General features: G+C 68.1%; 46 protein-coding genes and 3 pseudogenes. 23 read left to right on the top strand and 26 right to left on the bottom strand.

Features of this window, described 5'->3' with window-relative positions:
• Window positions 1–355 (bottom strand): hypothetical protein (locus tag CEK69_RS12275; protein ID WP_152245862.1); only part of this gene is annotated, 355 nt, incomplete at its 3' end.
• A gap of 172 nt (window positions 356–527) precedes the next feature.
• Between CEK69_RS12275 and CEK69_RS12270 the strand changes: the two genes are divergently transcribed.
• Window positions 528–776, top strand: coding sequence for a hypothetical protein (locus CEK69_RS12270; protein WP_010340624.1), 249 nt, complete (start codon window positions 528–530; stop codon window positions 774–776).
• A 207-nt stretch (window positions 777–983) separates the two neighbouring features.
• Window positions 984–1,976 (top strand): porphobilinogen synthase, encoded by a 993-nt coding sequence (gene hemB, locus CEK69_RS12265; RefSeq protein ID WP_043094219.1) that lies wholly within the window; start codon window positions 984–986, stop codon window positions 1,974–1,976.
• Window positions 1,977–2,290: 314 nt separating this feature from the next.
• Here hemB and CEK69_RS12260 read toward each other — a convergent pair whose 3' ends face one another.
• Window positions 2,291–3,280: an NAD-dependent epimerase/dehydratase family protein gene (locus CEK69_RS12260; RefSeq protein WP_193313973.1), complete on the bottom strand. Its 990-nt coding sequence runs from the start codon at window positions 3,278–3,280 to the stop codon at window positions 2,291–2,293.
• Window positions 3,281–3,371: 91 nt separating this feature from the next.
• Between CEK69_RS12260 and CEK69_RS12255 the strand changes: the two genes are divergently transcribed.
• Window positions 3,372–4,259 (top strand): LysR family transcriptional regulator, encoded by an 888-nt coding sequence (locus tag CEK69_RS12255; RefSeq protein WP_152245860.1) that lies wholly within the window; start codon window positions 3,372–3,374, stop codon window positions 4,257–4,259.
• Between the two features lie 116 nt (window positions 4,260–4,375).
• On the opposite strand, the gene CEK69_RS12250 is transcribed toward CEK69_RS12255, so the two are convergent.
• The gene (locus CEK69_RS12250) at window positions 4,376–5,131 is read right to left on the bottom strand and encodes a DNA/RNA non-specific endonuclease (RefSeq protein ID WP_017909707.1); all 756 of its coding nucleotides are present in this window, start codon (window positions 5,129–5,131) and stop codon (window positions 4,376–4,378) included.
• Window positions 5,132–5,331: 200 nt separating this feature from the next.
• On the opposite strand from CEK69_RS12250, the gene CEK69_RS12245 reads away from it, so the two are divergent.
• A complete protein-coding gene (locus CEK69_RS12245; protein ID WP_152245858.1) occupies window positions 5,332–7,839 on the top strand; it encodes a sulfite reductase flavoprotein subunit alpha in 2,508 nt (835 codons plus the stop codon).
• A gap of 266 nt (window positions 7,840–8,105) precedes the next feature.
• On the opposite strand, the gene CEK69_RS12240 is transcribed toward CEK69_RS12245, so the two are convergent.
• Window positions 8,106–8,996, bottom strand: a complete 891-nt coding sequence (locus CEK69_RS12240; protein ID WP_152245856.1) for a PD40 domain-containing protein — start codon at window positions 8,994–8,996, stop codon at window positions 8,106–8,108.
• Between the two features lie 52 nt (window positions 8,997–9,048).
• Here CEK69_RS12240 and aroE point away from each other — a divergent pair, with 52 nt between their 5' ends.
• The 9 genes from aroE (at window position 9,049) to CEK69_RS12195 (ending at window position 18,263) form a co-directional block, all read left to right on the top strand.
• Complete coding sequence (aroE, locus tag CEK69_RS12235) at window positions 9,049–9,897, top strand: shikimate dehydrogenase (RefSeq protein WP_152181838.1); 849 nt, start codon at window positions 9,049–9,051, stop codon at window positions 9,895–9,897.
• Window positions 9,898–9,949: 52 nt separating this feature from the next.
• Complete coding sequence (locus tag CEK69_RS12230; RefSeq protein ID WP_223875564.1) at window positions 9,950–10,279, top strand: hypothetical protein; 330 nt, start codon at window positions 9,950–9,952, stop codon at window positions 10,277–10,279.
• Window positions 10,280–10,409: 130 nt separating this feature from the next.
• Complete coding sequence (locus CEK69_RS12225; protein ID WP_226975146.1) at window positions 10,410–10,754, top strand: hypothetical protein; 345 nt, start codon at window positions 10,410–10,412, stop codon at window positions 10,752–10,754.
• Between the two features lie 43 nt (window positions 10,755–10,797).
• On the top strand, window positions 10,798–11,157 hold the full coding sequence (locus tag CEK69_RS12220) for a hypothetical protein (protein ID WP_152245854.1): 360 nt from the start codon (window positions 10,798–10,800) through the stop codon (window positions 11,155–11,157).
• 67 nt (window positions 11,158–11,224) lie between these two features.
• Window positions 11,225–13,354 (top strand): ATP-dependent DNA helicase DinG, encoded by a 2,130-nt coding sequence (gene dinG / locus CEK69_RS12215; protein ID WP_017907401.1) that lies wholly within the window; start codon window positions 11,225–11,227, stop codon window positions 13,352–13,354.
• A 143-nt stretch (window positions 13,355–13,497) separates the two neighbouring features.
• Complete coding sequence (locus CEK69_RS12210; RefSeq protein ID WP_226975145.1) at window positions 13,498–13,995, top strand: hypothetical protein; 498 nt, start codon at window positions 13,498–13,500, stop codon at window positions 13,993–13,995.
• A gap of 312 nt (window positions 13,996–14,307) precedes the next feature.
• On the top strand, window positions 14,308–15,831 hold the full coding sequence (gene katB, locus CEK69_RS12205) for a catalase KatB (protein WP_152245852.1): 1,524 nt from the start codon (window positions 14,308–14,310) through the stop codon (window positions 15,829–15,831).
• 64 nt (window positions 15,832–15,895) lie between these two features.
• Window positions 15,896–16,453 (top strand): ankyrin repeat domain-containing protein, encoded by a 558-nt coding sequence (locus CEK69_RS12200; RefSeq protein WP_152245850.1) that lies wholly within the window; start codon window positions 15,896–15,898, stop codon window positions 16,451–16,453.
• A 238-nt stretch (window positions 16,454–16,691) separates the two neighbouring features.
• A complete protein-coding gene (locus CEK69_RS12195) occupies window positions 16,692–18,263 on the top strand; it encodes an SDR family oxidoreductase (protein ID WP_152245848.1) in 1,572 nt (523 codons plus the stop codon).
• A gap of 58 nt (window positions 18,264–18,321) precedes the next feature.
• Here the strand turns inward: CEK69_RS12195 and CEK69_RS12190 are convergent, their stop codons facing one another.
• Window positions 18,322–18,750 carry a hypothetical protein gene (locus CEK69_RS12190; RefSeq protein ID WP_152181846.1) on the bottom strand — a complete coding sequence of 143 codons (429 nt, stop codon included), beginning with the start codon at window positions 18,748–18,750 and terminating at the stop codon, window positions 18,322–18,324.
• A 153-nt stretch (window positions 18,751–18,903) separates the two neighbouring features.
• The gene (locus CEK69_RS12185; RefSeq protein WP_026144553.1) at window positions 18,904–19,371 is read right to left on the bottom strand and encodes a metallophosphoesterase family protein; all 468 of its coding nucleotides are present in this window, start codon (window positions 19,369–19,371) and stop codon (window positions 18,904–18,906) included.
• A 365-nt stretch (window positions 19,372–19,736) separates the two neighbouring features.
• Here CEK69_RS12185 and CEK69_RS12180 point away from each other — a divergent pair, with 365 nt between their 5' ends.
• Window positions 19,737–21,041, top strand: coding sequence for an MFS transporter (locus CEK69_RS12180; RefSeq protein WP_152245846.1), 1,305 nt, complete (start codon window positions 19,737–19,739; stop codon window positions 21,039–21,041).
• Window positions 21,042–21,109: 68 nt separating this feature from the next.
• Here CEK69_RS12180 and acpA read toward each other — a convergent pair whose 3' ends face one another.
• The 15 genes from acpA to CEK69_RS12105 all read right to left on the bottom strand — a co-directional run bounded on the left by acpA (window position 21,110) and on the right by CEK69_RS12105 (window position 30,332).
• Window positions 21,110–22,822 (bottom strand): acid phosphatase, encoded by a 1,713-nt coding sequence (gene acpA, locus CEK69_RS12175; RefSeq protein ID WP_152245844.1) that lies wholly within the window; start codon window positions 22,820–22,822, stop codon window positions 21,110–21,112.
• A 159-nt stretch (window positions 22,823–22,981) separates the two neighbouring features.
• On the bottom strand, window positions 22,982–23,272 hold the full coding sequence (locus CEK69_RS12170; protein WP_152245842.1) for a hypothetical protein: 291 nt from the start codon (window positions 23,270–23,272) through the stop codon (window positions 22,982–22,984).
• Between the two features lie 38 nt (window positions 23,273–23,310).
• Window positions 23,311–24,309 carry an AI-2E family transporter gene (locus CEK69_RS12165; RefSeq protein ID WP_043095472.1) on the bottom strand — a complete coding sequence of 333 codons (999 nt, stop codon included), beginning with the start codon at window positions 24,307–24,309 and terminating at the stop codon, window positions 23,311–23,313.
• 268 nt (window positions 24,310–24,577) lie between these two features.
• Complete coding sequence (locus CEK69_RS12160) at window positions 24,578–24,967, bottom strand: VOC family protein (protein WP_017915156.1); 390 nt, start codon at window positions 24,965–24,967, stop codon at window positions 24,578–24,580.
• Window positions 24,964–25,302 (bottom strand): hypothetical protein, encoded by a 339-nt coding sequence (locus tag CEK69_RS12155; RefSeq protein WP_152245840.1) that lies wholly within the window; start codon window positions 25,300–25,302, stop codon window positions 24,964–24,966. The genes CEK69_RS12160 and CEK69_RS12155 overlap by 4 nt, the downstream gene beginning before the upstream one ends.
• Before the next feature lie 116 nt (window positions 25,303–25,418).
• Window positions 25,419–25,613: a hypothetical protein gene (locus CEK69_RS12150; protein WP_226975144.1), complete on the bottom strand. Its 195-nt coding sequence runs from the start codon at window positions 25,611–25,613 to the stop codon at window positions 25,419–25,421.
• A gap of 15 nt (window positions 25,614–25,628) precedes the next feature.
• The gene (locus CEK69_RS12145; protein WP_152245838.1) at window positions 25,629–25,811 is read right to left on the bottom strand and encodes a DUF2695 domain-containing protein; all 183 of its coding nucleotides are present in this window, start codon (window positions 25,809–25,811) and stop codon (window positions 25,629–25,631) included.
• Between the two features lie 183 nt (window positions 25,812–25,994).
• Window positions 25,995–26,297 carry a hypothetical protein gene (locus CEK69_RS12140; protein WP_152245836.1) on the bottom strand — a complete coding sequence of 101 codons (303 nt, stop codon included), beginning with the start codon at window positions 26,295–26,297 and terminating at the stop codon, window positions 25,995–25,997.
• Window positions 26,298–26,370: 73 nt separating this feature from the next.
• The gene (locus CEK69_RS12135; RefSeq protein WP_152245834.1) at window positions 26,371–26,607 is read right to left on the bottom strand and encodes a DUF1161 domain-containing protein; all 237 of its coding nucleotides are present in this window, start codon (window positions 26,605–26,607) and stop codon (window positions 26,371–26,373) included.
• Window positions 26,608–26,822: 215 nt separating this feature from the next.
• A complete protein-coding gene (locus CEK69_RS12130) occupies window positions 26,823–27,359 on the bottom strand; it encodes a hypothetical protein (protein ID WP_225851500.1) in 537 nt (178 codons plus the stop codon).
• 86 nt (window positions 27,360–27,445) lie between these two features.
• Window positions 27,446–27,985, bottom strand: coding sequence for a hypothetical protein (locus tag CEK69_RS12125; RefSeq protein WP_152245832.1), 540 nt, complete (start codon window positions 27,983–27,985; stop codon window positions 27,446–27,448).
• 55 nt (window positions 27,986–28,040) lie between these two features.
• The gene (locus CEK69_RS12120; RefSeq protein WP_152245830.1) at window positions 28,041–28,415 is read right to left on the bottom strand and encodes a hypothetical protein; all 375 of its coding nucleotides are present in this window, start codon (window positions 28,413–28,415) and stop codon (window positions 28,041–28,043) included.
• Window positions 28,416–28,566: 151 nt separating this feature from the next.
• Window positions 28,567–29,040: a hypothetical protein gene (locus CEK69_RS12115; protein ID WP_152245828.1), complete on the bottom strand. Its 474-nt coding sequence runs from the start codon at window positions 29,038–29,040 to the stop codon at window positions 28,567–28,569.
• Window positions 29,037–29,444, bottom strand: coding sequence for a hypothetical protein (locus CEK69_RS12110; protein ID WP_152245825.1), 408 nt, complete (start codon window positions 29,442–29,444; stop codon window positions 29,037–29,039). The genes CEK69_RS12115 and CEK69_RS12110 overlap by 4 nt, the downstream gene beginning before the upstream one ends.
• Window positions 29,445–29,747: 303 nt before the next feature.
• Window positions 29,748–30,332, bottom strand: a complete 585-nt coding sequence (locus tag CEK69_RS12105) for a hypothetical protein (protein ID WP_152245823.1) — start codon at window positions 30,330–30,332, stop codon at window positions 29,748–29,750.
• A 417-nt stretch (window positions 30,333–30,749) separates the two neighbouring features.
• On the opposite strand from CEK69_RS12105, the gene CEK69_RS12100 reads away from it, so the two are divergent.
• Window positions 30,750–31,046, top strand: coding sequence for a hypothetical protein (locus tag CEK69_RS12100; protein WP_152245821.1), 297 nt, complete (start codon window positions 30,750–30,752; stop codon window positions 31,044–31,046).
• Between the two features lie 8 nt (window positions 31,047–31,054).
• Here CEK69_RS12100 and CEK69_RS12095 read toward each other — a convergent pair whose 3' ends face one another.
• From CEK69_RS12095 to CEK69_RS12080, 3 genes are all read right to left on the bottom strand, one after another.
• Window positions 31,055–31,504 (bottom strand): hypothetical protein, encoded by a 450-nt coding sequence (locus CEK69_RS12095; protein WP_148827499.1) that lies wholly within the window; start codon window positions 31,502–31,504, stop codon window positions 31,055–31,057.
• Between the two features lie 1,095 nt (window positions 31,505–32,599).
• Window positions 32,600–33,037, bottom strand: coding sequence for a hypothetical protein (locus CEK69_RS12085; RefSeq protein ID WP_081613247.1), 438 nt, complete (start codon window positions 33,035–33,037; stop codon window positions 32,600–32,602).
• Between the two features lie 130 nt (window positions 33,038–33,167).
• A complete protein-coding gene (locus CEK69_RS12080) occupies window positions 33,168–33,569 on the bottom strand; it encodes a hypothetical protein (RefSeq protein WP_152245817.1) in 402 nt (133 codons plus the stop codon).
• 188 nt (window positions 33,570–33,757) lie between these two features.
• On the opposite strand from CEK69_RS12080, the pseudogene CEK69_RS21280 reads away from it, so the two are divergent.
• Window positions 33,758–33,934: pseudogene (locus CEK69_RS21280) on the top strand (recombinase XerD); the annotation flags it as partial.
• Window positions 33,935–34,089: 155 nt separating this feature from the next.
• Here the strand turns inward: CEK69_RS21280 and ilvD are convergent.
• Window positions 34,090–35,928 carry a dihydroxy-acid dehydratase gene (gene ilvD, locus CEK69_RS12070; RefSeq protein ID WP_152245815.1) on the bottom strand — a complete coding sequence of 613 codons (1,839 nt, stop codon included), beginning with the start codon at window positions 35,926–35,928 and terminating at the stop codon, window positions 34,090–34,092.
• Window positions 35,929–36,283: 355 nt separating this feature from the next.
• On the opposite strand from ilvD, the gene CEK69_RS12065 reads away from it, so the two are divergent.
• From CEK69_RS12065 to CEK69_RS12040, 6 genes are all read left to right on the top strand, one after another.
• Window positions 36,284–37,540: a cellulase family glycosylhydrolase gene (locus CEK69_RS12065; RefSeq protein WP_226975147.1), complete on the top strand. Its 1,257-nt coding sequence runs from the start codon at window positions 36,284–36,286 to the stop codon at window positions 37,538–37,540.
• A gap of 102 nt (window positions 37,541–37,642) precedes the next feature.
• Entirely contained in the window at window positions 37,643–38,200 is a 558-nt protein-coding gene (locus CEK69_RS12060; RefSeq protein WP_026143325.1) for a DUF1190 domain-containing protein, read from the top strand.
• A gap of 34 nt (window positions 38,201–38,234) precedes the next feature.
• On the top strand, window positions 38,235–39,416 hold the full coding sequence (locus tag CEK69_RS12055; protein ID WP_152245813.1) for a glutathionylspermidine synthase family protein: 1,182 nt from the start codon (window positions 38,235–38,237) through the stop codon (window positions 39,414–39,416).
• A 61-nt stretch (window positions 39,417–39,477) separates the two neighbouring features.
• The gene (locus tag CEK69_RS12050) at window positions 39,478–40,086 is read left to right on the top strand and encodes a hypothetical protein (RefSeq protein WP_226975143.1); all 609 of its coding nucleotides are present in this window, start codon (window positions 39,478–39,480) and stop codon (window positions 40,084–40,086) included.
• Between the two features lie 158 nt (window positions 40,087–40,244).
• On the top strand, window positions 40,245–40,628 hold the full coding sequence (locus tag CEK69_RS12045; RefSeq protein ID WP_226975142.1) for a hypothetical protein: 384 nt from the start codon (window positions 40,245–40,247) through the stop codon (window positions 40,626–40,628).
• Window positions 40,625–41,587, top strand: coding sequence for a hypothetical protein (locus CEK69_RS12040; protein WP_226975141.1), 963 nt, complete (start codon window positions 40,625–40,627; stop codon window positions 41,585–41,587). Before CEK69_RS12045 ends, CEK69_RS12040 begins: the two co-directional genes overlap by 4 nt.
• A gap of 49 nt (window positions 41,588–41,636) precedes the next feature.
• On the opposite strand, the pseudogene CEK69_RS12035 reads toward CEK69_RS12040, so the two are convergent.
• A pseudogene (locus tag CEK69_RS12035) lies at window positions 41,637–42,584 on the bottom strand (DUF58 domain-containing protein); the annotation flags it as partial.
• Here CEK69_RS12035 and CEK69_RS12030 point away from each other — a divergent pair.
• Window positions 42,540–42,797 (top strand): annotated as a pseudogene (locus tag CEK69_RS12030) (hypothetical protein); the annotation flags it as partial. The pseudogenes CEK69_RS12035 and CEK69_RS12030 sit on opposite strands and share 45 nt — an antisense overlap.

Here is a 42,797-nt window from a genome sequence, read left to right as displayed (position 1 = left end):
CGATGCCCAGGCCGCCGCCGACGTGGCCGCCGTAGCTGCCCGCGCCGACCGACAGGCCGCCGCCGGAGCGCTGCGAGCCCACGCCCATCAGCACCACGCCGTTGGCGCCGAGCTTGGCCGCGTCGCGCTTGAGCCGGTCCACCGCCGCGTCGGTCTGGCTCTGGGTGCCGAAGCCGGCCGCGCTGGAGGCTTCGAGCTGGGCGATATCCACCGCCCCCGGCGGCGGCGCGGAGTAGATCTGCACCAGTGCCGGGTCGATCGGCGGGCGCGCCGCGCCGACCATCACCTTCGAGGAACTGGCGCAGCCGGCCAGGGCCAGCAGCAGCGCCAGCGGCAACAGCGGTCGGATGTTCATGGCCTTACCCCCGTGTTCGGATCTCACGCGATCATAGGCGGGCCGGGTGAATCGTGCCGAACCCGCCGCTGTCGCACCCTCGCAGGGCCGCCGTGATCCCCGTGCCAAGAGTTGGGTTGCCTGGCGTTCGCCGCGCGCTATGGTGCAGGCTGACATTCGCACGGAGGCCGGCATGGGCCTGATCAGTCTGCTGTGGGGCATCGTGGCGTTGCTGTGGATGATCCTGGCCTTCATCCCGCTGCTCGGCTGGGGCAACTGGTTCCTGATCCCGTTCGCCGCGGTCGGCGCGCTGATCGCCGCGATCGGGCTGCTGTTCACCGCGGCGCCCAACCGCGGCCGCGCCAAGACCGGCCTGATGCTCAATGCGCTGGTGATCGTGGTCGGGGTGATCCGGTTGAGCCTGGGCGGCGGGGTGATCTGACCTGCGTGCCGGGCGACCGGCATGCTGTGTTGCAGCATCCCGCACTGCGCGCCGCGCCGGCGGGAGTAACATGCGCAGCCGACGGCGGCCCGCGCGCGGGCCGCCCTGCGTTCACGCCGGTGCCGGCGGCGCGGCCTGCGGTGCCTGGCGGCATCGGCCGCGCGACTGGCGCGGCCTCCCAACATCCGCCCACCCAGGAGCCTGCACGTGGCCCATCCCCACTATCGCCCCCGGCGCATGCGCCGCGATGCCTTTTCGCGCCGCCTGATGCGCGAACACACCCTCACCGTCGACGACCTGATCTGGCCGGTGTTCGTGCACGACGTGCCCGGGCGCACCCCGATCGCGTCCATGCCGGGCGTGGAGCGGCTGTCGATCGAAGAACTGCTGAAAGAGGCCGAGGCCGCGCTGGAACTGGGCATCCCGGTGATCGACCTGTTCCCGGTGATCGACCCGGCCGGCAAGTCGCTGGACGCGGCCGAGGCCTGGAACCCGGACGGCCTGGCGCAACGCGCGGTGCGCGCGCTGAAGATGCGCTTCCCGGAGCTGGGCGTGATGACCGACGTGGCGCTGGATCCGTACACCAGCCACGGCCAGGACGGCATCATCGACGACCGCGGCTACGTGCTCAACGACATCACCGTCGAGGCGCTGGTGCAGCAGTCGCTGTCGCATGCGCAGGCCGGCGTGGACATCGTCTCGCCGTCGGACATGATGGACGGACGCATCGGCGCGATCCGCCGCGCGCTGGATGCCGACGAACATCTGCACGTGCGCATCATGGCCTACTCGGCCAAGTACGCCTCGGCCTTCTACGGGCCGTTCCGCGAGGCGGTGGGCAGCGCCGGCAACCTCGGCAAGGCCGACAAGACCACCTATCAGATGGACCCGGCCAACGGCGACGAGGCCCTGCGCGAGATCGCGCTGGACCTGGAAGAAGGTGCGGACATGGTGATGGTCAAGCCCGGCATGCCCTACCTGGACGTGGTGCGGCGGGTGAAGGACGAATTCCGCGTGCCCACCTTCGCCTACCAGGTCAGCGGCGAGTACGCGATGCTCAAGGCGGCGATCGGCAACGGCTGGCTGGACGAGCGCGCCTGCGTGCTGGAGTCGCTGATGGCGTTCAAGCGCGCCGGCGCCGACGGCGTGCTGACCTACTTCGCGCCGCAGGTGGCGCGCTGGCTGCGCGAGGCGCGCTGAGCCGGCGTCCGCTTGTTGGAGCGCCTCCGTTGCGACGCCTTTCTTGGGAAGGCGCTGCCGCGGCTGAAGGGCACCTCCAACAACGGCGAAGGCCATTGGGAGGAGCGGTTCGAGCCGCTCCTGCCATCGAGACAGGACATCATGCCGAGCCGCGGCAATGATGCGTCATTCGAGGTGCCCTGAAGTCGCTCCTGTAAAGGCGGCGATCTTGCGCTCCATTTGCGTGGATCTTCGTAGGTGCGGCGTCAGCCGCGACCGGGGTGCAACGGGAAAGCCCGGTCGCGGCTGAAGCCGCGCCTACGCACACATCGGCGTCATGCCGATGGTGTCGCCGCCGGCAGACAGCCCAGCCCCTGCAGCGTCGCCTCCACCGCCACGTCCAGCGGCGTGTGCGGTTCTTCGCCGAGCAGTTCCAGCAGCCGCGCATTGCGCATGCGCAGCGGGTGCCGCCACAGCGGGCGCATCTCGTGCAGTTCGCGCGCCAGCGGCCAGAACGGCTGGGCCAGGGTCAGCAGCGGCCACGGAAAGCGGCGCGTGCGCGGCGGCGCCAGGCCATGGTGTTGCGCCACCCGCGCGATCGCGGCGGCCATCTGCGTACCGTCGGCGTCCCAGTGCCCGTCCATGTGCAGGCGAGCGAACGCCGGCAGGCGCGTGCGCTGTTGCAGCAGCGCCAGCATCGTCCGCGCCACGTCCGGCACGTAGGCCCATTGGTGGCCGACACCTGGATCGCCCGGCAGGGTCACCGTCGTGACCGGCCGTCCCCGTCGCACCAGCCCCTGCGCGAACCAGCTGTTGCCCACGCGCGGGCCGAAGAAGTCGCCGGCGCGCACCACGATCGCCTGTGCGCCCTGGGCGGTCGCGGCCTGCAGGCGGCGCTCCAGTTCCACCCGGATCGCGCCCTTGCGCGTGACCGGGGCCTGCGGCGCGTCTTCGTCCGGCGCCGGATAGGCGTCCGGGCCGTAGTTGTAGACCGTGCCCGGCAGCACCACGGTGGCGCGCTCGGCGATGGCCGCGGCCACGGTGTTGTCGATCATCGGCAGCACCAGCTCCGACCAGCGCCGGTAGCCGGGCGGGTTCACCGCATGCACGATCACCGCACAGCCCTTGGCCGCCTGCCGCACGTCGGCCTGTCGCAGCGCATCGCCGCGGTGCCAGTGGATGCCGTCGCGCGCCTCGCTGGGGTGGGCGAGGCCGCGCTGCAGGGCGCGCACCTGCCAGCCGGCGTCGCGCATCTGCCGCGCCAGTTCGCCGCCGATGCCGCCGCTGGCGCCCAGCACCAGGGCCGTGGAAGAAGAAGAGGACATGGCAGCGCTCCGTCGGGGTCGGCGCTCAGTCTCGGTGCCGGTGCCACAGAAGAAAATTGGCGAAGAGCGCCGACCAGCTATACATTTCTGTATGGACAATACGATCGGCTGGGAACTCTACCGCTCCTTCCTGGCGGTGCTGGAGGAGGGCTCGTTGTCGGCGGCGGCACGCGCGCTGGGGCTGACCCAGCCCACGGTCGGCCGTCACGTGGCGGCGCTGGAACAGGCGCTGGCGGTGCCGCTGTTCGTCCGCTCGCAGACCGGCCTGCTGCCCACCGATGCCGCCCTGGCCTTGCGCGGGCATGCGCAGGCGATGGGCAGCCTGGCCGCGTCGCTGCAGCGCGCGGCGGGCCGCCACGGCGATGCGGTGCGCGGCACGGTGCGCATCGCCGCCAGCGAGGTGATCGGCGCGGAAGTGCTGCCGCCGGTGCTGGCGGCCTTGCGCCGCGCGCATCCGCAGCTGCGGCTGGAACTGGTGTTGAGCAACCGGGTGCAGGACCTGCTGCACCGCGAGGCCGACGTGGCGGTACGCATGACCCGGCCCACCCAGGACGTGCTGGTCGCGCGCCGCGTCGGCGAAGTGGCGGTGGCGCTGTTCGCGCACCAGGACTACGTGGACCGACATGGTCTGCCGCGGACGCTGGAGGAACTGCCGCAGCACGCGCTGATCGGCTTCGATACGGAAACGCCGTTCCTGCGCGCCGCCCGCAGTGCGCTGCCGCCGTGGCGGCGCGAGGCGTTCGCGTTGCGCGCCGACAGCGACCTGGCGCAACTGGCCTTGCTGCGCGCCGGCTGCGGCATCGGCTTCTGCCAGGTCGCGCTGGCGCGGCGCACGCCGGCGCTGCTGCCGGTGCTGCCGCAGCAGGTGCGCGTCGGCCTGGAGAGCTGGATCGTGATGCACCAGGACGTACGCGGCAGCGCCGCCTGCAGTGCCGTGTTCTCGGCCCTGGTCGAGGCGATGACCGCGCACACCGCCTGAGGTGCGCGCGCGTGCGATGGCGGCCGGCCGGCGCACACGCGCCGCCGGCCGCCCAAACCGGGCAGGGATGTCAGGACGCTTTTACCAATCCCGAATCCCCACTCCCGAATCCCCGCTTACGGCAACGTCAGCGCGATCGGGTTGGCCTTCATGCTGGCGCTGATCGCCGGGAACGGATCCACGCCGGACATGGTGATGACGTCGTTGATCGACACCACGTCGCAGTTGATGGTGCTGTCGTTGACGCACATGTAGGCGGCCGCGCCGTTGCCCGGTTCGTACACCGCCTTCCACACGTAGTCCGGGATCTGCACGTGGTCGGCGCCGATGCTGCTGCGCGTGCCGCTGTCGAAGGCCGGGCCGGTGACCACGTAGACCTCGCCGCGCTGCTTGGCCAGCTGACGCACCTGCTCTTCGATCCGCGCCCACTCGCCGGTGTTGAGCTTGTGGTCCTGCGGGACCACGTTGGCCATCGAGAAGGTTTCCTTCTCCGAGTTGGTGGTCGAGGCGTCGCCGGCCGGGGTCATGTGGCCGCGGTCGAAGCCGGAGTTGGTGTAGTCCGAGGTATGCGAGCGGTCGGCGGCCGGGATGCCGGTCTCGTCGTGGAAGGAGCCGACGCGGCCGATCGATTCGGCGCCGGCGACCTGCTGGTCGGTGATGTGCTCGGCCGAGTACAGCGGGCCCTTGGTCACGCCGGAGGCCATCAGCACGTATTCGGTATGGCAGACCTCGGTGGTGCGGCTGGTGATCGACGCGTCGAGCGTCGGCGCCTTGCCGCCGGCGTAGAGCGTGGGACAGCTGGTGGCGGCGCTTGCCGCCTGGGCGGCGAACAGCGCAAGCAGGGCAAGACAACCGCGCAGGGAGACGGACATTGCAGGAACCTCGGCTGGTCAGGGGAGGTGAAGAAACTGGCGAGATTCGATGTCTGCCGGGTGACCGCTAGATGTGCCGCAAATGGCAACTGCGCCGTGGGTCACGCTTGGCGGTAGACGCCGCGCGGCGCCGGATCAATCGCATGCGATAAGCGTTCTCATTTACAATGCGCGACCGCCCTGTCCCGCACCGCGCCGACGTGATCAAGTCCTTGTTGTTCCAGCTGCACTGGCTGCTCGGCATCAGCGCCGGGTTGGTGCTGTCGGTGATGGGCCTGAGCGGGGCCACGCTCGCCTTCGAGGACGAGATCGTGCGCCTGGCCAATCCGCCGCTGGCGGCCATCGCCGCGCGTCATGCCGCCGGCGAGCAGCCGCTGCCGCTGGCCGAACTGGCGCGGCGCCTGGACCTGGAAGGGGCGCACCGCAGCAACCGCATGTTGATCGATCCGACCGGCACGCGGCCGTCCGCGGTGCGCCTGCCCGGCCGCGACGGCGGCCGCCTGTACTTCGACCCCTACACCGGCGCGGTGCTGCCGGCGCCGCGCCTGGATGGGCTCTTCTCCTTCGTCGAAGACCTGCACCGGCGCCTGGCCGCCGGCGAGCGCGGCAAGGCGGTCACCGGGGTTTGCGCCTTCGTGCTGATCTTCTTCTGCCTGTCCGGTCTGTACCTGCGCTGGCCGCGGCGCTGGTGGAGCTGGCGCGCCTGGTGGGCGGTGGAGTGGAACCGGCAGGGGCGCAGCTTCCTGTGGAGCCTGCACTCGGTGATCGGCACCTGGTGTCTGCTGGTGTACCTGCTGATCGCCGCGACCGGGCTGTACTGGTCCTACGACTGGTACCGGCAGGGGCTGGTGGCGATGCTCGGCGGCGATGCCGCGCCCAAGGAGAAGGAGGGCGGTCGTGGCGGGAAGCCACCGGCGGTGGACTACGCGCGGCTGCAGGCGGCCCTCGCCACCGTGCCGGCCGCGCGGCGCGCCTACCTGGACCTGCGCCTGCCCGGCCGCAGCGGCCAGCCGATCGTGGCCCGCTACCTGCCGCCCGATCCGGCGCACGACCGCGCCTACGACAGCGTGGAGCTCGATCCGGCCAGTGGCCGCGTCCTGCGCCACCTGGAGTATCGGCAGCAACCGCTGGGCCGGCGCCTGCTGACCAGCATGTTCGCGCTGCACAGCGGCAGCTTCTTCGGCCTGCCCGGGCGCGTGGCGATGCTGCTGGCGAGCCTGTGCATGTCGCTGTTCTTCGTCACCGGCTGGATGCTGTACCTGGACCGCCGGCGCAAGAAGCGCGCATTGCGCGCCGCGCGCCGCGCGCTGCCGGGGCTGGTCGGCGATGCCGCCGGCGCCTGGCTGGTGGGCTTCGCCAGCCAGAGCGGCCTGGCCGAGCGCCTGGCCTGGCAGACCGCCGCGCAATTGCAGGCCGCCGGGCTGGCGGTGGAGGTGCGTTCGCTGGCGCAGCTGGACCTGGCCCAGCTGCGCGGCAGCCAGCGCGCGCTGTTCGTGGTCAGCACCTTCGGCGACGGCGAACCGCCGGACGCGGCGCGCGGCTTCGTGCGCCGCGTGCTGCGCCAGGCGCAGGCCCTGCCGGAGCTGCGCTACGCCATGCTCGGCCTGGGCGATCGCCAGTACCCGCAGTTCTGCGGCTTCTCGCGGGAGCTGCAGCACTGGCTGGACGCGCAGGGCGCACAGGCGCTGTTCCCGCCACTGGAAGTGGACAACGCCGATCCGCAGGCACTGGCGCAGTGGCAATGGCAACTGTCCGCGCTCACTGGCGTGGCGGCGTCGGCGCCGGTGCTGCAGGCGCCGGAGCCGCTGGACTGGGGCCTGGCCGGTCGCGTCCTGCTCAATCCCGGCAGCGCCGGTGCGCCGGTGTGGCGTATCGACCTCGTGCCGCCGCCGCAGGCGCACTGGCATGCCGGCGACATCCTGGAAGTGCAGCCCTGCCATGCGGCCGACGCGATCCGCACCTGGCTCGCCGCACGGGCGCTGGACGCGGAACAGACGGTACAGGCCGATGGCCTGCGGCAGCCGCTGTGGCAGGCGCTGGCGTCACGCGCGCTGACGCCGCCAACGCCGGGCGACGACCTGCAGGCCTGGGTGGACGCGCTGCCGACCCTGCCGCTGCGCGAATACTCGATCGCTTCGGTGCCGGCCGACGGCCTGCTGCAACTGGTGGTGCGCCTGATTCTGCGCGACGACGGCCGCCCCGGCGTGGGCGCCGGCTGGCTGTGCCAGCATGCGCCGGTGGGTGCGATGCTGCGCGCGCAGGTGCGGGCCAACCCCGGGTTCCGCCGGCACGGCGCTGCGCCGATGCTGCTGATCGGCAACGGCACCGGTATCGCCGGCCTGCGCAGCCTGCTGCGCGAGGCCGCGCAGGCCGGTGTGCAGGGGCACTGGCTGTTGTTCGGCGAACGCAATGCCGCGCACGATGCGCTGTTCGGCGACGAGCTGCGCGCCTGGCGCGACGCCGGCCATCTGCAGCGCCTGGATCTGCTGTTCTCGCGCGACCAGGCGCACCAGCGCTACGTGCAGGACGGGTTGCGCGAGTCTGCCGACGCGGTCCGCGACTGGGTCGCGCGCGGCGCCACCGTGTACGTCTGCGGCAGTCTTGCCGGCATGGCGCGCGGCGTGAATACGGCGTTGCGCGAGATCCTGGGCGAGGACACGCTCGATGCGCTCAGCGCGGATGGGCGCTATCGGCGCGACGTGTATTGAGGCGATGCGCCGATCGCAGTGCGATCCAGGCTCTTGCGTGCCAGCCCCGATCGTCGCTGCGCATCATGATGCTGGGCTGAGGACGGTGGCAGCCATTTCAGGGAGCCTCTGATCCGAGCGGAATGCGCGCGTGAAGCAACCGGGCGATGCGTCCGAGTGCCATGCGTCGGGACTGAAGTCCCTCCCACAACGGCCTTCTGGTCCCGCTTGTTGTGTGTCGGCGCGGCAGCAGACCGGCATCTGCCTCGCGTCGCCACGCAATCCGCTTACCTGCAGTCGCCGCTACCGGTGGCGGCCGGTGCCTTGATCCGGTACAGGTCGCGCTTGCCGGCCCTGGGCGCGCGGGCGCTGCCGGACAGCAGCAGTTCGCTGGGCTTGGACGCATCCAGCACGGCGCCGGCGGTGTGGCCGTCGCTGCCGTTGAACGATAGCGACAGCGGCTGCGGATCTGCGTAGCGGCCACCGGCGCATTGCGCCAGCAGCACCTGGCTGCTCGTACCGCCATGGGCACGCGCGAACAGCAGCGCACGGCCGTCGCCGAGCCACGCCGCATCGGTCTCGTCGTCGGCGCTGTTGACCCCGGCCAACGCCTGCGGTGCTGCGAACGCCTGGCCCTCCTGGCGCGCCACGAACAGGTCCAGGCCGCCGGCGCCGCCATGGCCGTCGCTGGCGAACAGCAGCCGCGTGCCATCCAGCGACAGGGTCGGTGCACGCTCGTTGCCCGGCGAATTCACTGCCGCGCCCAGGTTCTGCGGCGCGCCGTAGCCGCCGTCGGCCAGCACCGGCGCGCGGTACAGGTCGCTGCCGCCGTGGCCGCCGGGGCGATCCGAGGCGAAGTACAGCCAGCGTCCATCGGCGCTGAAGAACGGGTCGCTGTCCAGGCTCGGCGAGTTCACGGGCGCCGGCAGCGGTTGCGGGTCGCGCCAGCGCCCGTCGCGCAGCACGGCCTGCCACAGGTCGCCGCCGCCGGGCCCGCCGGGGCGGTCGGGACTGGCCCAGACGATGCGCTGGCCGTCGGGCGCGACGCTGGCGCGGGTCTCGTCGGCGGCGGTCGATACCACGCCCATGCCCTCGATGCCGAATTCGGAAAGCGCGAACGCACACGGCGCGCAGAGTAAACTCGCGGCCAGCGCGAGCGGCAGGGCAGGGGTCCGCATGAGGGATTCCATGGAATGTCGCCGCCAGTCTAAAACAACCAACGAGCGCTCCATGCCCAACTCCCGTTTTGCCGTGTTCGGCCATCCCGTCGCCCATTCGCTGTCGCCGCACATCCATGCCGCCTTCGCCAAACAGACCGGCATCGCCCTGCAGTACGAGGCGATCGACGTCCAGGCCGACGGGTTCGCCGCGGCGCTGGCCGCCTTCGCCGCCGACGGCGGTGTCGGCGCCAACGTGACCCTGCCGCTGAAGGAAGCCGCGTTCGCCCTCAGCGTGGTGCACAGCGCACGCGCGCAGTCGGCCGGTGCGGTCAACACCCTCAGCTTCCGCGATGGCCAGTGGCATGGCGACAACACCGACGGCGCCGGCCTGGTGCGCGACCTGACCGGCCGCAACGGCCTGGACCTGCGTGGCCGCCGTGCGCTGCTGCTGGGCGCCGGCGGCGCCGCGCGCGGCGTGGCGCCGGCGCTGCTGGAGGCCGGCGTACAGCAACTGGTGGTGGTCAACCGCGCGCCGGAACGCGCCGACGCGCTGGTCGATGCACTGGGCGAGCCGGCGCGCGCGATCTCGCGCTACTGGGAGGACCTGCGCGAGCTGGGCGATTTCGAGCTGATCGTCAATGCCACCACCATCGGCCGCGACCCGGCCGCCAGCTTCACCCTGCCGCTGTCGCTGATCAACAGCATGACCCTGGCGGTGGACCTGAACTACGGCGAGGTGGCGATCGCGTTCCTGGCCTGGGCGCGCGCGGCGCACTGCCGCGACACCGTGGACGGCCTGGGCATGCTGGTGGAACAGGCCGCCGAGAGCTTCGAGGCCTGGCACGGCGTGCGCCCGGACACCGACCCGGTGTACGCCGCGCTGCGCGAGCGCGATGCCGTGCTGGTCAGCGCCGACTGAAACACTTCGCCTCCACCCTCTATCCGGGAATAAACGCATGGACGAATCATTGATGCTGCAGGTGCTGACGCGACTGCTCACGCAGTTGCCGCTCGCGCTGGTCTATGTGGTCGGACTGGCGCTGCTGTTCACGCGCCGTCCTGGCCGTGCGCGCACCTTGGGAATCTGCGGGCTGGCGATCCTGCTGCTGGCCCTGGGCCTGGGGCTGGCGTTGTGGTTCGTGCCGATGTGGTTGATTTCCCAAGGCCATAGTTACTCGTCGATCTCGAGCTTGTTGGGCATCGCCAACGGCGCGGTCGCCTTGATCTTCGCGGTGGGCATGCTGCTGCTGGTGCTGGCGTTGCGCTTCGCCATGCCGCCGCGCGTCGCAAACCCGCGCTGATGGCGTCGCGGCGACCCGCGTCCAGGGAGATCGTGCTGCGAGAACCGCAGGGACACCCGGGCCGCGCCTATGGCGTGGTCCTGGTCGGCGCCGATCGCCCCGTTCGCTGCCCATCAAGAGGAGGTCCTGCGTGGACTCTGTCGCCGTGAACTATCTCTTGCTCACCGCGCTGTTCCAGTTCCCGATCCTGGCGATGTCTGCGGTCGGGCTGGGGTTGCTGGCCACGCGCGGCCCTGGCCGGCCGCGTACCCTCGGCTTGTGGGGGTTGGGCGTGCTGGTGCTGGTCGTGGTACTGACGACGGGCATGTCGTTGTTGCCGGCGTGGCTGATGTCGCGCGCGGCGAACGCGACCGAATCCAACCTGTGGATGGTCATGTCGGAGGCGATCGTCGCGCTGCTGACGGCAGTGAGCGCGCTGTTGCTGGTGCTGGCATTGTGGTTCGCCCTGCCGGCGCGGCGGGCGCCATCGAACTGAAGAACAAGGGCGTGCGTCGTCCAGGGAGGCGAGGATGTTGGCGATGAGCGTGCACCCGGTGCTGGACATGAGCGTGCTGACCGGCGGGCTCGGCCTGCTGGCGCGGCTGTTGCTGCCGCTGATCGCGTTGCTGCTGCTCCCGCGGCTGGCGCCGGGCCGCGCACGCACGCTGGCGCGGCTCGGGCTGACGGTGCTGATGATGGGCGCGATCCTGCCGCGCCTGTTGAACGCGGTGCTGGGCTGGGTGGAACTGATGACGCCCCAGTTGCGCGGCACCCATCCGGACGCCTATGCGCTGGTGCATCTGCTGGACGATGCGCTGTACGTGGCTGGCCTGGCCTTGCTGCTGCGCGCGCTGTGGCTGGCGCTGCCGCGCAAGGCCGCGCCGCCGCTGCCGCCATAACGCGGCGCGCAGCACCGTTCAGTTCCAGCGTTTCAGTCCCTGCGACGGGACGTGAGAAAATGCCGGGATGACCGATTCCGCTTCGCCGTCGACGCCGCCCGCGTCCGGCCCGTCCCCGCGTCAGCTCACCGAACCGGTCAAGCTGGCCATCCGCGATGCCTACGCCAAGCTGCAGGCCAACACGCCGGGCTTCCGCGTGCGCCGCGCGCAGAGCCAGATGATCGGCGTGGTCTCGCGCGCGCTCGGCACCTCCGGCGGCGTCGGCGTGGCCGAGGCGCCCACCGGCGTCGGCAAGAGCCTGGGCTATCTGACCGCCGGCGTGCCGATCGCCCTGGCCAGCAAGAAGAAGCTGGTGATCAGCACCGGCACGGTGGCGCTGCAGTCGCAGCTGGTCGAGCGCGACATCCCGGCCTTTCTCAAGGCCACCGGGCTGGAGGCCACGGTGGCGCTGGCAAAGGGCCGCACCCGTTACTTGTGCACGCGCAACGTCGCCGAGCTGCATGGCGAGGCCGCGCAGGACAGCATGTTCGAGGACGAGGCGCCGCTGTACGACCGCCCATTGAGCCCGGCCGAGGCCGAGCAGGCGCGGGCGTTGGCCAAGGCCTACGCCGACAGGACCTGGAACGGCGACCTGGATGCCGCGCCGGAGCCGGTGCCGCCGTCGCTGCGTGCGCGCATCACCACCAATGCGGCCGGCTGCGCCGGGCGCCGCTGTTCGTTCGCGGTGCAGTGTCCGGTGCTGAAGGCGCGCAGCGAGGTGCGCGATGCGCAGATCGTGGTCACCAACCACGCCCTGTTGCTGTCGGCGCTGTCGCTGGGCGACAGCGACAACGGCCAGCCGCTGATCGCGCCACCGTCGGACATGCTGCTGGTGCTCGACGAGGGCCACCACATCGCCGGCGTCGCCATCGACCAGGGCGCGGCGAACCTGCCGCTGGACGAGATGGCGCGGCGCACCGGCCGCCTGCAGGCGCTGGTCGGCGCCGCCTACCGGCTCGCCGACAAGGACCGCATCGGCAACCAGTTGCCCAACGAGGCGGTCGAACTGGCCGCGCAGGTGGCCAAGGGCCTGAAGGCGTTCCGCGCCGAGATCGAACGGGTGTGGGTGCCGGAGCCGGGCCAGGACGAACCGATGTGGCGCGCGCCCAACGGCCGCCTGCCCGAGGACTGGAAGCCGCTGATCGATGCGCAGGCGCAGGACACCGGGGCGCTGCTGAACTGGGTGCAGGCCGCACACCAGATGGCGGCCAAGTCCAAGCAGGAGGACGCGGCCAAGGAACGCCTGCAGCGCAACCTGGGCATGGCCCTGGAGATGGTCGAGCAGCAGTACGCGCTGTGGCTGGGCTGGCGCCGCGAGGACCAGGACGGGCAGCCGCCGATGGCGCGCTGGATCACCGCCTCGCGCGATGCCGATCTGATCTGCCATTGCTCGCCGGTGTCGGCCGCGCAGGTGCTGCGCTCGCTGCTGTGGAGCGAGGTGGACGCGGCGGTGCTGACCTCGGCCACGCTCACCGGCGGCGGCGACTTCCAGGCGCTGGCGATCGACAACGGCCTGCCCGCGCATGCGGAGATGGTGTCGCTGTCCTCGCCGTTCGATCTGCCCAACCAGGCCGAACTGATCGTGCCGGCATTCCCGGTGGCGCCGGACGACCGCGAGGGCCATCCGCGCGAAGTGGCGCGCTACCTGGTACGCGAACTGGACTGGGGCAAGGGTTCGATCGTGCTGTTCACCTCGCGCTGGAAGATGCTCAAGGTGGCCGACCTACTGCCGCTTGCGCAGCGCAACCGCGTGCTGGTGCAGGGCGAGGGTTCCAAGTCGCAGATGATCGGCGAGCACATGCGCCGCATCGGCGCCGGCGAAGGCTCGGTGCTGTTCGGCCTCAATTCCTTCGGCGAGGGCCTGGACCTGCCGGGCGAGGCCTGCACCACCGTGGTCATCACCCAGGTGCCGTTCGCGGTGCCGACCGATCCGCAGACCGCCACGCTTGGCGAATGGTTCGAGAGCCGCGGCCTCAACGCCTTCAACCTGATCGCGGTGCCGCACGCGCTGCGCACCCTGACCCAGTTCGCCGGCCGCCTGATCCGCACCGCCGACGACCACGGCCGCGTGATCATTCTCGATTCGCGGCTGCTGACCAAGCGCTACGGCAAGCGCATCATCGATGCGTTGCCGCCGTTCAAGCGGGTGATCGGCTAGGCGATGTGACGTCGGTTGGGTTGTCGATGTGACGCCGTTTGCCGAGCTGGCATCGCACTGAGGGCAACGGCGTGCGGTCGCCGCCGCGGCGCGGACAGGTCGCGCGCGCTGGTCTAGTATCGCGGGCGACAGGGGGAATCATGATGCGAATCGCCAGACAGTGGGCGTTCGGAGCGGCGTTGTGCGTGCTGACCGGCATCGCCGTGGCGCGGCCGACGGGCGCACCGACAGAAGACGCAGCAGCGGCAGCGCCGGCCAATCCGGCCTATCGCACGCAACTGCTGCAGTTGATCAGCGACGACGCACAGGCCCGCGCCGATCTCAAGCGCGATTATTCGCCGCAGCGGCTGCAGCACGACACCGTCTCGTTGCGCGCGTATGCGCGCGAGGTGCGAACGGCGCAGAAGGAAAGCCAGGAGCGCCTGACCGATCTGATCCGGCGCCAGGGCTTTCCCGATGCGCAGGCGGTCGGCGCCGACACGGCGCACGCGGTGTTCCTGATCGCCCAGCGCATCACCGAGTCGGCGTTCCGCGCCGACTTCCAGCGCGGCATCGATGCGGCCGTGCAGCGCGAGGCCTACAGCCGCGCCGATCAGACACTGTTCGCCGACCGCAGCCGCGCGCTAAGCGCTAAGCGCTAAGCGCTAGCGTCCGCCATCGCGGCGCTACGCGCGGTACATCGCGCCGCGGTGCGCTTGCGGCCGCATCGCCAGGCATCGCCGCTGCCGCTGGCACGCGCGCGCGTCTACATTTTGCGGTCGATCTACGGCTGCATTGTCGTCGAGTGACGCAGCGACGACGCTGCCGCTGCAACGGATTGCGCGCTCTACCAATGGTCGCGATCACAGTGCGCGGATGCGATTGGCCGCGTCGATGGCATCGATTGCAAGGAACGAATGTTCTGCGCGTCGCACTCCCGCCATGCTGCAGCTCCCTTCACACGAGCCGACGCCATGCGCCCTGGATCCCTGTTGTTGCTTGTCCTGTTGTCGCCTTCCCTGATCCTGTCGGCCAGCGCCGCGCAGTCCACGCTCACCCGCGACAATGGCGCGCCGGTGGGCGACAACCAGAACTCGCAGACCGCCGGCCCCAACGGCCCGACGTTGCTGCAGGACGTGCAACTGATCCAGAAGCTGCAGCGCTTCGACCGCGAGCGCATCCCCGAGCGCGTGGTGCACGCGCGCGGCACCGGCGTGCATGGCGAGTTCACCGCCACCGCCGATATCTCCGAGCTGAGCAAGGCCAAGGTGTTCGCGCCGGGCACGACCACGCCGGTGTTCGTGCGCTTCTCCTCGGTGGTGCACGGCAACCATTCGCCGGAGACGCTGCGCGATCCGCACGGTTTCGCCACCAAGTTTTACACCAGCGAAGGCAACTGGGACCTGGTCGGCAACAACTTCCCGACCTTCTTCATCCGCGATGCGATCAAGTTCCCGGACATGGTGCATGCGTTCAAGCCGGACCCGCGCACCAACCTCGACGATGATGCGCGCCGCTTCGACTTCTTCTCGCACGTCCCCGAGGCGACCCGCACCCTGACCCTGCTGTACTCCAACGAAGGCACGCCGGCCGGCTACCGCTTCATGGACGGCAACGGCGTGCATGCCTACAAGCTGGTCAACGCGCAGGGCCAGGTGCACTACGTCAAGTTCCACTGGAAGAGCCTGCAGGGCCTCAAGAACCTGGATCCGCAGCAGGTGGTGGCGGTGCAGGGCAAGGACTACAGCCACCTGACCAACGACCTGGTCGGCGCGATCAAGCGCGGCGACTATCCGAAGTGGGACCTGTACATCCAGGTGCTCGCGCCCGAGGACCTGGCCAAGTTCGACTTCGATCCGCTGGATGCCACCAAGATCTGGCCGGGCGTGCCCGAGCGCAAGATCGGGCAGATGGTGCTGAACAGGAACGTGGACAACTTCTTCCAGGAGACCGAGCAGGTGGCGATGGCGCCGGCCAATCTGGTGCCGGGCATCGAGCCGTCGGAAGACCGCCTGCTGCAGGGGCGGATCTTCTCCTACGCCGACACGCAGCTGTACCGCGTCGGCACCAACGGCCTGAGCCTGCCGGTGAACCGGCCGCGCGTGGCGGTCAACAACGGCAACCAGGACGGCGCGATGAATGCCGGCAGCACCAGCAGCGGCGTGAACTACGAGCCGAGCCGTCTCAGCCCGCGGCCGCAGGATCCGAACGCGCGCTACAGCCAGTTGCCGCTGTCCGGCACCACCCAGCAGGCCAGGATCGCGCGCGAGCAGAACTTCAAGCAGGCCGGCGAACTGTTCCGCGGCTACAGCAAGAAGGAGCAGCAGGACCTGATCCAGAGCTTCGGCGAATCGCTGGCCGGCACCGACGACGCGAGCAAGCACATCATGCTGTCGTTCCTGTACAAGGCCGACCCGGCCTACGGCAGCGGCGTGGCGCGGGTGGCCAAGGGCGACCTGGCGCGGGTCAAGCAACTGGCCGCGCAGCTGCAGGATTGATCCGTCCCACGCGCGGCCCGGCGGCGGCATCGCCGCGCCGCGTACTCTCTTGCGGAGACTCCCCATGCGTCGTGTTGTCCTCTTCCTTCTTGGCCTCGCGGTCAGCGCCACGGCGGTCGCTGCACCGGCCGCGCCGCCCGCGCCCGATCCGACTGCAGTGCAGGCGCAATTACGCAGCTACTTCTTCGATGCCGCGCGGCAGGGCCGCCAGGACATGCTGGCCGAGTTCATCCGCGCCCATTACGACCTCGATACCCGCGACGACAAGGGCTACACCGCGCTGATCCTCGCCGCCTACCACGGCCAGCAGGCGGCGGTGGAGCAGTTGCTGCGCGCCGGTGCCGACCCCTGCGCGCAGGACAAGCGCGGCAACACCGCGTTGATGGGCGCCATCTTCAAGGGCGAGCTGAGCATCGCCAAGCGGCTGATGCAGGCCGATTGTGCGCCGGACCAGCGCAACAACGCCGGTCAGACCGCGGCGATGTATGCGGCGCTGTTCCAGCGCACCGAGGTGCTGAAGGACCTCGCTGCCAAGGGCGCCGACCTGCAGGCCAGGGATGCGCAAGGCAACGACGTGGCCAAGCTGCAGCGCGGCGAGTTCGCGACCGCACCCGCGCGCTGAGCGGTCCCGCCTCGCTCCGCCTCCGGAGCGGAGGCCGTGACCGGCAATCGCACGGCGCGTGGATCGCGGGCCCCGGATCGGCGAAAATGCCCGGGTGGCCGGTTCCTCCGGCCCGCCGCGGCCCGTGCCGCCGCTGTTCCCGCTTCGGCGGGCGGTGGCGCCGCAGGGCCGCGTGCTGCCCTGTCGGCATCGTGCCGGCGCTCTGCTGCGGCCCGCCGTCGCCCATCCCGGATCTGTCTTGAACGCCACTGCCCCTGTTTCGCCCGACGACCTGCCCCAGGCCGAGCGCCTGCGCATCACCCTGGACCTGCTCGAGACCATCGCCGCCGACCGGCGCGTGCTCGATACCCTGCCGGAAGCCGAGCGGGTGCGCCTGCTGCAGGTGGTCGCCCAGGTCTTCAATCCCGAGCCCAAGGCGCGGCGCAAGCTGCTCAAGGAACAGGCGCGCGAGCGCCACCAGGAGAAGGTGCGCAAGGCCGAGGAGCTGCTGGCGCAGACCGGCATCCGTGCGCTGCGGCGCAAACCGGTGTTCAGCACGCCCAACTATTTCCCGCCGCACACGCCGGAAGCGCTGACCCATGCGCAGGCCGTGGCCGAGGCGCCGGCGGCGCATTCGCCCGAGTTGCGCCACTGCTACGTGTGCAAGCAGAAGTACACCGAGCTGCATCACTTCTACGACCAGATGTGCCCGCCCTGCGCCGAGTTGAACTACTTCAAGCGCACCGAGACCGCGGACTTGCGCGGGCGCGTGGCGCTGCTCACCGGCGGCCGGGTCAAGATCGGCTACCAGGCCGGGCTCAAGCTGCTGCGCGCCGGTGCCGAGCTGATCGTGACCACCCGCTTCCCGCGCGACTCGGCGGCGCGCTATGCGGAGGAGCCGGATTTCGCCGAGTGGGGCCACCGCCTGCAGGTGTACGGGCTGGACCTGCGCCACACTCCCAGCGTCGAGGCGTTCTGCAGCGAACTGCTGGCGACTCGCAGCCGCCTGGATTTCATCGTCAACAACGCCTGCCAGACCGTGCGCCGGCCGCCGCAGTTCTACGCGCACATGCTGGCCGGCGAGACCGCCGCGCTGCACGACCTGCCCGAACACGTGCGCCGGCTGGTGGGCCAGTACGAAGGCCTGCGCGGCCCCGATCTGCTGCCGGCTGGGGGCAGCACGCAGATGGCCGGGGCGGGCCAGGGGCGCAGCGGTGCCGACGGCCTGCTGCGCGCCGCGGAACTGTCGCAGGTGCCGCTGCTGGCCGACGACCTGCTCGCCCAGCAGCACCTGTTCCCGGAAGGGCGCCTGGACCAGGACCTGCAGCAGGTGGACCTGCGCGGGCGCAACTCCTGGCGGCTGCTGCTGGACGAAGTGTCCTCGGTGGAACTGCTGGAGACGCAACTGGTCAACGCGGTCGCGCCGTTCGTGCTCAACGCGCGGCTCAAGCCGCTGATGCTGCGCACGCCCGAGCGCGACAAGCACATCGTCAACGTGTCGGCGATGGAGGGGCAGTTCTACCGCAACTTCAAGACCACCCGGCATCCGCACACCAACATGGCCAAGGCCGCGTTGAACATGATGACCCGCACCTCGGCGGCCGACTACCAGAACGACGGCATCCACATGAACAGCGTGGACACCGGCTGGGTCACCGACGAGGATCCGGCCGAGATCGCCGCGCGCAAGGTGGAGGAAGAGCGCTTCCATCCGCCGCTGGACATCGTCGACGGCGCCGCACGCATCGTCGATCCGATCATCCACGGCTTCAACACCGGCGAGCACGTGTGGGGCCAGTTCCTCAAGGACTACGCGCCGACGGATTGGTGAGGCGACGCGCCGCCGCGATCGCGACGGTGCGCGACGTGCGTCCGCGCCCGCGCGCCGTCTAGCCGAGCGTGCGGTCCACGGCCGTCGCGGCAGCGTTCTCGGCGTCCTTCTCGCGGCCCCAGAACTCGACCATGATGGTCATCATGGTCCACACGATCAGCGTCGGCTGTACCTTGTCCGGCAGCAGGGCCTGGCCCTTGAGCATCACGTCGATCACCTTCGGCAGTGCCAGCACCATCAGCAGGGTGTAGATCGCGTACGCCACCCGGTGCCGGCTGCTGGAAATGAACAGGATCGAGATGACCAGGCTGGCGAGGACGCCCAGGACCACACCGAACTGCCAGGCGTTGAGGCGCTCGGTGCCGGTGAGCACCAGGCCCAGGACGGCACCGAAGAACATGTTCAGGCCGTTGAGATTGGCCTGGTACTCGTCCCTGGTCATGCGGCCGAGGCCGACCTTGCCGAAAACGTTCCATCCCTTGCGCATGCTCGCTCCCCTTCGCATTGCCGCATCCTGGCGTCGCCACGCCTCCGCTGGCCGCACGCCTCCCCGCCTCCACTGTAGCGAAGATCGCGCGCGTTCGTCGCCTGCCCGCCGCGTGTCGCGTGTCGGTGCGCCCCGGCGCGGGAGCCGCCTGCGCTAGCCCAGGGTCTGCAACTCGCCGCGCGGGCCGGTCGGTGTCAGATACAGGTGGCCGAGGCTGATCGGCAGGCGGAAACGGCGCGGCCCGGCACTGCCCGGGTTGAGATAGAGCACGCCGTCGCGGGTCTCCAGCAAGGGCTTGTGCGAGTGGCCGCTGATCACCACGTCCACGCCATCGGCGACGCGCGCCAGGGTCTTCAGGTCGTGGCGCACGTGCAGGCGCACGCCGTCGATGTCCAGGTCCAGGGTCTCGGGCAGCGCCTGTGCCCATGGCGCGGTGTCGATGTTGCCGCGGATCGCGTGCAGCGGTGCCAGTTCTCGCAGTGCGTCGAGCACGTCCGGTTTGCCGATGTCGCCGGCATGCACGATCGCGGCGCACCCACGCAAGGCCGCCAGCGCCTCGGGGCGGAGTAGGCCATGGGTGTCGGCGATCACGCCGAGATGCAGCGGTCGAACGGGACGCATCGGTGGCGCTTCCTGGTGCGTGACAGCGTGCAGGCTACCCGTTCGGACGTGGTGGCGTCGTTGCGACCTACGCGTGCTGGCCTGTTTCGTGAGGCGATGGCGCCAGCGAGCCAGGCGCGGACGTAGAGATCGTATCGACATCGACGCTTGGTGCATCACCGGCGCGTATCGGGATGCACCCGATGTTGCATCAGCGGCAGTTCCGGCCTGGGCGTCGTACCGCTGTGCATTAACCCGTACGTAGCGACGTGCAGCGTCATGGCGGCATGCGTACGCGACGTGTTGTACCGTTGCCGCGCGCGCCGCCCGTGCCGTCGCACGACATCGCAAGGCGGTGCCGTTTCTTCTCCAGCAGACTCCGATCGATGACTTCTTCCACTACGCCCCCCGCCGCCGAGGCCGCGCCGCACGGCGCCGCCGCCGTGTTCCGCGTGGTCACCGGCAACTTCCTCGAGATGTACGACTTCATGGTCTATGGCTTCTATGCCACGGCCATCGGCCATGCGTTCTTCCCGTCGCATAGCGCGTTCGCCTCGCTGATGCTGTCGCTGGCCACGTTCGGCGCCGGCTTCCTGATGCGGCCGATCGGCGCGCTGGTGCTCGGCGGTTACATCGACCGGCACGGGCGTCGCAAGGGCCTGATCCTGACCCTGGGGCTGATGTCGGCCGGCGTGCTGCTGATCGCCTTCGTCCCCGGCTACGGCACCATCGGCGTGCTGGCGCCGTTGCTGGTGCTGCTCGGCCGCCTGCTGCAGGGCTTCTCCGCCGGCGCCGAGCTGGGCGGCGTGTCGGTGTATCTGGCCGAGATCGCCACGCCGGGCCGGCGCGGCTTCTACGTGGCCTGGCAGTCGGCCAGCCAGCAAGTGGCGGTGGTGTTCGCTGCTGCGCTCGGCGTGGCCCTGCACGCGCTGCTCTCCGACAGCACGATGGACAGCTGGGGCTGGCGCGTGCCGTTCGCCATCGGCAGCCTGATCGTGCCGCTGATCTTCCTGATCCGCCGCTCGCTGCAGGAAACCCCGGAGTTCGCCGCGCGGCAGGCGCCGGACCTGGCCGGTATCGCCCGTTCGCTGCGCGCCAATGTCGGATTGATCCTGGCCGGCGTGGGCATGGTGATGATGACCACCGTGTCGTTCTACCTGATCACCGCCTACATGCCGACCTACGGCCGCGCCGAGCTGCACCTGAGCGAGCTGGACAGCCTGGTGGTGACCGGCTGCATCGGCCTGTCCAATTTCGTGTGGCTGCCGGTGATGGGCGCGCTGAGCGACCGCATCGGCCGCAAGCCGCTGCTGGTGTTCGCCAGCGTGGCGATGCTGCTGACGGTGTGGCCGGCGCTGCAGTGGCTGGTCGACGCGCCCTCGTTCGCGCGGCTGCTGCTGGTCGGCGAGTGGCTGTCGCTGCTGTACGGTGCCTACAACGGTGCGATGGTGGTGGCGCTGACCGAGGTGATGCCCGCCGAGGTGCGCACCACCGGCTTCTCGCTGGCCTACAGCCTGGCCACCGCGACGATGGGCGGCTTCACCCCGGCGGTGTCGACCTGGCTGATCCACACCACGCACAGCCGGGCTGCCCCGGCGCTGTGGCTGTCGCTGGCGGCGCTGATCGGCCTGGCCTGCACCTTGCTGCTGTTCCGTCGCCAGCGCGGCGCTGGCACGTTCCACGCCGCCTGAGTGCCGCATTGCCTGGACGCGGGGCAGGGCGGCGGCAGTCCGCCCCGCCCTGCGCAACCTGCGCCGGCCTAGCCCAGATCCAGCGCGGCGGTGAGGTCGCCCGGCACCACGCCGCTGGCAGCGTGCATCGCGCGCTCGCGCTCGACCAGGCCCGGCAACGGCTCCAGGCCGAAGCGGCGGGTGATGAAGCGCAGGATCGAGCCGGTGTCGTAGACGCTGTGGTCGACGTGGCCGCGCCTGGCGTACGGCGACACCACCAGCGCCGGGATGCGCGAGCCGGGGCCCCAGCGGTCGGCCTTGGGCGGCGCCACGTGATCCCACCAGCCGCCGTTCTCGTCGAAGGTGATGAACACGACGGTCTTCTCCCATAGCGGGCTGTTGCGCAGCGCGTCCACCACCATCGCGATGTGGCGATCGCCGGCGGCCACGTCGGAATAGCCGGCGTGCATGTTGAGGTTGCCCTGCGGCTTGTAGAACGTCACCGGCGGCAGCGTGCCGGCCTGCACGTCGGCGAGGAAGCGGTTCTCCGGCGCAGTGTCGCCCAGGCCACCGTCGCGCAGCCGGCGCGCCCGCGCCGGCGTGCCCGGGGCGAGGTTGGCGAAGTAGTTGAACGGCTGGTGGTGGATCTGGAAGTTGGGACTGCCCGGGAACTCGCTGGTGTCGCCGGTGTCGCCCTTGCCCTGCACCGCCAGCGCCCAGCCGCCGGCGTACCAGGCCCAGTCCACGCCCTTGGCGTCGAGCGCGTCGCCGATGTGGCGGTGGGTCTGCGGCGGCAGCGTGTTGGGGCTGTTGGGGTCGGCGTAGTCCGGGCGCGTCGGGTCCTGGCTGGTGCTGGGCTGGAACGGCGGGCTCAGGGTATTGATCGCCCAGAAATCCGGGGTCAGCGCGCCGTTGCGCACGAAGCGCGGCCGGCCGTTGAGCGCGGTGCCCGGCGAATCGTCCTGCACCGCCAGGCGGATCTCGTCGGGCCGGTCGCTGGCCAGCACGCTGATCTGCGTCCGCCCCGGGCTGGTGTCGGCCTTGGGGTAGTAAGGCGCCTGCGCGGCGATCAGGTACTGATGGTTGAGGAACGAACCGCCGAACGCGCCCATGAAGAAGTTGTCGCACAGCGTGTAGTCGCGGGCCAGGCTCCACAGCCGCAGCGTGGCCGGCGCATCGGCGTAGTGGCCCATCACCAGGCCGCCGGCGTCGCTCCACGCGGCAAAGCCGTCGTTGCGGCCGCCGTTGATCTGCATCTGATTTTCGTAGAAGCGATGCACCAGGTCGCGGGTCACGATGCCGTGCGGCAGCAGCTGGCCGTCCGGCGTGCGCAGCGCGAACGGCGCATTGGGCAGCGGCCCGATCGCGTCCTCGCCGATCTTGTAGCGGCGATGCGCCACCACCTGTTCGTCCGGCGCCAGTCCGCCCCAGATCGGCGGCAGGATGTCGAGCACGCTGCCGTCGCGGTCCACCTGCCGCGCCTGCGCCGGCGTCACCTTGGACAGCGGCTGCTGCAGCCCGGGAAACTCGGGGAACAGATTGTTGAAGCTGCGGTTCTCGGCGTAGATCACCACCACGTGTTCGATCTTCTGCCGCAGCTGCCGATCCAGTTCCGTCGGCGACAGCGCACGCGCTGGCGCGCGCTTGGCGCTCTCGGTGTGGGCCTCGGCGGGGCCGCCGAGCGCCAGGGCGCTGCCGGCCAGCGCCAGGCCGCCGAGCAGGCGCCGGCGTTGCGGGTTTTCGGGGCTGGTGTCGGTGTCGGCGGGCGGGGTGGACGCGGGATCCTGGGGCGGCTTCTTCACGGGGTCATCGGGCGAGGGAAAGGCACCCGCCAGTGTGGGCCGCGTGAATGACAAGTCAAAGCCAGCCGGTCCCAGCGCGGGACCGGCGTTCAGCGGCCGTATCGCAGGCCGCGCGCCCGTGACGCTGGATGACGCTGCGCCGGGCGGTGCCCGAGGCCGTCAGCGGCGCACCCGCGCGCGGCCGAACACCTGCTCGCACAGCACCACATAGTCGCCCGAGCCGTCGCGCGCGGCCGCGCCGCTGGCGATGGCGGCGCTCAGCGCCGGGCCGAGTCGCGCCTCGCCCAGGCGCGCGGCCAGTTCCGTCAACTGGGCCTGGAACCGATGCTGCATGTCGGCGATCTGCTGGGCATCGTGTCCGAGCCAGGCATAGCCCTTGTCGTTGTACGCGGCGGCACCGTGCAAGGTCTCGGCGAGATCGCGTTGCAGGTCCTGCGGATCGGTGGGCATCGTCGCGTGCGGGGCGGGATGGGATCACGCACCGCAGATCAGGCGGCGGGCTTTCCGGCGCCCTCCGCGCCCTCGGCATCGCCCAGCGCATGCTGCACGTACAGGCGCTTGACCAGCACGTAGAGCACCACGGTGAGCGGCGCCGCCAGCACCACGCCCATCGGCCCGAACAGCACGCCGATACCGAACAGCGAGAACAGCAGCAGCGCTGGCGGCAGGTCCACCGCGCGCGCCTGGATCAGCGGCTGCAGCACATGGCCTTCGAGTTGCTGCAGCACGACGAACAGCAGCAGCGCGCCCAGCGCCACCTGCGGGCTGACCGTGAAGCCCAGCAGGATCGCCGGGACCGCGGCGACGATCGGGCCGACGATGGGGATGAAGTCCAGCAGCGCGGTCAACAGGCCGATGCCCAGCGCCACCGGCACGCCCAGCAGCCACAGGCCGATGCCGGTCAGGGTGCCGATCACCGCCATCGCCAGCAACTGGCCGGTCAACCACGCGCGCAGCGCCTGGCCGCTGGCGGTCAGCGCCTCGTCGGCGACGCCGCGGCGGTCGCGCGGCAACAGGTGCAGCAGGCCCTGGCGATACAGCCGCGGCTGCGCGGCCAGGTACAGCCCGCCGACCATCATCAGCACCGCGTCGGTGACGCCGCCGCCGGCCGACAGCACGATGGCGCCGGCGTGCGTGGCCAGGGTCGAGGCGCCGTCGCGCAACTGGTCGGGGATGCGCTCGATCTGCGGCCCCAGCGGGCCGGACTGCAGCCAGGCATGGAACTTGTTCCAGGCTGCCGGCAGGGTGGCGCGGAAGGTGTCGATCTGCGCGGCGACCTCGGCGCCGAACAACAGCACGATCGCCGACAGCGCCAGCACCAGCACCAGGATCACCAGCGCCAGCGCCGCCCACTCCGGTAGCGGCAACCATTTGCGCAACAGCGTGGCCAGCCCGTGCAGCAGCACGCCCACCACCACCGCACCGAACACGATCAGCAGCAGCTCCGACAACTGCCAGGCCAGCAGCGCCAGCGCGCCCAGCGCCATGACGACCAGGACCCGCGCCGCGAAGGGACGCAGGGGCGAGGGGGAACTCGGGAGGGAGGCATTCATCGGTGGCGCGGATCCCGATCAGGACAATGAGCGCGGACAGTAGTGATAGCGCAGTGCAGGGCGAGCGAAGATCATGTGCAGCCAGTCGGCGGCGCCAATCCACCGGTCGGCGTGCACCGGCGATGTCGGCGGGGCTGGTTCGACGCTGACCGGTCGGGCGTCCCGTGCTACCGGCCGGCCAGTCGACCGGCCGGAGCGGGCACTACTGCCCGGCGGGCGGCTGCCAGAGCTCCACCTTGTTGCCTTCCGGGTCGATGACCCAGGCGAAGGCGCCGTATTCGGATTCGTCGATGCGGTCCAGCACGTGGCAGCCTTCCTCGCGCAGCGCCGCGACCAGCGCGTGCAGATCGTGCACCCGGTAATTGATCATGAAGGGTGCCGTGCCGGGCGAGAAGTGCGGCTCCTGCGCCGCCGCGCCGATCGACCAGACGGTGGAGCCGGTGACCGGCGCGCCGCTGGCGTCGTTCCAGGCGAAGGCGGTGCCGCCCCAGGCCTGCACGTCGATGCCGAGATGCCGCTGGTACCAGGCCTGCAGCGCGGCCGGGTCCTGTGCCTTGAAGAAGATGCCGCCAATCCCGGTGACGCGCTTCATGGAGCCTCCGCTGGTCCGATGGTGGGCTGGCCGGGCAGCGGCTCGTAACCGTCGCCGCGGCCGCTCAGCCAGCGCAGTCTACGCTTGCCGGCTTCGCCCAGGTACGCCGCGGCGGCCAGCAGCAGCGGATGCCGCAGGTCCGCGTCGATCATCAAGCGCACGTGCCCTTCCACTTCGATGTTCAGGAAATGCGCCTGATCCGCATCGTCGTCGTAGCTCCGCGCCAGCAACCGATCGCGGCCGTCGCTGAAGCGGTAGAGGGTGTAGGCATAGTGGTAACCGTACCCGTCGTCGGGCTCGCTGGCGTCCACGTGGTGGGTGATGTCGACGTGCATGTGGGTTCCATGTGCCTGTCAGGCCGCCCTCGAGACCACGTAGCCTGTCCCTTCGCTGCCGTTCGCCCAGAGCGTGAAATCGGCGCCCGCCGGGAAGTGGGCAAGTGCGTCAGGCATCAGCAACTGTACCCCTGCGCGGAAGTGACCCCGGGCGCCGGGCTGCCGGTGAAGGTGAGGCGGGCCGACCACTGTTGCTGGTCGATGCAGAGAATGGCGCACCACTGGCCGGAGACGAGCGCAGTCGCCTTGCTTCCTGGTTGCGCAGGATGCAGCAGCAGATCGGCCAGGAAGTGATACGGAAGGTCATGCATCAGGTCGATGTCCGGTCACGGCTTGCCCCAGCGCTCTTCGACATTGAACAGCACCTCGCAATCGCAGAAGCCTCCGTGCGCACCGAGCCAGGGGATGACCGACTCCGGAGCGACATCCTGGGACGCGAGGAACTGTGCGGTGAGTCGCAAGGAGTGATCGCAGCCATCGGCGAGCGCGTCGTTCAAGTAATCGAACAAGGCCCAGAGCGTCTCTCTGGGGAGCGGAAGGGTGGCTTCCGCGGGCGCGCACTGCTTGGACTGCGCTGATCTGCGGAGCGCTTTGCGACCTTGGGCTTTCGGGTCTTCTGTCATTGTCTCTGTCGCTGGTAGAAAACAATGCTGCGGCGTAAATAGCGGAGAAGTACGGCCCGCGGCGGACAATCAGTTGTCCTTGATCCAGGCCTTGATCGCCACGGTGACCCGCTGGCGGGTCTCGGCATCCGCTTTGCGAACCAGATACGGCGACCGACTGCCCAACACCCCCGGCGCGGTCGACTGCACGCGTTCGGCGAGCTGCGTGATGAAATCACGCCCGAGCGCGCGGTACTGCGCAACTTCCTGGGCTGTCAGCGCCATGGTCCACGCATAACCGACCGGGCCATGGCTGCAGTTGACGTCGAGCAGCAGCGTGTCGCCGTCGCGCAGGAGAAACCAGGCATGAGGCGCGTGATCTACTACCTGCATGAAACGCTCCTTCGACGTGCGAGGACAATGCCTCGCGTCCACGTTGCATGCATGACGTAACAGCTCCTGTTGCTTACGTCGACGGCTTGTTCTTGCTGTACACGATCTTCTTGCTTCCCGCCGCACAACTGCCGATGACCTTCCGATCCTTGACGTCGGCGTTGTCGACGATGTCCAACGTGTAGTCCTTGACGCCGTGCGCATCGAGTTTCGCGGTGAGCTCGGCCTTCAACTCCTCGCAGGATCTGCCCGCCGCGAAAGCGGACGAGGAGGCGAAGGCAAGCAGGAGAAGCGCGATGGCTTGTTTCATGATGGCACCGATAGTCGATGAGGGAGAAAGAGGTTGCGGAAAAAACGTAAGGTGTGGCGGCTTTGGCATGGCGGTCGACCTGGTCGCTCTCGGGAGCAGCGCCGCCGCGCCGAGTGTAGCAAGCGCAAATTGCATCGACCGCTACCGCCACCGCACTCGGTCGGCGGCCGGTCGGGAGGAGCGGGACGCCGACGCCGCGGCCTGTTTCGGCGCACTCAGGGATCGACCCACACGCCGGCGTCGTACATCAACCGCATCGTGTAGTTGAGCTGGAGGGTCTGGTTCGGGCCGCAGGCGATCTGCGTGGTCTTGTCCGATGCTCCAGGTCCGGAGACGGAGATGGACGAAGCGGATCTGAGCGGGTCGAACAGGCTGTACCGGTAGCCGCCGTTGCTGAACTCGATCGATGCGTTTCCGTTGGGAAACGTGTTGTAAGTGAAGAGACCCGTCGGCGGCTTCTGCTGTGCGGGGTACTGCAGCACCAGCTTGCCGCTCTCCGACGCCCGATACTGCAGGTAGCCCGAGGTCCGGTTGACCGCCTTCGACGAGCATAGCGAAAACTCTCGCTTGCGCGTCTGGCACGTCCACAGCGTAAGCTCGTCCTTGCCGCAGAGCGGGCTGTGCTGGTATTCGCTCTCGGACTCCTGCAGTGTCGCTTGGCTGATGGATGGCACTGGCTCAGACGCTGGTGCTGCGAGCGGCAGGCTCGTCAAGGTCGCTGTCATGGCAATGCTTGCGATTGTCTTCTTCATGTTGTGCCAATCCCGTTGTGCCGGGTCATGTCAGAGGAGAGTCGGTGTGGACGAAACGGCGGCGTCGCCTGTTGCAGCATGGAGGTCTAATGCGGAGGCCGGGACCTTGCCAATAGCGTCCGAGCGCGCCTGCCCAGCTTGTCGCGATCTTTCAAGTAGATTGTAGGAGCATGGGTGACCGCAACGGTGGTCGCTGCCTGCAGTGGTGAAAGCTGGCTAAGCGGTTTGCCGAATTCCCGATTGGCAAAGCTGCTCAATCCATGATCTGTGCCGTTGTAGGAAAGACTGCAGTAGAGGCCGTAGATGTGCGACTCGTCGAAGTGCACCGGTAGCAGCACGCTCCAAAGCGCGTTGCGCACGTGCGACTGACCTTGCGCCAAATCCGTGTAGACGAGGGACGTCACCAGGCGAGCCGCATGCGGGGAGGGCGATCCCACATTCGCATCGATCAGCCTGCGAATCGCTTCGGGAGGAGTGGCGTCTTCTGGATTGGCGTGGGCGAGAAGATCGCGGATTCGGGCCAGATGTGGGCGGACAGCGAGCGCATCGTAAGCGACCAGTGCGACAAGCGTTCCCAGCAGGAGCAGCGCCGTTCCTTTTCCAACGAATTTGATTATTTTGATCATGGGCGTCAGCCAACCCTCGGATGACATTGGCGGGCGCGGTGTGTGCTGCACGCGACTACAGCAGCCGGCGTTGATCGGCCGCGCGCCGAAACACCCAGCCGACAAGCAGACCGAGGCCTGCGGAGGCGAGCAGCTGCAGCCATTCCAGAGCGACAAACATGGCTGGTTCGTCCGTCGTGTCTGGTGGCAATAGCGCCACGAGAACATCCGCGAAGGCGGCGTAGATGACCAGGATGAGGCAGGCGTGCGCGGGGCGTTGTTGCGCCACACGCAACACGAGGTGTGCGAAGAGTGCGGCGCAGAGCAGGAAAGAGAGAAGGGTCCAGGCATTCACCAAGCCGCCTAGCTCGAATAAGCCGCTGAAAAAGCCAACGCCGCACCGGAGAACAAACAGCAGCGCGGCATAGGCAAAGATCGATTTCCAGCGCATGGTCGGCTGTACGGGGCGCGCGATCAGCGAGCGAGAAGTGCGTCGCGTGCTGGAAGGGTGGGGACACTCCGTATCGAGCAAACGACGCGCTGCGCCGGTCCGATGCCGGCTGTGCGCTGACGCGCTGTGCCGCCTGACATTGCCAGCGCCATCAACGCAGGATGCCCTCGGCGACCTTGCGCCCGCCCTCATAGGCGATGAACGACCTGTCTTTTTCCAAAACGTGGAACTGCTCGATGCAGCTCAGAGACACCGCAGCGGTCTCGCCGGGTTCGATCTTCTGCTGCGCTTTGGAAATGCGCAATGCACACATGACGTCCTTGCTCTCACCTGAGAATCGCACCTGTGGGCGGTAGTTGTCGTAAATCGCGTTGTCGCGCCCTACCTTTCCCTGGCGCGTCAACAAGGTGAGCGAGATCGGCACAGCGGCATCGGCGGGGTAGGTCAGTACCGCATCTTGGGGATTGCCCGCCGTGGCAGAAAAACAGAAGACCAGCAGTGCGAGTGCAAGAAGCGTACAGCGGCGGAGCGATTTCATCGGGCGGTCTGCCTTTTTGGGTGGAAAATCGTGCCTGAGCCGTGAACCAAGCCGGCGCGGGCCGGTCGTGCCTGCATCGAGGCTCATGCAGGTGGCCCCAGCATCAGGGTGTACGCGCGAATGCTAGCCGACCTGATCTGATCCTTGGTCATCGACTTGTTGCCGCGCACCGCCTCGGCAGGCACGAGCATGACCGTCGTCCGCCCATCGCGGGTGTTCCAGCCAAACGCCGCGAATTTCTTGTCGGCGAGGAACGACTGATCGCCGTCTTCGATATCCGAACACAGGATGCTGCCGTTCGGCTCGGTGTTGCTCGATGCGGTGACATGCACCAGGCCGATCGCGCTATCCACGAGCACCTGATCCCTGTGGCCGGCCGAATTGATCCTCCCTTCCACAACCGAAGCGGTGTGGCCGAGAGACACGAGATGACCGGCGACGATCGAGGCCAGGTGCTTTTTGCGATCGAGTTTGCTCTTGCCTGCAATCATGGGGTGTCCTGTCGATCAGCAAGGACGCATGGATGGAACCGGACTACGCATGGGGGGGCGCTTGCATGGCGTCTTGTCACTCGGCTTTCGCTGCGTGTGCGGGCCTCTTGCAGGTCGACGGGGGAAAGACCGTGCCCTGCCAAGAGACGCCGTCAGCATAGAAGAGCGAGTCGTCCAACGTGTATCGGTCATCACTGAGCGGAACGGACCAAAGCGTATCAACCGTGGACCCGCCCTCATCATCTGGGACACGGAACAACACCTTGGGAGTCGGGTCGTTACTCGTGAGTCCTAACGCCTCAGTCAAGCCGCGGTGCGAAGCGGCGTCGGCTTGAACGAATTGTTGGCGCGCATCCACTTTCGATGCTGCGTGAAAGCTGTGGCGCCAAACGCTAACTCGATGAGCGCGCCAGCGGCAACCACGAAGACGGCGGGCGCGCGACATAACGCCAAGACAATTGCGCTCGCGGCTAGCGCCAGACCCAACGCCCAGTAGAGTCGCATGCCATACACAGATGCAAACACCAGATAGCGGCCCCCGATGACGAGCAGCATGCCCAGGAAGAACCAAGTCGGCTGACGGAGGCCCAGCCCGTACGCGAGCGGCAAGCTGAAGATGAGCCAGAACGTGCTCGCTCCCGCAAGTTGACCGAGCGGATTGCCTTCACCGTGTGCGCCAGAGGCTCCAAGAAGCTTGCACAGCAGCACGCTGACCGGATAGATCAGCATGCCGCCAATAAGCAGCGACCAGATAGCACGCTCTGGTGTGACGAATGCCGCAAACGCAGTGGCGACTGCCCACGCCGTCGCCGATGCCACGATCCCGGTACTTCCGCTCAAGTAGCCGCGACGCATGTCCCACTGCGCGTCTCCAATCGTCATCTCCATCGAGCCCCCTTCTCGCTGTTCTGTGTGCTAATTGCTTCAGTTGAGCCGCGTTGCTAAGCGACGCCGGCTTGAACGAATGGTGAAGCGGCGGTGCGAGGCGGTGGTAGAGCATGGTCAGCGCTCCCCAGCACTGCCGCCGAGTGACGAGCATGCCACAGATTGCGGTCTTGGGGCTTGCCCGAGGCGCTGACCGCTGGATGTGACCGAGCCCGAAGGCAATGAGCGCAGCGGAGCAATGAAAATGGCCGACGAAGCGGCGAGCGATCCGATGGCGGGAAACGTAAGGGCTGCGCACCGGAGCCGTCCGCTGCAGCGCCCAGTTAGGTTTCATTCTTCGCTCCATGCAAGACTGGGCAGCCGATCTTGCGATGGCAGCCAGTAGGCGAGCGCCTGAAGCGCATGCTCCCTGGTGACGCCGTGCGCGAGAAAGCCTCTGTGGTCGTGGACGCGCACATCGAAGTTGTTGTCCGCACCCGCGCTAATGATGAAATTTCCAAAATCTACCTGGTTGCCCAAGCATGCGACGAACAGCTCTACATCGTGCTGAAGACTGCTGTTTGCAAACGCAAGAGCATCCGCTTCGCTGTGGAAGCGTCGGCTGGAATTTGCGGAAGCCGTGCCGGCGATTTCAAGTTCGATGGCGAAGTGTGTACCTGGCCGCATGTGAGACCTAATGCGTCAATTAAGCCGACCCGCGAAGCGGGTTCGGCTTGAATGAATTGTTAGCCCGCAGGCTTGTGTAGCTGGGTAGGCCAAGCACCTTGACCATTGCCACCCTTGAAGAAGACACGACCATTGGGCTGGATGGAGGAAATTACAAACTCCTGCTCGAAAGAGCGTAAATCTCCATCATGCTCGAATCGAGTGAGGCGAATAACGCGATCTCCAGGCTTCAGGTTGAGCGCAACAATTGCATCTTGGTTCTTGGCGAAAAGAGCCTCACCAATCTTGGCGCTAGCGACACGCTTTGAATCGGTGGAAACGTCTTGCCCAAGCGATGATGCGAAAGCGCGTTGACGATCGCTGGATGGCTCAGCGGGTTCGTGCCCGATTGCGGCTGCCACACGGTCCAGCAATCGGGCTGCAGCCACGTCAAACGTGTCAAGAACAACATCGATGCCTAGCGAGGCCGCGAGATGTATCTGCTCTTCTGATGGTGGAGATGCGGTCATTTTTTCCTGCGTGCTAACACCTGAGTTAAGCCGCGCCGCAAAGCGGCGTCGGCTTGAACGAGTTGTTAGCTGCGTTCACGGGAGCCTGACCGACAGCCCCGAATTGGGTCCAGGCGGCAGGCCAAGCGCCGGCTCCACGCCGGACGATGTCCGAAGGTCCTGCAGCAAGGCATCGGGCTCAAAGTGCTTTCCAATGATTGCCTCGGACTCGGGACGAGGGTTTTCTGAGTGCCTGGCTCGATAGGCGACGACGGATCGCTGCCCGTCAGCGATGGCGCGCTGACACAACCCCCGAGCGTAGAAGCGATTGAACTCACCTTCTGCGAGCGTGGTGTTCGCGGTTACGGGAACTTTTGCGACGGTCACGCCGCCTTTTGGTGTTCGGCGCTCCTCGTGCGACCTGAGATAACCCCTAGCTTGCAACTGAGCCGCAAGCCATGAGTCGTCATTAGAGTCTGCGGCTTGGGCGAGAAGGGCAGGCCATGCTTTGGCCCCTTCTGCGGTAAGGCGGCTACTGATGTATAAGACCCCGCTAGCGACATCGTGCGCGATCTCTGATGACATGTTCTCCCGGGTGCGAGAGTCGAGATTTTCATAGTTCAAGGCCACGATAAACTCTCCTTAGCAGCTAACGCCTGAATTAAGCCGCGCCGCGAAGCGGCGTCGGCCTGAATGGACTGTTAGGCCCCAAACCGCTGCACTATGGACTGGCAGGCCGGAAGTGCTTGCGGTGTTGCCCATGCGATTGCCGATTGTATGTCCGGCTCCAGCTTTGCCAATGCCTCCGGAGCCCAGCGTGCCCGAGCAGCTCCAATGGGTAGCGCATCAACCTCTGACGAGATCATTGCAAAGGTCATGAAATCTGGGTCACGGACGTCCACCTCGACCTCGCAACGAAGCGCGGCGAGGGAATGGCAGCCCTCCAAGACAGGCATCTCTCCAGCGAGGACGCCTGTAGCGATCTCAACCGCTTTCCGGCGAGCTGAGAACACATACTCCTCGTGTGTCATGCGCTCGATCATTGGGGTCTAACACCTGAGTTAAGCCGCGCCGCGAAGCGGCGTCGGCTTGAACGAATTGTTAGAGGGCAAGCCCTCAGTCCCAATAGATTGTATACACCTGATAGCCGGGAGGCGGCTCGGGTGCGGCTGCATGCTTTCCATATGGCCAGCCTGGCCCAATCCCGTCAGACTCTAAGCCTTCAATCCACTGGTCTGCAATGTCTTGTGGCGCGGAAGAGAAAATGTGGATGTTCTCTGCGGCGGGCCAAAGATCGCTGTGCTCCAACGACTCGCCCCAATCCTGATGAAGCCCAACAAACACGCCCTGAACATCAGGACGGGCTTCGATCTCTTTGAGCCTTGCATAGATGTCACGAATAGAAGGGCGGCCATATCCCCATTGATTTGGGGCGATCGAGTCTTCTTGTGGGTTACCGATGAAGTAGTCGTCGAGAGAAACGATGGGAAAGTGCTCGTTGTCAATCCTGTCGAGGCTCTCGAGCTTGTCTAGCAGGGCTCTGCGATATTCCATGTCTTGGCCTCTAACGCTCGCGGTAAGCCGCGCCGGAGTGCGAAGCACGGAGGGCACCCGCAAGCGAAGCTTGTGGGCGTCGGCTTGACCAAATAGTTAGGCTGGTGAGCGAAGGCATGATTGGAAGCGGTCAAAAGTTTTGTAGTGCGCGCCAAGCATTTAATTGCTTCTCCAAGGTATGCAACTTCATTTCATGATCATCTGGCCATTCTGAGAAGGCTTTGAGCTTTATCTGCTCAAAGGTACCCTTGGGCACATCGACGGCTTCATGGTTGAAAAAAGCAATGCCGGCATCGAGCTGCTTTTTGAATGTGTGAAGCTCCATCTCGTAGTCATCCGGCCAGCTAGATGAGGCAAAGTTGAAGATGGCACCAACGAATTCGTCGGATGCGAACTTTTCTTTGAATACTTCAAGCTCTTGGAAGGCCTCAACCTGCTTGCCAATGGTATGTCGCTGCATTTCAAAGTCGTCGGGCCAATCCGACTGTGCTTTGAGGCGAATGCGATCCTTGACGTGATCTGGGATAGTCATACAAAGTCCTGTAGTTCTTGAGGGCCTAACTACTATTGGACCGCCCAAAAGCGGTGATGCCCCAAGTATCCACCAACGCCAGACGTCTGCAAAGCGGGAAATTCCCACCTGCATCAATGACTTGCCTGATGGTGGCTGCGACTCTGTGCGCCAATGCTGGCTACGTTATCCGACGTTCGAGCTGGCGTATGAGTTACACCCATGACGATGAAGGCGTAACGGCGCATCCACCGCCGAGGTTGCTGGAGCAGGTGCGTGGCCGGTTGCGGCTTCGGCATTACAGCCTGCGTACCGAGCAAATGTCTGTTGGCTGGATGGGGCGCTTCATCCTAGTCAATGGTGAACGGCATTCAGCGCGGATGGGGTAGGCCGCGCAGATCCTCCGCATATGCCGTGGTGTCCAGAAAAGCAGCATAGCCGTGGGCGTTTGCGGTCACGCGTCGGGACTGAAGTCCCTCCCACAGTGCAGTACCTGGACGCCATGAAGACCGCGGCAACCCACGGCCTTCATGGCAACGCTTCACCCCTCCAACATCGCCTTGTCCCGCACCGCTCCCTTGTCCGCACTGGTCGCCAACAGTGCGTAGGCCTTCAACGCCGTACTGACCTTGCGCGGGCGCGTTGCCGCCGGTTTCCAGCCACGGGCGTCCTGGTCGGCGCGGCGCGTGGCCAGTTCCGCGTCGGAGACCAGCAGGTCGATGCGGCGCTGGGGGATGTCGATGCGGATGCGGTCGCCGTCGCGGACCAGGCCGATGGCGCCGCCCGCCGCCGCTTCCGGCGAGGCGTGGCCGATCGACAGGCCGGAGGTGCCGCCGGAGAAGCGGCCGTCGGTGAGCAGGGCGCACTGCTTGCCCAGGCCCTTGGACTTCAGGTAAGAGGTCGGGTACAGCATCTCCTGCATGCCGGGGCCGCCCTTGGGGCCTTCGTAGCGGATCACCACGACGTCGCCAGCCTTGACGTCGTCGGCGAGGATGCCCTTCACCGCGGCGTCCTGGCTTTCGAACACCTTGGCGTTGCCCTCGAACACGTGGATGGATTCGTCCACGCCGGCGGTCTTCACCACGCAGCCGTCCTCGGCGATGTTGCCGTACAGCACCGCCAGCCCGCCCTCCTGCGAGTAGGCGTGGGCGACGTCGCGGATGCAGCCGCTGGCGCGGTCGGCGTCCAGGCTGGGCCAGCGCGTGGCCTGGCTGAAGGCGACCTGGGTGGGGATGCCGGCCGGCCCGGCCTGGTAGAAGGTCTGCACCGCGGGGTCATCGCTCTGGGTGATGTCCCACTGCGCGATGGCGTCGGCCAGGCTGCGGCTGTGCACCGTGGCCTGGTCGGTGTGCAGCAGGCCGCCGCGCGCCAGTTCGCCGAGGATGGCGACGATGCCGCCGGCGCGGTGCACGTCCTCGATGTGGTACTTCTGCGTGTTCGGCGCCACCTTGCACAGCTGCGGCACGCGCTTGGACAGGCGGTCGATGTCGCGCAGGGTGAACGGCACCTCGGCCTCCTGCGCGGCGGCGAGCAGGTGCAGGATGGTATTGGTGGAGCCGCCCATCGCGATGTCCAGGGTCATCGCGTTCTCGAAGGCTTCGAAGGTGGCGATGCCGCGCGGCAGCGCGCGCGGGTCTTCGGCGCCGTACCAGCGGTGGCACAGTTCCACCGCGGTGCGGCCAGCCTTGAGGAACAGTTGCTCGCGGTCGGCGTGGGTGGCGACCACGGTGCCGTTGCCGGGCAGGGCCAGGCCCAGCGCTTCGGTCAGGCAGTTCATCGAGTTGGCGGTGAACATGCCCGAGCAGGAGCCGCAGGTGGGGCAGGCGCTGCGCTCGAACGCGGCGACCTTCTCGTCGGAGGCGGTGGGATCGGCGGCGATCACCATCGCGTCGATCAGGTCCAGGTTGTGGTCGGCGAGCTTGGTCTTGCCGGCTTCCATCGGCCCGCCGGAGACGAACACGGTGGGGATGTTGAGGCGCAGCGCGGCCATCAGCATGCCGGGGGTGATCTTGTCGCAGTTGGAGATGCACACCAGCGCGTCGGCGCAGTGCGCGTTGACCATGTACTCGACCGAGTCGGCGATGATCTCGCGGCTGGGCAGCGAGTACAGCATGCCGTCGTGGCCCATGGCGATGCCGTCGTCCACGGCGATGGTGTCGAACTCCTTGGCCACGCCGCCGACGCGCTCGATCTCGCGCGCGACCAGTTGCCCGAGATCCTTCAGGTGCACGTGGCCGGGCACGAACTGGGTGAAGGAATTGGCGATGGCGATGATCGGCTTGTGGAAGTCGGCGTCCTGCATGCCGGTGGCGCGCCACAGCGCGCGGGCGCCGGCCATGTTGCGGCCGTGGGTCGAGGTCTTGGAGCGATAGTCGGGCATGGGAGCAGCGAACGAGCGGGCGGGGAGGCTGGCGATGGTGGCGCGATCGGATCGTTGCTGCTGCAACCGTCCTGGACGCCCACCGGTGGGCCGACCACGTTAGCACGCAGGCTGGCGCCGCCGCGCGCCGCCCGGGAGTGCGGAGCGGGTCGCAGACCTGCCTGCCTGCGCTTGGCAGACTGCGGTGGCCGGTGCGTCAGGGGGCGTAGGCCCGGCTCGCCCATCATGACCACAGGAGGTGTCCATGCTTCGGCATGTGCGTTCGTCGTCTTCCGCTGTTTCCTCCCCCGCCCCTTCCCTTGTGTCCACCCCCGCCGATCCGGGCCGCCGCAGCGTGCTGCGTGCCGGTGTCGGCATCGCTGCCGGCGCAGCGCTGTGGGGCCTTGGCGGCCAGGCCCGCGCCGCGGGCACGCTGCCGTTCGCCGGGCTCAACCTGTCCGGATTGGCGTCCAACAACTTCGTCGACAACGCCATCATCGACCGGCACTACCGCGACATCAGCGACCAGCACATCGTCGCCGCCGGCGCCTGCCCGCTGTTCCGCCTGCCCACCACCGCCGCGCGCTTCAGTACCGGCCAGGGGATGCCGCTCAACGCCACGTATTGCGACCAGGTCGAGAAAGTGCTGAACCGGCTCGCGCAGCGCGGCAAGGTGGCGATCCTGGAGTTGCACGACTACATGCGCTTGCCGATCAAGGTCGCGAGCAAGTCCGGTTACCGGCGCGATGGCGCCGGCCAGCTGATCGGGCCGGACGGCCGCGCGGTCGCCGACCCCGCCGACCAAACGGTGTGGAACGGCACCTATCGCAAGGGCAATTTCCTGTACCTGGCCTACTTCGATCCTGCCGACAATCTGCTCAAGCTCTACGAGTACCGCGTGATCGGCACGCCGGGCTGCACGCTGTACAGCGCCGCCGGCCTGCCGGATCTGTGGAGTCGCATCGTGCAGCGCTTCCGCTCGCATCCGGCGATCTTCGGCTGGGGGCTGATGAACGAGCCCTACCAGGGACCGGAGCGCAACGCCGACGGCAGCACGCTGGTGATGGCCGATCACTGGCTGCGCACCGCCACCGCCACCGCAGCGCGCATCTTCGATTTCGACCGATCGCATTACGTGTTCGTCTGCGGCAATCAGTACGCCAGTGCGCGCCTGTGGGACCAGGTGTCCAACAACCTGGACACGATCCCCGACCCGTACGACCGCATCGTCTACGAGGCGCACAACTACCTGGACAACGAGGGTCGCGGCGGCGGCGCCTGGGCCAATCGCAATGAAAACGTTGCGCCGGACACCGGCATCGAGATGGTCAAGCCGTTCATCGACTGGCTGGGACACCGAGGCAAGCGCGGCTTTCTCGGCGAGCACGGCTATCCGGCCGGCAACGCCAGCGCGGAACTGGCGACCAAGCGCATGCTCGCGCACCTGGAGGCCAACAACATCCCCAGCACGCAGTGGTGCTTCGGTCCCGGCTGGCCGGACAACGATGTGCTGGGCATGAGCCGCGACGTCGGCATGGACATCCAGGTCAAGTCCAACATCGCCGCGGTGCAGCCGTATTTCGACGCGCGCCTGTCCAGCTACGTGCCGCCGCCGCCGACGACGACGAGCTGACGCGTCGCGCGTGCGTCCGCAGTGACGCCCAACCGCCGGCCGCGGGTTTCCGCGGCCGGCGGAACCGGGCATCATCGTGGCTGGACTCAGGAAGACGTTGCCATGAAAAGGTCGAAGACGACCGCCTTGTTGCTGATGAGCGCTGCGCCGCTGCTGTTCACCGCCTGCGGGCGCGAGCCAGAGGCCAAGGCCCAGGAAGGCCTGTACACCTCGGTGGACGCCTGCGTGGCGCAGACCCACGACATCGCCACCTGCCGCGAGGCCTTCGCACAGGCGCAGAAGCAGGCGGCCGAGCAGGGGCCCAAGTACGCCAGCCGCGAGCAGTGCGCGCAGGACTATGCGCAGGATCGCTGCGTGGAGCAGCGCGACAGCCACGGCCATTCCTTCATCGGGCCGATGATGACCGGCTTCTTCCTGTCGCAGATGCTCAACAACAACCGCGCCGCCGGGTTCAATGCCGCGCCCGCCTACCAGGACCGGCAGAACCAGTGGCAGCGGCCGGCGTCCTATTCCGGCGGTGCCGGTGCGGCGGCCGCCAGCGGCACGATGCTGCGCGGCAACCAGACCATGACCCATATCGGCGCCACGCCGAACCGGGCGGTCACCGTCAGCCGCGGCGGTTTCGGCGAATCCGCCGGTGGGCGCGGCTTCGGCAGCTGAATACCGCTTTTTCTCTCTTCGCACGAGACCCCGCATGAAACGTATCGCGATCGTCGAGCGCGGCGACTGGCGCGCCCAGGCCGCGGAGTACGGTTTCCGCTTCCACACTATCGACGGCCAGCGCTACTGGGACGAACGCGCCTACTACGCGTTCAGCCTGCGCCAGATCGAGCGCGATCTGGAAGATCCCAGTGCCGAACTGCACGCGATGGCGATGGGCCTGCTCGACGAGATCGTCGCCAGCGAGGCGTTGATGCAGCGGCTGGCGATCCCGCCGGCGTTCCGCGACTGGATCGCCGACAGCTGGCGGCGCCGCGAGCCGCATCTGTACGGGCGCCTGGACCTGGCCTACGACGGCCGCGGCCCGGCCAAGCTCTACGAACTCAACTACGACACGCCGACCTCGCTGTTCGAGTCGGCGTTCTTCCAGTGGCAGTGGCTGGAGGACCAGCGCGCGCAGGGCCGCCTGCCGGACGAGGCCGACCAGTTCAACTCCATCCACGAAGCCTTGCTGGAGCGCTTCGCCGCGCTCGCCGGCGGGTTGCCGCCGCCGCTGTACTTCGCCGCGGTGCGCGATTCGGAAGAGGACCAGGGCACGATCGCCTACCTGCGCGACTGCGCCGCGCAGGCCGGCGTCGGCGGCGAGCTGATCGCGATCGAGGACATCGGCCTGTCCAGCGACGGCCGCTACACCGATCTGGACGACACGGTGATCGGCGCGCTGTTCAAGCTGTATCCGCTGGAGGACATGTTCGCCGAGCGTTTCGGCCAGGCGCTGCCGGGCTCGGGCCTGCGCCTGCTGGAGCCGCCGTGGAAGGCGCTGCTCAGCAACAAGGGCATCCTGCCGCTGCTGTGGGAGCGCCATCGCGGCCATCCGAACCTGCTGCCGGCCGCATTCGACGACGGCAGCGCATTGCCGCCGGGTTGGGTGCGCAAGCCGCTGCATTCGCGCGAGGGCGCCAACATCGTGCTGCACCTGGACGATGGCCGCGTGCTGGAGAGCGACGGCCCCTATGCCGGGCCCTACATCCGCCAGCAGGCGCATCCGCTGCCGGCGTTCGAGGGTCGCTACCCGATGGTCGGCAGCTGGATCGTCGGCGACCGCGCCTGCGGCATCGGCATCCGCGAGGACGATAGTCCGATCACAAGCGACAGCGCGCGGTTCCTGCCGCATGCCATCGTCGAGGACGCGCGGCCGGGTGTGCTGTATGCGTGAGTCGGTGTCGCGCGCCGACGCAGCGTCGCCTGAAGCGCCGCGTCGGCATCGAAACCTCGGCGTGCGCTTGGTCGATTACGCCGACCAGGTCGCAGTGCGCTGCCATCGCTGCGGCACGCCGGGCTGGGTGCTGGCGCAGTGGGAACCGTATCGCTGGCAGGCACGCTTCCGTTGCGGGCAGTGCAGCGCTGCGTTGGACAGCGCGGCGGACGACTGGGTGGGAATGGTGCAGTTGGTCGGCCGCCGGGCCTGCGGCCACTGCGGGCATCAGTGGGTGCATGTCTGCGCAGCGTCGGCCGCCGCTGTACCGCCGCCCAAGACCTTGCCCGGCCGCTGCGCGTCGTGTCGCAAGGAATGTGCGGTGGCCGTGCAGCCGCGGCGCGTGCGCGACGGCTCGCCCCACGATCCGCATTTCGGCATGCCGCTGGCGCTGGTCGCGCCGACCCGCGCCGGCCTGCTGTGGGCCTACAACCCGCGCCATCTGCAGGAGCTGCAGGACTACGTGGCGGCGACGCTGCGCGAACGCCACGGCCTGTTCGGACGCTCGATGGTGGCGCGGTTGCCGGCGTGGATGAAGCTGGCGCGGCATCGGCCGCTGATGCTTCGGGCGCTGCAGCGTCTGCAGCAGGCCAGTGCGCAGCTGCCGTCGGTGCCTGCGGCGGCAACGTAGCGGCGGCGTCTGCGATTTCATTCTTCGCCGTGAATGCGGCCGGCGCAGTCGCGCCACGCGCGACGCATGCGAAATGTCTACGATGTGATACTCGTCACGATTGACCGGGCTTGCCCGTCTGACGAAGATCGACATCGGGGAGTGTTGCGGGGGCCGGCATGTCTGCATCTCGTATTCGCGCCAGAGTGCTGGTGCTGCTGGCGTGCGTCGCAGCCAACTGCAGCGCGTGCGCGGTGGTGACGGTCTCCACCGCGCGCGAGGACGTGGTCGTGCGTGGCCTGTTCGGCGCACGCGTCGCCACGACGGGATTGGCCCCTGTGGCGATCCGTTCGCGCGGGCTGGGAATTTCGCAGACCCCGCGCGCGTGGACGCTGGGCTGGCACGCCGAAACCGCGATCTATGTTCCCCCGGATGCGGACGCGTGCCGCATCGTGCTGATGTCCAATACCGACGCCGAGGTCCGCCGCCTGCTCGCGATCCTGCAGGCCGGCGGTGGCGATGTGTCTCAGGTCTGCATCGCATCACAGGAGGTGTCACGATGAAAACGTCTCTGGCTTGTTTCTCTGTTCTGCTGTTGGGCGGCTGCGCACATTTGGAGCAGGCGCCGTTGGTCTACGCGTCGAAGACGAGCTTCGGTGTCGATGTTTCCACGGCATCCACCGAAAACCCAGGCATTTCGATGAACCTGGGCTACAAGCAGGTGGATGCGGCCTATGTGCCGGTGGCGGTGGCGAGAAAGTGCAACGACGGCGTTGCCGGTGCCGACTGCAGCAAAAAGGGCTACGAGCTGCTGGTGATCTCCGGCGTCGCCAGAGAGGGCGATTCGGACGCCGACGGGACCAGCGAAGATGCGCGGATCGAAGCGGCCAAGAAGGCATCGACTGACTATGCGAGGGCGTTGTCGGAGGAGACGCTGGCGAAGCAGGCGATGATCGAGGCCGATAGCAAGCTCAAGCAACTGCGCGACAGCTACAGCGCAGCCGCCAAGCGGCAAAGCGCATACGATCAAGCGAAGCTGAAATGGGCGTCGCTGCAGGCAGCGGCTGCGAGCCCGGGCACGGTCGAAGAGGCGGACGTGAGCGCCGCGAAGAGCGCCATGGACGCGCTCGCGCCCACTGCCGAAGATCAGGCGATTCTCGCGGGCTTCGCTCAGAGCGAGAACGACCTGCGGCAGAACGCCGCCGCCGTGGCGTCCGAGTACGCCAGCAAGCAAAAAGCGTCGGAGTTGCAGGAAGCCATTCTCAAGTCCGCCAATGCGAAGATCGCGCGCAGCAATCTGGGCGACTCCTATTCCGTCTTTGGCAGCTTCGATGGCACGAGCACCGTCAATGGCAAGGGCTCGGCGTCGATCGGGTTGGGCAAGATGTTCTCGACCGGCGTGGCTGCGCAACGGTTGGCGAGCGGCATATCGACCATGGCCTGCTATGACCTGATCAAGAGCAAGGCACCTGCCGCCGTCGCCGCGGCGGAACTGGAGAAGCTGTTGCAGCACTGCCAGTGAGTGCCGTGGGTTGCGCGGCCGAGCGGTGCGGCGGCGCCGCCGCCACGCGCTACAGCAACCCGTCCCGCTTCACCGCCAGGTAGCGCTCGATCAGCGCGGCGGGCAGTTCCTCGCCGGTGACGTCGAGCACCATCACCCCATGGCTGCGCAGTGCGTCGTGCGCGGCGCTGCGTTGTTGCAGGTAGCGTGCCACCGCGCCGGCCTGCACCGCCTGCGGCAGCTCGTGTGCGTCCTCCGCCAGCGCCTGGTCCAGTTCGCGCTCGCGCAGGCTGGCCACGCACACCAGGTGGCGGCGCTGCAGCAGGCGCACCGCGGCCAGCAGGTCTTCGATGTCCTCGTCACGCACGTTGCTGACCAGCATCACCAGCGCGCGGCGGCGCTGGCGCAGCGACAGTTCGGTGGCCGCGGTCAGGTAGTCGGTGGCCACCGGCTGCGGCTGCAGGTCGTAGCTGGCCCGCAGCAGCACGTCGACGGTGGCCATGCCGCGTTGCGGCGCCACCCAGCGCGCGTCGCCGCCGCTGGCCATCATGCCCACCGCGTCGCCCTGGCGCAGTGCCAGGTACGACACCACCAGCGCGGCGTTGAGCACATGGTCGAAGTGCGACAGGCCACGCTCGCTGGCCAGCATGCGCCGCCCGGTGTCGATCAGCATCAGCAACTGCTGGTTCTTCTCGTCCTGGTACTCGCGCGAGATCAGCTTGCGCGCGCGCGAGGTCGCCTTCCAGTCGATCTGGCGCAGGCTGTCGCCGACCCGGTATTCGCGCATCTGGTGGAAGTCGGTGCCTTCGCCGCGGCGCCGCTTCAGGTGCGCGCCGACCAGGCGCGAAGCCTGTTCGGCGCTGAACAGGGCGAAGCGGGTCAGCGGCGCGAAGTTCGGATACACGCGCACGGTCCGTGCGGACCCGGCCAGACGCTGCTGCCACCACAGGCGCCACGGCGCATGCAGGCGCAGGTGGGTGCCGTCGAAGACGAAGCGGCCGCGCATCAGACCCAGGTGCGCTATCAACTGCGTCCGACCGCGCGCGGCCGCTTCGTCTTCGACGGCACCCACCTGCGCCTGCATGCGCCGTGGCGCCTGTGGTGGCAGCAGCGTCTGGCCGGGTCCGCACGGACCGTGCGCGTGTCTCCGAACTTCGCGCCGCTGACCCGCTTCGCCCTGGTCAGCGCCGAACAGGCTTCGCGCCTGGTCGGCGCGCACCTGCTGCTGCCT

Source organism: Xanthomonas sp. LMG 12462 (assembly GCF_009192885.1).
Taxonomy (GTDB): domain Bacteria; phylum Pseudomonadota; class Gammaproteobacteria; order Xanthomonadales; family Xanthomonadaceae; genus Xanthomonas_A; species Xanthomonas_A sontii.
The sequence above is the reverse complement of the archived record's forward strand: the minus strand, read 5'-3'. Positions and strand labels throughout refer to the sequence as shown.

What these genes read in the sequence shown, in the direction of transcription:
- CEK69_RS12250 (WP_017909707.1), bottom strand. Translation starts at nt 5,131, where the DNA reads ATGTCCGTCTCCCTGCGCGGTTGTCTTGCCCTGCTTGCGCTGTTCGCC.
- CEK69_RS12045 (WP_226975142.1), top strand. Translation starts at nt 40,245, where the DNA reads ATGTCTGCATCTCGTATTCGCGCCAGAGTGCTGGTGCTGCTGGCGTGC.
- CEK69_RS12130 (WP_225851500.1), bottom strand. Translation starts at nt 27,359, where the DNA reads ATGAAGAAGACAATCGCAAGCATTGCCATGACAGCGACCTTGACGAGC.
- CEK69_RS12120 (WP_152245830.1), bottom strand. Translation starts at nt 28,415, where the DNA reads ATGCGCTGGAAATCGATCTTTGCCTATGCCGCGCTGCTGTTTGTTCTC.
- CEK69_RS12125 (WP_152245832.1), bottom strand. Translation starts at nt 27,985, where the DNA reads ATGATCAAAATAATCAAATTCGTTGGAAAAGGAACGGCGCTGCTCCTG.
- CEK69_RS12210 (WP_226975145.1), top strand. Translation starts at nt 13,498, where the DNA reads ATGCGAATCGCCAGACAGTGGGCGTTCGGAGCGGCGTTGTGCGTGCTG.
- CEK69_RS12060 (WP_026143325.1), top strand. Translation starts at nt 37,643, where the DNA reads ATGAAAAGGTCGAAGACGACCGCCTTGTTGCTGATGAGCGCTGCGCCG.
- CEK69_RS12170 (WP_152245842.1), bottom strand. Translation starts at nt 23,272, where the DNA reads ATGCCCACCGATCCGCAGGACCTGCAACGCGATCTCGCCGAGACCTTG.
- CEK69_RS12040 (WP_226975141.1), top strand. Translation starts at nt 40,625, where the DNA reads ATGAAAACGTCTCTGGCTTGTTTCTCTGTTCTGCTGTTGGGCGGCTGC.
- CEK69_RS12260 (WP_193313973.1), bottom strand. Translation starts at nt 3,280, where the DNA reads ATGTCCTCTTCTTCTTCCACGGCCCTGGTGCTGGGCGCCAGCGGCGGC.
- CEK69_RS12220 (WP_152245854.1), top strand. Translation starts at nt 10,798, where the DNA reads ATGAGCGTGCACCCGGTGCTGGACATGAGCGTGCTGACCGGCGGGCTC.
- CEK69_RS12180 (WP_152245846.1), top strand. Translation starts at nt 19,737, where the DNA reads ATGACTTCTTCCACTACGCCCCCCGCCGCCGAGGCCGCGCCGCACGGC.
- CEK69_RS12270 (WP_010340624.1), top strand. Translation starts at nt 528, where the DNA reads ATGGGCCTGATCAGTCTGCTGTGGGGCATCGTGGCGTTGCTGTGGATG.
- CEK69_RS12115 (WP_152245828.1), bottom strand. Translation starts at nt 29,040, where the DNA reads ATGAGCCTCGATGCAGGCACGACCGGCCCGCGCCGGCTTGGTTCACGG.
- ilvD (WP_152245815.1), bottom strand. Translation starts at nt 35,928, where the DNA reads ATGCCCGACTATCGCTCCAAGACCTCGACCCACGGCCGCAACATGGCC.
- CEK69_RS12230 (WP_223875564.1), top strand. Translation starts at nt 9,950, where the DNA reads ATGCTGCAGGTGCTGACGCGACTGCTCACGCAGTTGCCGCTCGCGCTG.
- CEK69_RS12155 (WP_152245840.1), bottom strand. Translation starts at nt 25,302, where the DNA reads ATGCACGTCGACATCACCCACCACGTGGACGCCAGCGAGCCCGACGAC.
- CEK69_RS12055 (WP_152245813.1), top strand. Translation starts at nt 38,235, where the DNA reads ATGAAACGTATCGCGATCGTCGAGCGCGGCGACTGGCGCGCCCAGGCC.
- CEK69_RS12200 (WP_152245850.1), top strand. Translation starts at nt 15,896, where the DNA reads ATGCGTCGTGTTGTCCTCTTCCTTCTTGGCCTCGCGGTCAGCGCCACG.
- aroE (WP_152181838.1), top strand. Translation starts at nt 9,049, where the DNA reads ATGCCCAACTCCCGTTTTGCCGTGTTCGGCCATCCCGTCGCCCATTCG.
- CEK69_RS12185 (WP_026144553.1), bottom strand. Translation starts at nt 19,371, where the DNA reads ATGCGTCCCGTTCGACCGCTGCATCTCGGCGTGATCGCCGACACCCAT.
- CEK69_RS12240 (WP_152245856.1), bottom strand. Translation starts at nt 8,996, where the DNA reads ATGCGGACCCCTGCCCTGCCGCTCGCGCTGGCCGCGAGTTTACTCTGC.
- CEK69_RS12110 (WP_152245825.1), bottom strand. Translation starts at nt 29,444, where the DNA reads ATGATTGCAGGCAAGAGCAAACTCGATCGCAAAAAGCACCTGGCCTCG.
- katB (WP_152245852.1), top strand. Translation starts at nt 14,308, where the DNA reads ATGCGCCCTGGATCCCTGTTGTTGCTTGTCCTGTTGTCGCCTTCCCTG.
- CEK69_RS12080 (WP_152245817.1), bottom strand. Translation starts at nt 33,569, where the DNA reads ATGACTATCCCAGATCACGTCAAGGATCGCATTCGCCTCAAAGCACAG.
- CEK69_RS12255 (WP_152245860.1), top strand. Translation starts at nt 3,372, where the DNA reads ATGGACAATACGATCGGCTGGGAACTCTACCGCTCCTTCCTGGCGGTG.
- CEK69_RS12165 (WP_043095472.1), bottom strand. Translation starts at nt 24,309, where the DNA reads ATGGCGCTGGGCGCGCTGGCGCTGCTGGCCTGGCAGTTGTCGGAGCTG.
- CEK69_RS12105 (WP_152245823.1), bottom strand. Translation starts at nt 30,332, where the DNA reads ATGGAGATGACGATTGGAGACGCGCAGTGGGACATGCGTCGCGGCTAC.
- CEK69_RS12085 (WP_081613247.1), bottom strand. Translation starts at nt 33,037, where the DNA reads ATGGAATATCGCAGAGCCCTGCTAGACAAGCTCGAGAGCCTCGACAGG.
- CEK69_RS12135 (WP_152245834.1), bottom strand. Translation starts at nt 26,607, where the DNA reads ATGAAACAAGCCATCGCGCTTCTCCTGCTTGCCTTCGCCTCCTCGTCC.
- CEK69_RS12160 (WP_017915156.1), bottom strand. Translation starts at nt 24,967, where the DNA reads ATGAAGCGCGTCACCGGGATTGGCGGCATCTTCTTCAAGGCACAGGAC.
- CEK69_RS12150 (WP_226975144.1), bottom strand. Translation starts at nt 25,613, where the DNA reads ATGCATGACCTTCCGTATCACTTCCTGGCCGATCTGCTGCTGCATCCT.
- CEK69_RS12095 (WP_148827499.1), bottom strand. Translation starts at nt 31,504, where the DNA reads ATGACCGCATCTCCACCATCAGAAGAGCAGATACATCTCGCGGCCTCG.
- CEK69_RS12190 (WP_152181846.1), bottom strand. Translation starts at nt 18,750, where the DNA reads ATGCGCAAGGGATGGAACGTTTTCGGCAAGGTCGGCCTCGGCCGCATG.
- CEK69_RS12140 (WP_152245836.1), bottom strand. Translation starts at nt 26,297, where the DNA reads ATGCAGGTAGTAGATCACGCGCCTCATGCCTGGTTTCTCCTGCGCGAC.
- dinG (WP_017907401.1), top strand. Translation starts at nt 11,225, where the DNA reads ATGACCGATTCCGCTTCGCCGTCGACGCCGCCCGCGTCCGGCCCGTCC.